Origin of the sequence: Bordetella genomosp. 1, assembly GCF_002261335.1 — a bacterium.
GTDB lineage: Bacteria > Pseudomonadota > Gammaproteobacteria > Burkholderiales > Burkholderiaceae_B > Bordetella.
On sequence record NZ_NEVL01000004.1, the window covers coordinates 1 to 57671 of the forward strand.

A 57671-nucleotide genomic window follows, 5' to 3' on the forward strand; every position below is an offset into this window, starting at 1 on the left:
CCGTGCCGACCTTCGACACCGAGTCCTCGATCAGTACCTTGATTTCCTTGGCGGCCTGGGCGCTGCGCTGCGCCAGCGAGCGCACTTCGCCCGCCACCACCGCGAAGCCCTTGCCCTGCTCGCCCGCTCGCGCGGCTTCCACCGCGGCGTTCAGCGCCAGGATGTTGGTCTGGAACGCGATCCCGTCGATCACCGACACGATCTCGGAGATCTTGCGCGAGCTCGCCGAAATCGCTTCCATCGTGCTCACGACCTCCGACACCGCCGAACCGCCGCGCTCGGCCACATCCGAGGCGCTGGCGGCCAGCTGGTTGGCCTGGCGCGCGTTGTCGGCGTTCTGCTTCACGGTCGAGGCCAGCTCTTCCATCGAGGCAGCCGTTTCTTCCAACGAGGCGGCCTGCTGCTCGGTACGCGACGACAGGTCGGTGTTGCCCGCGGAGATCTCGCGCGCACCCACGTTGATCTCGTCCACGCCGCGGCGCACCTGCGACACGGTGCGCGACAGGCTCTCCTGCATGCGCTTGAGCGCGGACATCAGCACGCCGACCTCGTTGCGGCCGTGCGCGTCGACGCGCTGCGTCAGGTCGCCGTTGGCGATGCGCTCGAACTGTTCGCCCGCGCGCTGCAGCGGCCGCACGACGGCGCGCGTCATGAACAGGTAGGCCAGCGCCACCACCAGCAGAATCAGCACGACGAACACGCCGTACAGAATCATCATGAGGTGGGCGGTCTGGCGATAGTCGGCCAGCGTCTTGTCGCTGACCTTGTCCAGGTTGGCCGAGAACTCGCCGAGCTTGGCGGCGAACGCCCCGCTCGCCGCGCCGGCCTTGTTGTTCTTCAGATCGAGATAGGCGCGGTCGTCGTTGCGGTCGAGCGCCGCCATCATCTCGTCGAGCGCGGCGGCAAAGCCCTTGTAGGCCGCCACCAGCTCCGTCTCGTTCTTGCGGCCGAGTTCGGTGCGCTTGGGGATCTGGGCAAACGCCTCGATCTTCCTGGTCGCGTCGGCGTGCAGTTCGCGCACGATGCGACCGTTGTCGGCGGCGCCCTTGGCGTCGCCGGCGCGGCGTTGACTGGCCGCGATGTCGGCGCGGATCGTCGCACGCAGCATCTGCGTGTAGGTGTCTTTGAGCAGCGTGTTCTGTTGCACGCTCAAGCTATCGATCATGTCCAGCGCGGAGCTCGCCTGGCGCGTGGCATCCAGGCTCAGACCGATCGACGCCAGCGCACAGAGCGCCAGCACGAGTAAAGCCAGGAGAAGCCCCGTCCGGATCTTCAGGTTGGCCAACATGGTTGCAGTTCTCGCAATTGCTTACGTACCAGCCGGACTGCCCGGCCCGCATCCCGCACAACGAATCCACGACCCTCCTGCCGCGAACCCGCCTACTGCTCCTGCTTGCACTTCCACTGCTACGACTACTGCGACCGGGCGCTCAGGAGCGCCCGGTCTGATGTCCGGCCGGCAGCCGCCGGCCAGCGCATCGGATCAGAACGACTCCCAATCGTCGTCCGCGGGCGCATTCTTGCGTGCGCTGCTGGCGGGCGGCATGGGCGGCGTCGCGGCGCTCGCGCTCGGACGTCGGACGCTGCGGCGGGCGGCACCGGCGCTCGCGCCCTCCGCCTTGCTCGCCGCGGCGCTCACGGGCCTGGAGCGGGCGGCGGGCAGGCGCGGGGCCTGCACGGCCGGGGCCGCGGCCGGGGCGTGCTCCTGGGCCGGCGCGGCAGGCGCCGCCACGCGCGGCGCGGCCGGCGCCTGGGCGGCCAGCTGGCGCGCCGAGACGTCGATCACTTCGCCCGCATTGATCTTGAACACCGACACCGCTTCGGCCAGGCGCTGGGCCTGCTCCTGCAGCGAGCCGGCGGCGGCGGCGGCTTCCTCGACCAGCGCGGCGTTCTGCTGCGTGACCTCGTCCATCTGCGCCACGGCGCGGTTGACCTGGTCGATCCCGCCGGACTGCTCGTCCGAGGCCGCCGAGATCTCGCCCATGATGTCGGTCACGCGCTTCACCGACGACACGATTTCCTGCATCGTCGCGCCCGCGCGCTCGACCTGCTGCGAGCCCGTGCCGACCTTCGACACCGAGTCCTCGATCAGTACCTTGATTTCCTTGGCGGCCTGGGCGCTGCGCTGCGCCAGCGAGCGCACTTCGCCCGCCACCACCGCGAAGCCCTTGCCCTGCTCGCCCGCACGCGCCGCTTCCACCGCGGCGTTGAGCGCCAGGATGTTGGTCTGGAACGCGATCCCGTCGATCACCGACACGATCTCGGAGATCTTGCGCGAGCTCGCCGAAATCGCTTCCATCGTGCTCACGACTTCCGACACCGCCGAACCACCGCGCTCGGCCACATCCGACGCGCTGGCGGCCAGCTGGTTGGCCTGGCGCGCATTGTCGGCGTTCTGCTTCACGGTCGAGGCCAGCTCTTCCATCGAGGCGGCGGTCTCTTCCAGCGAGGCGGCCTGCTGCTCGGTGCGCGACGACAGATCGGTGTTGCCCGCGGAGATCTCGCGCGCACCCACGTTGATCTCGTCCACGCCGCGACGCACCTGCGACACGGTGCGGGTCAGGCTTTCCTGCATGCGCTTGAGCGCGGCAAACAGCTGGCCGATCTCGTTGTTGCTCTTGACCTCGACACGGCTGGTCAGGTCGCCGCCCGCGATGCGGTCGAAGTGCGCGCCGGCTTCCTTGAGCGGACGCAGCACGTTGCGCGACACGAACAGGCCGCCGATCACGCACAGCAGCACGGCCAGCGCCACCAGCACGACGGTGACGACATTGGCGCGGCTGTGCGCGGCCATGCCTTCGGCCACGTAGTCGTCGGTGATCTTGTCGACGTAGCTCAGGTACTCGTTGAGCGCCGTGTTGAAGGTGTTGTTGGCGGCCTGCGCGGCCGGGTTCGACTGGATGTATTCGCCGATCGACTGATTGCGCATCAGGTTGGTCTGGCGCTCGGCCACGACCTGATAGGCCTTCCAGGCCACGTCCACCTTGGCGGCGCGTTCCTGCAGGTCCGGCGTCTTCGGCGTCTTGAGGAAGGCGTCGAAGCGGGCCTGGGCCTGCTTGCCGAGGTCCACGGCGGCCGTGACGGCCTGTTCGGATTCGCGCAGGCGCCCTTCCTGCAGGTCGATCATGGCCGCGTTCATCGTGAGACGCGTGCGCAGCAGCAGGTTCGACGCCGCATAGGCCGGGATGGCCTGGTCGGTGAACACATCGTTCACCTGGTTCAACTTCTGGTTGCTGGCATTCAGGCCGAGCCACGCAACGCCGTTCGAAACGAGCATGGCCAGGAAGAAGCTTCCCAGCACGATGGCCATGCAAGTGCGTACCTTCAAGTTCGACAACATGATTTTCCGTTTATTTATCGGACGCGCGCTCCCCGTAGGGAGCGCGCGATGAGAGCCAGACCCGCGGCGCCGTGATTAACGGCCGCGGCTGAACAGGCTCGATCCTTCAATGCGCGAGAAAGCCGACGATGCGGCATCCAGCGCCACCTTGCGCAACAGCAATTCAGTGGTGGCTTCGTAGATATTGACGTCCTCCAGGCCGGACAGCTGCTTCGTGTATTCGAGGCCACGCGCGGCGCCGGTGGCGTCGAGCGCGTCCAGTTCGTTCATGCGCGCGCCGACCGAGGCACGCACGGTCAGGACGTTGTCCAGCGCCAGCGTGAGCTGCTTGTTGGCGGTGGCGATCTGGTTCACCAGGCGGGCCGAGGCGACGGGGTCGCCCTGCGACGGCTGCTTGAGTTCGTTGATCAGGTCGTTCATGGCGGAGAACATGTCGGCATTGCCGTTGTTCGCCACGCCGATCGCGTAGCTGTCGCCGTCGGCGGGCGCGCCGCTCACCGAGAACGACATGTTGCCGAACTCGATCTTGTCGCCGGCCACGTACGGCACGTTGGCGGGCAGCGTGGGATCGGGCGGCGTGCTCGTGACCGAGTAGGTGATGTTGCCGGCGCCGTCATCGGCGAACTGGAGCGAGTAGGCCTTGGCGGGATCGACCGAACCGGTGATCGAGATCGGGCTGAACGCGCCGGTGCCGGTGTTGGCGGCGTCGGGCGTGGCCGTGTAGGCGCGCGCGGCCGGCGCCAGCGTGATGACGTCGCCATCGACCGGGGCGCCGCTGACCTGGAACGACACGCTGTCGAACGAGATCTTGTCGCCGCTCACGTACGGGATGTCGGTGGGCAGCGCCGCGTCGGGCGGCGTGCTCACGACCGAGTAGGTCATGTTGCCGGCGCCGTCGTCGGTGAATTCCAGCGAGTAGGTCTTGGTCGGGTCGATCGGGCCGTTGACCGAGGTCGAGCTGAACGTGGCCGTGCCGCCGTTGGCCGGGTCGGCCTTGGTGATGTAGGCGCGCGTGCCCGACGAGAAGCTGGCGAAGATGTCCGGACCGACGTCGCTCGAGGCGATCTGGCGGCTCTGGTCGACCTGCACCGTGCGGGTGCCCACGTCGCCCTGGAACGTGATGTTGCCGGCGGCGTCCTTCACGTACGGCTGGGTCTGGCCCTTGTAGCCCGAGAACAGGTACTGGCCGTTCCCGTCGGTGGAGTTGGCCAGGCCCATCAGCTGGTCGCGCGAGCTTTCGAGCGCGCTCACCAGCGCCTGGCGGTCGGCGTCGCTCATGGTGCCGTTGCCGGCTTCCACGACACGCTTGAGCACGTCCTGCAGGGTCGTCACGACCGAGGTCAGGGCGTTGTCTTCCATGCCCAGCGACTGCGCCGCGCTGTTGCGGTTCGAGCCGTAGGTGCTGTTCATGCTGGCGGTCTGCGACACGTTCACGGCCAGCGAGGCGGCGAGCGGATCGTCGGCCGGCGTCAGCACGCGCTTGCCGCTGGACATTTGTTCTTGCAGGCGCGACAGGGCCGCTTCCTGGTTCAGGATGCCGTTCAGGCCATTCTGGTAAATCAGCGAGGTGCTCAGACGCATCGTCGAACTCCGAAATTTAGGGTGCCGTCAGCCGGCGCAATCGAATGGGGTTATCAGCGAATGCCCAGCAGCGTATCGAACAGCACGCTGGCCACGTCCAGGATCTTGGCGCTGGCCTGGTACTGCTCCTGGTACACCGACAGGTTGACGTATTCTTCGTTGAGGTTCACACCCGAGACCGACAGGTAGGCGGCGTTCTGCTGCTTCACCAGGTTGGCCGACGCGGTGGTCGACGACTTCAGGCTCTGCGTGTCCACGCCCACGGTGTTCACCAGCTGCGAGAACTGTTCGTTCAGGCTCATGGTGCCGTTGCCCAGCACCTTCTTGGTCTGCAGCTTGGCGAGCTCGAGGCCGTTGTTGCCGTTGGCGCTGCCACCGGCCGCGTCGGCCAGGGCCAGCTTGGTCGGATCGCTGATGAGCGCCTTCAGGTCGCGCGCGGCGTCGCGCGTGGCCTGCAGCGTCCAGGATTCGCCGGCCACCGCCGTGCCGGTGCCGGTCAGCGTCAGGCCGTCGAACTCCAGCGTGTCGGGCGGGGTGCCGGTCGCGGCCAGGTCCGTCACGACGCCGTCGGACAGACGGGTCACGCGGTAGTTGTCGCCGCCCAGGGCTTCGATCTTGTAGGCGCTGGCGCGGATGGCGTCGGCGTCGGTGAAGGCCGCCTGCCATTCGGCATTTGAGGTGTTCTTGGCGTTGCGGATCGCAGCGGGCGCGGACAGGCCGAACAGGTCGGTGCCGGCGTCGCCGTTGAGGTCCACGCCCGCGGCGTGCTGTTCGTTCATCGCCAGGGCCAGGCCGATGGCGAGCTGGCCGAGCTGGTCCTGCACCGCGTCGAGCGACTGCTTGCGGAACTGCAGCAGGCCGCCGAGCTTGCCGCCCGAGACCTTGTCGTCGGCCAGTTCCACGGCCACCGTGGTGCCGGTGCCCGAGGGCAGCGTGTAGGCCACGGCGGTGCGGCGCGGATCCGCTTCCGAGGCCACGGCCTGCAGCGGATACACGGTCTTGCCCGACAGCAGCGTCTGGCCGCTGGTCAGGGTGATGTTGATGGCGTCGCCCTGCTCATAGGTGCGCACACCGACGAGCTGGTTCAGTTCGGCCACGGCCTGGTCGCGCTGGTCGAGCAGGTCGTTCGGCGCATGCCCGGTCTTGCCGCGCGCGATCACGATCTGCTGGTTCAGGTCGTTGATGTTGTTCAGGTAGCTGTTGACCTGCTCCACCGTGGTGGAGATCTGGGTGTTCAGGCCCTGGCGCTGGTTCTCGAGCTGCTGGTACGAGGTGTTGATCTGCGTGACCAGCGTGTTCATCTTGCCGATCAGGTCCTGGCGCACGGCCGGGTCGGCCGGGCTGGTCGCGGCGTTGTTGATGCCGGTGAAGAAGCCCGACAGCGCGGGCGTGATGCCCACGGTGCGGTCGGCGAACAGGTTGTTGATCGCCGACATCTGGTCGTACTGCGTGGTGAGCTGGGCGTTGCTGCCCTGCGCGCCCACCAGTTGCTGATACAGGAAGCTGTCGTACTGGCGCTTGACGGTGTCCACCTGGACGCCGCGGCCGAAATAGCCCTGGCCCGTCGCGGTCGCGCCGGCGGTCGAGGTGATGACGCGCTGGCGGCTGTAGCCGACCGTCGTCGAGTTGTTGATGTTGTGGCTCGTGGTCTCCAGGCCCGCCTGGGAGGCGTTCAGCCCCGTCATCGCCAAGTTGTACAGATTCATGCTGTAAAGCCCCGTAGTGACCGTTCCCGGTACAGATACCCGCTTAACGGCAGATATTCACAATAATTTAGAGACCGCCCGAAAAATCCGTGCTGGCCACGGACAGACGCATCTGGCCCATGATGTTGATCAGCTTGTCGGCGTAGCGCGGGTCGGTGGCGTAGCCGGCATCCTGGATGCGGCGCGCCGCCTCGACCTCGTTGCGGGCCTGGGTCACGCCCTCGTAGCGGGGGCTGTTGCCGATCAGGCGGGCATAGTCGGCGAAGGATTCTTCGTACGAGGCGTAGGCGCGGAAGGGTTGCGTCACCTTTTGCGGCGCGCCGTTCACGTATTCGGTGGTCAACACGTTGACCACCTTGCCCTTCCAGCTCGCGCCGGCCTTGATGCCGAACAGGTTGTAGCTGGTGCTGCCGTCCGGATGCTTGATCTCGCGCTTGCCCCAGCCCGATTCCAGGGCCGCCTGGCCCAGGATCAGGCGGGCCGGCACGCCGCTCTGCTCGGCCGCCGCATTGGCGGCGCGCGACATGCGCGACACGAAGTCGACGACGTGCTCCGGCGCGCCCTCGGCCACGGCCAGGGCGCGGTCGCTGGCGCGGTTGCTGCGCAGCACTTCCAGCAAGGCGTTGACGCTGCGTTCCGGCACCGTATTGGCGTTGCCCAGCGCGTAGTCGCCGCGCAGGTCGCGGCGCAGCACCGTGTTGCTGCCCGAGCCGGCGCCGCCGATGGCGTTCTCCGGATCGGCGGGCGTGCCCTGGTTCTGTTGCATCTGCGCCAGCAGCGACTGGGCCAGGCCGATGCCCGGGGTGGCCAGCGACAGCGCCAGCTGTTCGTCGGCCATGCCCTGCGCCATCTGCGTCTGCTGCGAGTCGAACATCCCTTCTTTGGGCGTGGCCTCGCGCATGCGCTTGATCATCATCTGCAGGAACAGCGCCTCGAACTGGCGGGCGACCGCTTTCTGCTGCGCGGGGTCGGCCGGCGCATCGCCGGTCTGGCGCTTCAGGTCGGCCAGCCGGCCCATGTCGAAGATCGACTCCTGGCTGGCCGGGCGCGGGGTGTAGGAAACGAACGACATGGCGTCAGATGATCTCGAGTTCGGCGCGCAGCGCGCCGGCGCTCTTCATCGCCTGCAGGATCGCCAGCAGGTCCTGCGGCGTGGCGCCCAGGGCGTTGAGGCCCTTGACCACGTCGGCCAGGTTGGCGCTGGTCGTCACGCGCTGCAGGGCACCGCCCTCCTGGCGCACTTCGATCTGGGTGTTGGGCGCGACCACGGTCTGGCCCTGCGTGAACGGCGTGTCGGGCTGGTAGACCTGGTTCTGCTGGTTGATCACCACCGACAGGTTGCCGTGGGCCACCGCCGCTTCCTCGATCATCACGGTGCGGTTCATCACGACCGAGCCGGTACGGGCGTTGATGATGACCTTGGCCATGGCCGGCGCGCGCTGCACCTGCATGTTCTCGACGCGGGCCAGGAAGCCCGGCATCTGGTTCGGATCGAGCGGACCGCGCAGGGCCACGACGCGGCCGTCCATCACGGTCGCGGTGCCCGCGCCCAGGGTGCGGTTGATCGCCTGCGCCACGTTCTGGGTGGTGCCGAAATCGGTATCGAGCATTTCCAGGTAGACCACGCCGTCTTCGGCGAAGGAGGTCGGCACCGGACGCTCGACGATGGCGCCGGCGCTGATGCGCCCGCCGTTGAGCTGGTTGATCTGCACGCTCGAGCCGCCGGCCGAGGCGCCCGCGCCGCCGACCAGGATGTTGCCCTGGGCGATGGCGTAGACCTGCCCGTCGGCGCCCTTGAGCGGCGTCATCAGCAGCGTGCCGCCGCGCAGGCTCTTGGCGTTACCCATCGAGGACACCACCACGTCCACGGTCTGGCCCGGGCGCGCGAACGCCGGCAGCGTGGTCGTGACCATGGCGGCGGCGACGTTCTTGAGCTGCATATTGCTGCCGGGCGGCACGGTGATGCCGAGCTGCGACAGCATGTTGGTCAGGCTCTGCTGGGTGAACGGCGTCTGGCGCACCTGGTCGCCGCTGCCATCCAGACCCACCACCAGGCCGTAGCCGATCAGCTGGTTGCCGCGCACGCCCTGGAAGGTGGCGAGGTCCTTGATGCGTTCGGCATGCGCGGCGCCCATGGCCAGGCTGCCCACCAGGCAGGCCCGCGCCATCAGGCGCAACACGGAAAGTAGCGTGGTCTGAAGTGTCATGGTTCAGAACGGCGAAGCCATCAGGAAGAAGCGTTGCAGCCAGCCCATGGTCTGGACTTCGTCCATGACGCCCTTGCTGCGATATTCGATGCGCGCGTCGGCCACGCGGGTCGACGAAACGCTGTTGGTGCCCGTGATCGAGCGCGGGTCGACGATGCCGGAGATGCGCACGTACTCGCTGCCGCGGTTGATCGCGATCTGCTTTTCGCCGGCGATCTGCAGGTTGCCGTTGGGCAGCACGCCCATCACCGTGGTGGTGATGGTGCCGGTGAAGGTGTTGTTGGCACTGCTGGTGCCCTTGCCGTCGGCGGTGTTGGCGCCGGTGATGCCGGTGTTCAGCTTGTCGTTGATCACGCCGTCCATGAAGCTCGGCGCGGCGGTGACCGCCAGCGAGCCGGCACCGGTGCGGCTGGTGTTCGTGGCGACGTTCTTGGCCGCGTTGGTGCGCTCTTCCAGGACGATGGTCACGATATCGCCGACGTTGCGCGGCCGGCGATCCTCGAACAACGGATAGTTGCCGTAGGCCGTCGGCTGGTAGATCGAGCCGTTGGGCCGCAGCGCGGGCGCGGCGGGCGCCGGCGGCGCGGCCGTGGTCGGCCCGAGCACGATGGGCTCGGGCGGGATCAGGGCGCAACCGGTCAGGGCGCACAGCGCCAGACCGGTCAGAACACGCAGAACACGAGTCAGCATCACAGTTGCGTCAGGCGAGCCAGCATTTCATCCGAGGTCTTGACGGCCTTGCTGTTCATTTCGTAGGCGCGTTGCGTGGTGATCATGTTCACCAGCTCCTCGGCCACGTTCACGTTGGACGTCTCGACGTAGTTCTGCAGGATCTGGCCCGCGCCGTCGAGGCCGGGTTGCAGCAGGTTGGCCGGACCCGACGAGTCGGTTTCCAGGTACAGGTTCTCGCCCACGCTCTGCAGACCGGTGGGGTTGATGAAGGTGGCGACCTGGAGCTGGCCGACCTGCACGTTCACGCCGGCCGCGCCGGGCTGGGTGATCGACACCGTGCCGTCCTTGCCGATGGTCAGCGACAGCGCGTTGTCGGGGATGTTGATCGGCGGCTGGATCACGTAGCCGCTCACGGTGGTGAGCTGGCCGTTCTGGTCGACCTGCAGCGCGCCGTCGCGCGTGTAGGCCTGGGTGCCGTCGGGCAGCTCGACCTGCAGGAAGCCGCGGCCCGTGATGGCGATGTCCATCTCGGCGCCGGTGTTGTTCATGTTGCCCTGCGTGTGGATGCGCTCGGTGGCGGCCACGCGGGCGCCGGTGCCCAGTTGCAGGCCCGAGGGCAGCTGGTTGGCATCGCCGACCTGGGCGCCGGGCTGGCGCAGGGTCTGGTACATCAGGTCCTGGAACACGGCGCGGCCGCGCTTGAACCCGTTGGTCTGGACGTTGGCCAGGTTGTTGGAAATGACGTCCATCGAGGTCTGTTGACCCTCGAGGCCCGTCTTCGAAATCCACAGCGAACGCATCATGGTGTGTACTCCTGGCGCGCCGCCTGGGCGCGCATCCTGCTAAGCGTTAATGAATCAGCTGACGGCCGACAGAATGCCGTTGGCGCGTTCTGCATTGCGGTTGGCTTCGGTGATGACCTGCATCTGCATCTCGAACCGGCGCGCGTTGTCGATCATGCCGACCATCGCGCTGGCGGCGCTGACGTTGCTGTTTTCGAGCACGCCGGAGAGCAGGCGCAGCGCCGGATCGGCCGGCAGGGGCGCGGGCGGCTGCCCGTTTGCCTGCGGCTGGCGGCGGAACAGGCCATCGTCGCCCCGCACCATCTGCTGCTCGGGCGGGTTCACCATCTTGAGCCGGCCGAGGTTGAGGATGTTGTTGGGCGGATCGCCCGCGCCGATGGCGGTGATCGTGCCGTCGGAGGCGATCGTCAGCGAGGCCTGGTCGGGCACGTCGATGATGCCGTTCTGGTCGGACAGCACCGGCACGCCGTTGGCCGTCTGCAGCACGCCATTCACACCCACGGCGAGGTTGCCGGCGCGGGTGTAGGCCTCCCCTTGCGGGGTCTGGATCGCAAGCCAGCCCGGACCGGCCAGCGCGACGTCGAGGTCGCGGCCGGTGGTCTGCACGTCGCCCAGCTGGAAGCGCGAGCCGGGCGTGGTGGCGAGCGTCGCCACCCGCGTGGGCAGCGACGTGCCGTCGTTCATGGGCACCGAGCGGAACATCGAGATCTGCTCGCGAAAACCCGGCGTGTTGACGTTCGCCAGGTTGTTGCTGATCACGGCCTGGTTCTCCGTGATCCGCGCGGCGCCGTTCATGGCGGTATAGACAATGCGATCCATGGCCTGTTTCCGTTACCGGCCGCTTAGCGCATGTTCATCAAGACTTGCATGATTTCATCCTGCGTCTTGATGGTCTGTGCGTTGGCCTGGTAGGTGCGCTGGGCAACGATCATGTTGACCAGTTCCTTGCTCATGTCCACGTTCGAGGCTTCGAGCGCCTGGCCGGCCAGGGTCGACAGACCGTTGGTGCCCGGCTGGCCCAGCACGGCCTGGCCGGAGTCGGCGGTTTCGGCCCAGGCGTTGTTGCCCACGGGCTGCAGGCCCTGCACGTTGTTGAAGTTGGCCAGCACGATGGTGCCGATGGTCTGCGACTCGCCGTTGGTGTACTTGGCTTCGAGGCTGCCATCCTTGCCGATCGTGATGCCCGAGAATTCGCCGCTGGAGTAGCCGGTCTGGGTCATCTTCGGGTTGAAGTCGCTGCCGTACTGCGTCGTGCCGGCGTAGTTCATCACGATGGCCATCGGCGCGGCCGGCGAGGTGGTGCCGCCCGGCGTGGCGTAGTTGATCGTCACGCTCGCGGGCGTGGTGGTCATCACGCCGGCGCTGTTGAACGTGAAGGTCGCGTTGGGGTCGGCGGCGGCGCCCACGGTCATGTCCTGGCCGTCGAGCTGGTAGTACACGTCATAGACGCTCTCGCCGGCGGCGGCGGGACGCTTGACGAAGAACTGCGTCATCTGGTGCGAGTTGCCCAGCGAGTCATACACCGTGTACGGCACCGAGGTGGTGTACGTGGTGTTGTCGGTGGCGTCGAACGGCGTGACGGTGCCGTCGATGGCCGTGGCGTTGGCGTCCAGGTTGGTCTGCACGGTCATGCCGTCGGTCGCGCGCGGGGCGATGTTGCCCTGCGGCAGCGTCAGGCCCACCGGCGCGGCGCCGATGCCGCCCGGGGGATAGCCGGTCAGCTGGTAGCCCTGCGCGTTGACGATGCGGAAGTCCTTGTCGATGCCGAATTCGCCGTTGCGCGAGTAGAACACCGAACCGCTCGGGTCGAGCAGGCGGAAGAAGCCCTTGGCGCCGTCGATGGCGATGTCGTATTCGCCGCCCGTGGAGGTGACGTTACCGACCGTGAAACGCTGGTTGATGGCCGAAACCTTCACACCCAGACCGACGCGCGAGCTGGCGTACACATCCGCGAACGACGCCGAGCCCGACTTGAAGCCGACGGTGCCCGAGTTGGCGATGTTGTTGCCAATGACGTCGAGGTTCTGCGAGGCGGCGTTCAGGCCGCTCAATCCTTGTCCGAAACCCATGATTTATCCTGTAGCTCTCAAAGTTGTAGAAAGCGCCGCACCCTACGCGGCATGAACCAGCCTGTCGTATCAGGTGCCCAAAATCTTGCGAATATCCAGCATGCTGACCTGGCCATTGAGGCCCAGGTCCAGGCGCAGGCCCTCGGTCGAGTACGCCACGCTCTTGACTTCACCGTAGGTCAGGGCCTCGGCCGTGACCTTCTTGCCGTCGCCGTCGGTGGCCACCACATTGACCGTGTACTTGCCATCGGTCAGCGGCGTGCCGCCGTCGTTGTTGCCGTCCCACTCGTAGGTGTAGACGCCCGCTTCCATCGCGCCCAGTTCCTGCGTGCGCACCACGTTGCCGGCGGCGTCGAGGATCTTGACCGTGACCTTCGAGGCGGCGCCCTGCAGGTCGATGCCGTAGGGCGTGGCTTCGCGTTGCGTGCCGTCGAGCGGGCTGGTGCCCAGCGCGATCTTGTTGCCCGGCACCATCACGCCCTTGCCGATCAGCGCGGCGGCGCTCATCGACTGCGACACGTCGATCTGGCCGCTGATGGCCAGCATCGTGTTGCGCAGGTTGTTGATGCCTTCCACGGTGGAGATCTGCGCGAGCTGCGAGGTGAGCTCGGCGTTTTCCATCGGGTTGAGCGGATCCTGGTTGCGCAGCTGCGTCACGAGCAGCGTCAGGAACTGATCCTGGATGCTCTGCGCCGCGCCGGAGCTGCCGGCGCCCAGCTGCGACAGGGCCGCGCTGGTGTTGGAGGTGGTGTCGACGGTGGTCATGGCGTGCTCCCGGCTCAACCCTGACCGATGGTCAGCGTCTTGGCCATCAATTGCTTGGCGGTATTCAGAACTTCGACGTTGGCCTGGTAGGAACGCGAAGCGGCGATCATGTTGACCGTTTCGGCCACCGGATCGACGTTGGGCATCTGGACGTAGCCGTCCTGGTTGGCCATCGGGTGGTTGGGGTCGTAGACCAGCTTGAACGGCGACGGATCCTGGACCACGCCGGCGACCTTCACGCCACCGATCTCTTCACCGAAGCGCTGGCCGGCGGGCGCGTTCACCTGGAACACCACCTGGCGCGCGCGGTACGGCTGGCCGTCCGGGCCCACCACACTGTCGGCGTTGGCCATGTTGCTGGCCGCCACGTTCATGCGCTGGGACTGCGCAGAGAGCGCGGAACCGGCGATATCGAAAATGCTCAACAAAGACATAAGAGCAAGCTCCCTGAGTCAGGCCACACGGCGAACCGTTGGCCGCTTATTCCGAAATGGCAGTCTGCAGCGAGCGGATCCGGCCGCTCAGCACTTGCAGCGTGCTCTGGTAGTGCAAGGTGTTGTCGGCGAACTGGACCCGTTCGATATCCATATCGACGGTGTTGCCGTCCAGGCTGGCCTGGTACGGCAGGCGGTAGGCCAGGTCGGTGGGGCCGGGGCGCGAAACCGCCTGGGCCGGAATGTGGCGGGCCGAGGTCAGCGCCAGGTTGGTGTCGGGCAGACGCATGCTGCGGCCTTCCAGCGCGCCTTCCATCGCCGCCTTGAAGTCGAAATCGCGCGACTTGTAGTTCGGCGTGTCGGCGTTGGCGATGTTCGACGACAGCACTTCCTGACGTTGCGCGCGCAGCGAAATCGCCTGTTGGAAGAATTTGAAGTCTTCGTTGAGCCGGTCTAGCATGGGGTTGCCCTTGTTGCCTGAGGTTGTCATCGGCGCAGAGAGCGCCCGACCAGGACAGGCCGAGGGCTTTTTACGCATGACGGCATCTTAGGGGCCGGGCCCGCAACACAATCAGGTAAATAACCCAATAATTCCAACGCAATTCCGATCTTGCGGCGGCAGGCGCACTTCTACAATCATGTTCCATGAACACCGCCCTGCCCTCCGATCCGCGCCCCGCGCCGGCCCGCCGCGCCGCCCTCGCTCTCGCAGCCTGGCTGCTGGCGTGCAGCCTGCCGGCGGCCGCCAATCCGGGTGCGGTGGCAAGCCAGGATCCCGATGCGGTGGCCCAGGTCGCGCAGGGCTTCCTGCTGGGCCAGCTGGCTGACCTCGGCGGCGCGCCCAGCATCACGCTGGATCCGGTCAAGACCGACCGGTTGAGCGCCTGCGACAACCTGGTGCCGTTCCTGCCCACGGCCATGCGCCTGCGGGCCCGCATGACGGTCGGGGTCCGCTGCAACACCCCGCAGGCCTGGACCACCTACGTGCAGGCCACGGTCAGCGTGCCGGGCGAATACTATGTGGCGGCGCGCCAGATCGGCGCCGGCGCCGCGATCCAGCCCGACGACCTGACCACCAGGGAAGCCGACCTGGTCTCGCTGCCGGCGGGCGCCATCACCGACATCAACGCCATCATGGGCATGCAGGCCACCCGCCGCATCGCCGCCGGCCAGGCGATCCGGGGCAATGCGCTGCGCAGCGCGGCCTCGGTCAGCCGCGGCCAGATCGTGCGGATCACCGCCCGCGGCAACGGCTTCGTGGTCTCGAGCGAGGGCCAGGCCCTCGACGACGCGGCCCCCGGCGCCATGGTCCAGGTGCGCACGGCCAACGGACAGGTCGTCAGCGGCGTGGTGCGCAGCGCGGGGCTGGTGGAAATCCGGCTGTGATTTGTGTTACACATGACACTAATACATTACCTGCCCGGGCTAAAGTTCCCCATTTCCATGTCGTTACAGAGGCATAACCAGGCAGAGCCGACCTCGCATCGCAGCCAACGCCTTGCCCCGTGGAGAACATATTGAAGATCAATCCGACGTCTACCCGCCCGGTAGCAACCAACGCCGTCAGCCGCAATGAGTCGGGGCTGGCGCAGGCTTATGGTTCCTCCAAGGAAGGTGGCGCAGGGAGCTCGCAGGTGGCGTTGAGCAGTGCATCGCGACAACTTCTCGCCCTCCAGGACGGCAGCGCCGACATCAATGTCGAGCGCGTCAACGCCATCCGCGCGGCCATCGCCTCCGGCCAGCTGAAGATCGACACCTCCCGCATCGCCGACAGCCTGATCGCCAGCGCCAAGGACTTGCTCAAGTAACCCGCAACATGGCACCGCCAGGTGCCCCGCTTCAATGAACTACGCCGATCAGCTCAAGACCTGTCTCGAACGCGAAGCCGCCCTGGTCGTCGAATTCATCGCCGCGCTCGACGCCGAAGCCGAAGCGCTGCTCGACCGCAAGGCCTACGAGGCCCTGCATCTGGCCACCCAGCGCAAGGAAGCCCTGACCGAAAAGCTGGTCCAGCTCAGCCAGCAGCGCGACGCGCTGCTGCTGACGCTCGGCGTGGCCACCGGCCATGCGGGCACCGACGCGGCCGCCGCCATGCATCCCGAGCTCGCGCCCATCTGGGAACTGCTGCAGGTGCACGCCCAGCAGGCGCGCGAGAAGAACAGCCGCAACGGCACGCTGATCGAGATCAACCTGCGCTCCACCACCGAATCGCTCGAAGCCCTGCGTGCGCTTGGCGGCGCCAACAGCACCACCTACGACGCCCAAGGCCGCGGCAAGCGCGCCGGCTACGGCCCCACGACCGGCAGCGCGCGCAGCATCGTCGCCACCTGAGCGCGGCGCCGCCCTCCCCGGCCCCATGAAAAAAGGCCGCATGCGATGCATGCGGCCTTTTTGCTTGCGCGCGCAACCGGGGTTCAGTCGGCCATCTCCAGCATGGCGAACATCTTCAGCAGCGCCACCGGCAGCAGGCGGCCCGGCAGCTTGCGCTCGTCCGGACCGACCAGGCCGGCCAGCGGCCCGCGCACCAGCTCCGCGGACTCGGTGTGGGCCAGTTGCCAGCAGGCGGCCGCCAGCTGGCCGGCCAGCAGCGCGTGCGCCACCAGGCCGTCGGCGGTGTGGACCGCCGGCAGCGCCGACCAGGCGTGCGGCAGGTAGCGGAACGCGGCCTTGGCCTGCTCCTGCTGCACCAGCCAGCAGGCGATGGTGGCCGCGTCGGCCTGCGCGGTGCCGAGGTTGGTCAGGCCATAGTATTGCGACAGCACCTGGCCGGTGCGCATGTTGACGATGCGCGCGCAGATCATGCGCAGGCGGCCGCCGTCCTTGCCGCGCGCCGACAGGCCGATCTCGGTGCCGCAGGCCCACAGCGCCTGTTCGGGCTGGCCCGGCACGGGGCCGGCCGGCAGGTAGCCGAGCTGGCGCGAGACCGCGTGCAGCGTCGTCGGGCAGTCCTCGTGCAGGATGCGCAGCGCGCCCGGACTGCGCGCCACCCACAGGTGGCCGTCGGCGCTCAGCGCATGCGACAGCGCCGTGGTGCCCATGTCGAACAGGTGCACGTGCGGCAGATTGCCCAGCGTGTGGGCGAGGAACTGGGCGCGGGCCAGCAGCGCGTCGGCGGCATTCACCGGCAGGCTGGTGGCGCCCGGCGCGTGCGTGGCGAGCGAGCCCTGCGGCAGCATGAGCTGCTGCACCGGTGCGGCCAGGGCCGCGCCCCGGTCGCTCATCAGGAAGGTTGCGTGCGCAACGCCGCCGGGCAGGCCGTCGCCCTTGAGCGCGGCCTTGCCGTGGATCGCGAGCACGTAGCGCTGGCAGGCCGCCGGGAACTCGCGCCGCACCATGGCCAGCATGGCCTCGCCCAGCGCCAGCTGGCTGGCATCGGCATCCGGCACGCCGCCCTCGTCGACCGCGCCGCTGCGCGCGCGCCAGGCGGCGCGGGCATGGGCGCAGGCCGGGTCGGCCGCGAGCCAGCCCAGCGCCTGCTCCAGCTCGCCGCCCTGCTCGCCCGCCGAGGCGGGACGCCGCATCGCGGCGGCCAGCAGGCGGCGGCGCGCCAGCGGATCGCGCTCGGATTGGCCGCCGCTCGCGCTCCACAGCGCGGCCAGGTCGGCCTCGCTGGGCGCGTACAGGGCGCGGGTCTTGTTCAGGGTGGCCAGGGCCGCGTCGATCAGCGTGTTGCGATCGGCCACGTCGAGGTGCTCGGGCACGCGCTGGCCCTGCGACACGTAATGGATCGGCAGGCGGTGGCGGATCGCGGTGTCGAGCGCCGGCGCCAGCCGCGAGGCCTCGTCGAGCTTGGTGATGATGCAGCCCACCACGTCCTCGCCCACGCCGTGGCGATAGGCATGCGCCACCTCGTCGAGCGTGTCGCCCTGGCTGGCGGCATTGAGCACCAGCAGGCGGCGCACCGGCTGGCCGGCATTGGTCAGCAGCGCGGCCTGCTCGGCCACGTTGCGATCGCGCTGGCTGATGCCGGTGGTGTCGATCAGGATGATCTTGCGGTTGCCGAGGCTGGCGAGCGTGCTGCGCAGCTCGGCGGCGTCGCGCACCGAATGCGCCGGCACGCCCATCAGGCGGCCGTAGATCTGCAGCTGCTCGAGCGCGCCGATCCGGAAATTGTCGGTGGTCAGCATCGCCACCTGGTCGCGGCCTTCGCGCTGCACGCAGCGCGCGGCCAGCTTGGCCAGCGTGGTGGTCTTGCCCACGCCGGTGGGGCCCACCAGTGCGTAGACGCCGCCGCCGGCGAAGAAATCATCCTCGGCGCGCAGCACCGGCAGGTGCGTCACGAGTTCGTTGCGGGCCCAGGCCATGGCCTGGCGCGCGTCCAGATTCTCGGGCAGGCGCTCCAGCAACGCGCGCACCAGCGGCATCGAGAAGCCGGCCTCGAGCAGGCTGCGGAACAGCCCGGCGTTGACCGGCTCGCGCGCCTGGGCGCGGTTGCCCCACAGCATGCCGTCCATGCGCGATTCCAGCGCGCCGCGCAGCGCGTCGATGGCCGCCTGCACGCTGGGCTCGGCGCCCAGCGCCGCGTTCATCGGCAGGCCCGGCAGGCCGGCCGTGCCCGGCATCGGCGCGTCGGGCCGGCGCGCCATCGAGGCGGCCGAACGGTATTCCTGGATCGGCGCCGGCAGCGCATCGGCGGCCGGGGTCACGTCGCGCAGGTCCTGCGCATGTGGATCCGCGTCCACCACGTCGAAGTCGGCCGGCTGCGCGGGCGTCTCGGCGGCAGGCGGCTGCGGCTCCGCACGGGCGGCGGTGGCCGCGGGCGGCGCGGGCGGTGCAAACGATTCGAGCGGATCCTCGGGCTGGGCCGAGGTCGCCTCGAACGTCGCGCCGTAGGTCGCGGCACGGGCGCCGGCCGTGGTGCGCGCCGACATCGGCAGATGCGCGCCGGCCGCGTAGTTCGGCACGGGCGCGGCGGGCGCAGGCGCGGGGGCCGGCACGGGCACGGGGGCCGGCGAGGCGGCCGCATAGGCGGCGGCGTAGCCATACGAAGAACCCGGCGAACGCACGGTCGGCGCCGCTGCGGCGACGGGCGCCGGCACGGGCGCGGGCACGGCGGCCGGCACGGGCCGCGCGGGCTCGACAGTGGCCGGGCGCACGGGTGGCGCGGCGGCCGATGCCGCGGCGGCCGGTGCCGCGGCGGCCGGCGCCTGCATCGCGTCCTCGACGTCGGACTCGACGGTGGCGATGATCTCGATGCCGCCGTCGACGCGGCGATTGGAGACGATCAGCGCGTCCTCGCCCAGCGCATCACGGACCAGGCGCATCACCTCGCGGGTGTTGGCGCCGACAAATTTTCTCAGCTTCATTCGCCGTTACCTCCGATCAGCGCCGTGACACGCACAACGCGCTCATCGGGAATCTCGGCATTGGAAAGCACGCCCAGCTGGGGCAGGTGGTGACGCAGGAAGCGCGAGAGCGGCGCGCGCAGCGGCGGCGACACCAGCAGCACCGGCGCGTTGCCCTGCGCTTCCTGGCGTTGCAGCGCCTGCTCGGTTTCGCGCAACAGGGTCTCGGCCAGGCCCGGCTCGAGGCCGCCGCTGGTCATCATGGCCTGCGACAGCACGCGCTCGAGGCGCACGTCCAGGCCGATCACGCGCAGCTCGCCCTCGCCCGGGAACCATTGCTGCGTGATGGCGCGGCCGAGCGAGCGGCGCGTCAGTGCGATCAGCTCCTGCACGTCGGGCTGGCCGCCGCTGTTGGCCGCCAGCGCCGCCAGTCGGGGCGCATGCTCGGACAGCGTGTCGATGATGGTGCGCATGTCGCGGATCGGCACTTCTTCCGAGAGCAGGCCCTGCAGCACCTTCTGCAGCGACGTGAGCGACAGCGTCTTGGGCACCAGGTCTTCCACCAGCTTGGGCGCGTCGCGGCCCAGGCGGTCGATGAGCTGCTGCACTTCCTGGCGGCCAAGCAGGTTGGCGCCGTGGCGGTGCATCAGGTGATTCAGGTGGGTCGCCACCACGGTGCTGGCGTCCACCACCGTGTAGCCGGCCACCTGGGCTTGGTCGCGCTGGCCGTTGTCGATCCAGAGCGCCGGCAGGCCGAAGGCCGGATCGGTGGTGGGCTGGCCCTTGACCTGGATGGTCACGCCGCCCGGGTCGATGGCGAGCCACTGGCCCGGCATCGCCACGCCATGGCCGATCTCCACGCCCGACAGCAGGATGCGGTAGTCGTTGGGCTTGAGCTCGAGGTTGTCGCGGATGTGCACGACCGGCGGCAGAAAGCCCACGTCCTGCGCGAACTTCTTGCGCAGGCTGCGGATGCGATGCAGCAGTTCGCCGTTCTGGGCATGGTCGACCAGCGGGATCAGGCGGTATCCCACCTCCAGCCCGAGCTGGTCCACCATCGACACGTCGTCCCAGCTCGCTTCGGCGGCGGCCGCCTGGGCCTGTGCCTGCGCCTCGGCCGCGGGTTCGGGCCGCGCGGCCTTGGCCTGCGCGCGCCGCTTGATCATCATGTAGCCGCCGCCGGCCAGCATGCCGGCCAGCGTCAGGAAGGCCAGGTGCGGCATGTTGGGGATCAGCCCCATGATGCCCACGATGGCGGCCGTCAGGAACAGCACGTTCGGGTTCGAGAACAGCTGGCCCAGGATCTGCTGGCCCACGTCCTGGTCGGTCGACACGCGCGACACCACCACACCGGCGGCGGTGGAGATCACCAGGGCCGGGATCTGCGCCACCAGGCCGTCGCCGATGGTCAGCAGCGTGTAGACGCGGCCGGCGTCGCCCATCGACATGTCGTGCTGGGCCACGCCCACGATCAGGCCGCCGATCACGTTGATCACCATGATCAGCAGGCCGGCGATGGCGTCGCCGCGCACGAACTTGCTCGCACCGTCCATCGAGCCGTAGAAGTCCGACTCCTGCGCCACCTCGGCGCGGCGCTTGCGCGCCTCCTCTTCGCCGATCAGGCCGGCGTTGAGGTCGGCGTCGATGGCCATCTGCTTGCCGGGCATCGCGTCCAGCGAGAAGCGCGCTCCCACTTCCGCGATACGGCCCGCACCCTTCGTGATCACGATGAAGTTGATGATGGTCAGGATCACGAAGATGATGATGCCGACCGTGAAGTTCCCGCCCACCAGGAAGTGGCCGAATGCCTCGATCACCTTGCCGGCGGCGTCCGGGCCCTGGTGGCCGTTGAGCAGCACCACCCGGGTCGACGCGACGTTGAGCGACAGACGCAGCAGCGTGGCGAACAGCAGCACCGACGGGAAGGCGGCGAAGTCCAGCGGCTTCTTGGTGAACATCGCCACCAGCAGAATCATGATGGACAGCGCGATGTTGAAGGTGAACAGCAGGTCCAGCAGGAACGTGGGCAGCGGCAGCACCATCATGCCCAGGACCATCACGATCAGGATGGGCCCGGCAAGCAGCCGCGCGTTGGCCATGCCATTGGACTTAAAGAGCGTCAGCAGTCCGCCCATCGATCAAGCTCCTTGTGCGGCCCGTGCCTGCGGGTCCAGTTCGGTGGGGACGGCCAGGGCGCGGGGCGCCTCCGGTTCCATGCCCCAGCCGGCGCGCCAGCTGCGCAACTGGAAAACCCACGCAAGCACTTCGGCGACCGCGGTGTAAAGTGCCGAGGGGATTTCGTGTCCCACCTCGACGTGTTGATGCAAGGCGCGCGCCAGCGGCGGCGCCTCCAGCATGGGAATGCGATGTTCGGCGCCGAGCTCGCGGATCTTGGCCGCGATCAGCCCGGTGCCCTTGGCCACCACGCGCGGCGCGGCCAGTTCCTTTTCGTTGTAGACCAGCGCCACGGCGTAGTGCGTCGGGTTGGTGACGATCACGTCCGCCTTGGGCACTTCGCTCATCATGCGGCGGCGCGCGGCGGCGCGCTGCTGCTGGCGGATGCGCGCCTTGGTGTGCGGGTCGCCTTCCGATTCCTTGTGCTCCTGGCGCACGTCTTCCTTCGACATGCGCAGCTTCTTCAGGTGCGAAAAGATCTGCCAGGGCACGTCGATCAGCACGATCAGGAACAGCGAGGCGATGATCAGCGCGCAGCAGATGGCCACCAGCTGCAGCGCGCGCACCAGCGCCGCCGACGGCGACACGTGCATCAGGCCCAGCATCTGGTCCTGGTAGTGCCAGATCACCGCGCCCGCCACGCCGCCCACCAGCAGGGCCTTGCCCAGCGCCTTGATCAGCTCGATCACGGTCTGCGCCGAAAACATGCGCTTGATGCCGGACAGCGGGCTGAGCTTGCCCAGGTTCAGTTCCATCGGCTTGGTCGAGAACACCAGGCCGCCCAGCACCACGCTGGCCAGCACGGCGGTGATCATCAGCGCCACGAACACGGGCAGCAGCGTCCAGATCGCCTGGCCGAAGCCCTCGACCGCCAGGTTGACCATCACGGTCGTATCCCGGGAAATCCGCTGGTCGAACGCCAGCCCGTTGCGCATCACCCCGGACAGCCCGCGATACAGGGTCCCGCCGAGCATCCACAGCGAAGCCGCGCCCACGGCGAGCAGCAGGAACGTGCCCAGCTCGCGGGAGCGCGCAATCTGGCCTTCCTCACGCGCCTTTTCCAGGCGCCTCGGTGAGGCGGCTTCTGACTTTTCGAGATCGCTTTCTTCAGCCATGCGGGAAGCGGTTGATTCGCGGCCCGCGTATCAAGGTTGCGAGCTGCCCGCCGAGATTCTAGGCGGAGCCACTGCGGCGCGATCATCCAAGAAAAGGGGGGAAATTGGCGTTATTCGCCCCCCCTGCCGCCCGCTGCGGCAGGCCCGCCTGCGCCCGCCCGCCTAGGCCGGCACCCAGGCGTGCCGGTCTGCCCCGGCGGCGGCCTCGACGGTGTCGCAGAAACGGGCGAAATCCAGCCCGATCCGCACCGCGCCCCAGTGCTCGCCATCCAGGAACAGCGGCACCGACACGTCGTTGACGATCTCGCCCGTGTCGCGCGAGTAGGTCTGGAACAGCAGGCTGCCGGTGTTGGCCGCGAGCCGCGCCCCGACGGGATCGTCGAAGATCCGCTTGTTGCGGCAGCGCGCCGTGTCCACGGCGCGGTCGCCGCTGGGCGGATGGGAATAGCGGCTGTTGTGCGCCGGCGCGTAGCCGCGTGCGTCCACCAGCAGGGCGTAGCTGCCGCCCGGCACCGCCTCCAGCATGCGGTCCAGCAGCTCGGTCAGGGCGGTGTCGATGACCCGGTCGTAGGAGGTGTGGAAGCGCGGCGGATCGCTGGCGGCGATGCGGCGGTAGTCCCGGTCGAACACGTCCAGCCCGCGGGCCCGCGCCGCGGCCAGCAAGGCGCCCGCCTCGTCGCGAAACGCCAGCACGGCCGCGTTGAGCCGGTCGAACGGCGTGCCGCCCGTGCGCACCTCCGCCAGCACCTCCTGCATGCCCTCGGTCTGGTGGCGGATGCGGTCGACCTCGCCGGAGATCGCCGCCACCCGCGCCTGCACGTCGGCGGCCAGCGCGGCCACCCGGCTCACCTCGCCGCTCATGGCCTGGTTGGTCTGGTCGACCTCGGCGACCGCCCCGACGACCTCGCCGACCTGGCGGTTCATGCCGTCGAAGTCCCGCACGAACCCGTCGAAATCGTTGCGCGTGCCCGACAGCAGCTCGCCGCACACGCGCACGTCGGCGTCCAGGGTGCCGGTGCGCGCCTGGGTGGTGTCGACCAGCGCCAGCATCTCGCCGGTGTGGCGGCCGATGTCGCCGGTGGCCGCGTTGACGCGCTCGGCCAGCCGCCCCACTTCGGTGGCGACCACGGCGAAGCCGCGCCCGGCGTCGCCGGCGCGCGCCGCCTCCACGCCGGCATTGAGCGCGAGCAGCTGCGTCTGCAGCGCGATGTCCTTGATCAGCCGGCTGATGTCGCCGACCGAGCGCGCGCGTTCGGTGAGCTGCGCCACGGTGGCGCCGAACTCGGCCATGTGCGAACTCATGCGCTCGAGCCGCTCGTGCACGTCGGCCAGCGCGGCCTGGGCCTGGCGCGCCGTGTCGAGGTTGTGTGCGCACACATCGGCGATCTCGCGCGTGTGCGCCGAGGTGGTGGCGGACAGGCCCGCGATCTGGCTCGAGCTCGCGGCCAGCGCCTGGGCCACGCCGGCCTGCTCGCGCGTGAGACCGGCGCACTGGCCAGCCTGGAACTGGGTGCGCGCGGTATTCAGCGCGATATCGATGCTGGCCTGGCGCACGGTGATGATGCGGGCGCGGATCTGCGCCAGGAAGCGCGACAGCGGCAAGGCCGTCGGGCTCAGCGACCAGGCGCGTTCGGCCAGCGTGGCGCGGCCCCGGTTGAGACGGCGCAGCAAGCGCCAGAGGCCACCGACGTAAACGGTGCGACTACCCATGACTCCCTCCTCTGCCCGCTGCCCGGTGACCTCTGCCGGGTCGCTCGGACGTCCGGCGCCGCGAGGCGCGTGGACGGGCAATCGTAATGCTGCGCTTGTTTCTTGTTTTTTGTTACAGCAAGTCTAGCGGCGGCCGGGCGCCCTGACTCTTAGGGAAAGTACGTCCCGGGGCGCCTGGGCAGGCGCCATGAAAAACGCGCGCCCGACCGCGGGACAACGGTCAGGCGCGCCTTTCGGTAACGCGGGCTCAGAAGCCGAGGCTGGCGAGCAGGTCGTCGACCTGGTCCTGGCTGGTCACGATGTCGGCCTTGCCGGTCGGATTGACCTGCGGGCCGTTCAACAGGCTGTTGGCCTCGTCGCGACGCTCCTGCGGCACGCTGTCGAGCAGCACCTGCAGCAGTTCGCGTTCGATCGCGCCCACCACGTCCATCATGCGCATGATGACCTGGCCGGTGAGGTCCTGGAAATCCTGGGCCATCACGATTTCCATCAGCTTGTTCTGCGTGAACTGGGTGTGCTCGGGCACTTCCGCCAGGAAGGCGCGGGTGTCCTGCACCAGGCTCTTGGCCTCGGGCACTTCCAGCGGCTTGTCGAACCATTCCTGCCAGCGCGCGTCGAGCTCGCGGGCCGAGCGCGCCATGCCGTCCTGGACGGGGCCCGCGGCTTCGGTCGCGTTGAGCACGCGGTTGGCGGCCTGCTCCGTCATCTGCGCGACGTAGCGCAGCCGGTCGCGCGCATCGGGAATGGCCTGGGCGGCGTCCTTGATGGCCTGGTCCAGGCCGAGTTCGCGCATGCTGTCACGCAGCATCCGCGTGAGCGAGGCGATGCGATGAATCAGGTCGCCCGATTCGGCCGGTGTGCCGGTTTCCGTCGCGTTCATGATGCTTGCCCTCAGCCGCCGATCTTCTCGAAGATCTTGTTGAGCTTCTCTTCCAGCGTGGCCGCGGTGAAAGGCTTCACGACGTAGCCATTGGCGCCCGCCTGCGCGGCCGCCACGATGTTTTCCTTCTTGGCCTCGGCCGTCACCATCAGCACCGGCAGCGACGCCAGGCTGGCGTCGGCACGGATCTGCTTGAGCATTTCCAGGCCGTCGAGGTTGGGCATGTTCCAATCGGACACGACGAACTGGAAGCCGCCGTTGCGCAGCTTGTCCAGACCCATCTGGCCGTCTTCCGCCTCATCGACGTTCTCGAAACCCAGCTCCTTGAGCAGGTTGCGGATGATGCGGCGCATCGTGGGGAAATCGTCCACCACGAGAATCTTGAGTCCCTTGTCTACCATCTAAAACTCCAAAAAAAATCGTTCAAGGCGTGGGCGGGGCGCACCACATCAAACACGGTGGCCGCGATCGCCCACACGCAACAGAATCCGTTCACTCATGTCGCCCAGCGACACCACTTCGTCGGCCCCGCCGATGGCGATGGCCTCGCGCGGCATGCCGAACACCACGCAGCTGGCCTCGTCCTGCGCCAGTGTGTGGGCCCCGGCCCGGCGCATCGCGAGCAGGCCGGCGGCGCCGTCCTTGCCCATGCCGGTCAGGATCACCCCGATGGCATTGCGGCCGGCCGCCTGGGCGGCGGAATGGAAAAGCACATCGACGGAGGGGCGGTGCCGGTTGACCGGATCGCCCTGCTCCAGCTCGATCACATAGTTTGCACCACTGCGGCCCAGCTTCATATGCTGCTCGCCGCCCGGCGCCAGATACACGTGGCCCGGCAGCACGCGTTCGCCGTGCACGGCCTCGCCGACCGTCACCGCGCACAGGGCGTCGAGGCGCTGCGCGAACGAACGCGTGAAGCCGGCCGGCATGTGCTGGGTGATCAGGATCGCAGGGCTGTCGGGCGGCAGCGGCTGTAGCACCTCGCGGATCGCCTCGGTGCCGCCCGTGGACGAGCCGATGATAACCAGCTTTTCCGAGCTCGCGAACGGGCTGCGCAGGCGCACCGGCGCGGGCGCGCCGGCGGCGTGCGGGGTCGGTGCGCGCAGGCGCGCGCGCGAGGCGGCGCGGATCTTCTCGGCGATCAGCTCGGAATAGTCGAGCAGGCCGTCGCGGATGCCCAGCTTGGGCTTGGTCACGAAATCGATCGCGCCCAGTTCCAGCGCGCGCAGCGTGATTTCGCCGCCGCGCTCGGTCAGCGACGACACCATCACGACCGGCATCGGCCGCAGGCGCATCAGCTTCTCGAGGAAGTCCAGGCCGTCCATGCGCGGCATTTCGACGTCCAGCGTCAGGACGTCGGGGTTGTGCTGCTTGATCAACTCGCGCGCGACCAACGGATCGGGCGCGGTCGCCACGACCTCCATGTCCGGATGGCTGTTGATGATTTCCGTCATCAGGCCCCGGACCAGGGCCGAGTCGTCAACGCAAAGTACTCTGATTTTCTTCATGGTCCTGACCCGCTGCAGGGGCGGCTTTCCTGGCGATATTCAGTGGTTACTGGCCCACGCACTCATAGACCGTCTGGCCCCGCAGCCGGAAGTCCTGGCTGATGTACGTGAAGTTTTCCGAATGCCCGGCGAACAGAAGGCCGCCCGGCTTGAGCAAAGGCACGAACCGCCGCAGGATCTTGGCCTGCGTCGGCTTGTCGAAATAGATCATCACGTTGCGGCAGAAGATCACGTCGAACTTTTCATTGATGGGCCACGACGGCGCCAGCAGGTTGAGCGTCTCGAACTCGACCATCTGCGCCAGCTCGGGACGCACCTTGACCTGCCCTTCGTTGCCGGCCCGGCCGCGCAGGAAGAAGCGCCGCAGCCGCGCCTCGTCCATCTTGGCCACGCGGTCCCAGGCATAGACGCCGGCGCGCGCGCGGTTCAGGCAATTGGTGTCGATGTCGGTGGAATACACCCGGCTGCTGGCCGCTTTCGGGCCCAGCGCCTCGGTCAGCGTCATCGCGATCGAATACGGCTCCTCGCCGGTCGAGGCCGCGCAGCACCAGACCGACACCGGCCCGCCGCGCGTCTTGGCGAAGTCGGCCAGGATCGGGAAGTGATGCGACTCGCGGAAGAAGGCGGTTAGGTTGGTCGTGAGGGCGTTGACGAAGTCTTCCCACTCGCCGGCCGCGGGTTCGCGCTCGAGCTCGTCGAGATAGCTGCTGAAGTCGTTCTTGCCCAGCGCCCGCAGGCGCCGCGCCAGGCGGCTGTAGACCATCTCGCGCTTGTGCGCGCCCAGCGAAATGCCGGCGCGCGCATAGATCATGCTGCGCACGCGCGAAAAGTCGGCATCCCGGAACTCGAACTGACGCTCCGCCGAAAAAGACGGGGTGGTGCTCAACATGCCTGCCTCAATGCTCCAACGCAAACTTTCCGGCGCCCTGCGCGTGGCCGCCGAGGCGCTCCGCCTGCAGGTCGATCACTTCGCCGCCGTTGATCCGGAACACGGCCACCGCTTCGGACAGGCGTTCGGCCTGCTCCTGCAGCGAGCCCGCCGCGGCGGCGGCCTCTTCCACCAGTGCCGCGTTCTGCTGCGTCACCTCGTCCATCTGCGTCACGGCGCGGTTGACCTGGTCGATGCCGCTCGACTGCTCTTCCGAGGCCGCCGAGATCTCGCCCATGATGTCGGTCACACGCTTCACCGAGGCCACGATTTCCTGCATGGTGTTGCCGGCGCGCTCGACCTGCTGCGAACCCGTGCCCACCTTGTTGACCGAGTCCTCGATCAACACCTTGATTTCCTTGGCGGCCTGGGCGCTGCGCTGCGCCAGCGAGCGCACTTCGCCCGCCACCACCGCGAAGCCCTTGCCCTGCTCGCCCGCACGCGCCGCTTCCACCGCGGCGTTGAGCGCCAGGATGTTGGTCTGGAACGCGATCCCGTCGATCACCGACACGATCTCGGAGATCTTGCGCGAGCTCGCCGAGATGCCTTCCATGGTGTGCACCACTTCCGACACCGCGGCGCCGCCGCGTTCGGCCACGTCCGAGGCGCTGGCGGCCAGCTGGTTGGCCTGGCGCGCGTTGTCGGCATTCTGCTTCACGGTCGAGGCCAGCTGCTCCATCGAAGCGGCGGTCTGCTCCAGCGAGGCGGCCTGCTGCTCGGTGCGCGACGACAGATCGGTATTGCCGGCCGCGATCTCGTGCGAGCCGACGTTGATTTCTTCCACGCCGCGGCGAACCTGCGAGACGGTGCGGGTCAGGCTTTCCTGCATGCGCTTGAGCGCGGCGAACAGCTGGCCGATCTCGTTGCCGTTGCGCACGTCCACCCGCGCCGTCAGGTCGCCGCCGGCGATGCGGTCGAAGTAGGTGCCGGCTTCCTTGAGCGGCGCCAGCACGCGGCGGCGCAGGAAGACGTAGGTCATGAAGACCAGCAGCGCGGCGACCACGCCGCCCAGCGCCACGGCGCCGAGCACGAAGTTGTAGCGCTGTTCGGCCACGGTGTAGGCTTCCTGCACCAGGCTCGCGCGCCAGAAGTCGAACGCCTCGACGGCGCGCGCGAAGCGTGCCTCCAGCGCGTCCTGCACCATCTGCACGTGGCTCTGGTAGCCCGGCATGTCGGCCTTCTCCAACGCGGCGATCAGCGGCGTCAGGCCCTGGCTCACCAGCGTGTTGAAGGCGGCGTCGACCTCCTTCATGGACTCGGCGGCGCTGTCGGGATGCGGCAGGCTCTTGTAGTAATCGAATTCGGTCTGCGCCCGGTTCAGCGACGCCTTGGCCCGCTGCACCAGGCCGGCGGCCTCGGCGGCCAGGCCCTGCTGCACCAGCATGGGCTGGCCGATCGAGCGCACGATGTCGGCGTATTGCGCGGTGGCGGCGCGGCCCAGGCCGTTGAGCGTGTCCTTGTTGGCGGCGACCACGCGGCCCATCGAGTCGGCCAGGTCCTGGGTCTGCTTGATCTCGACCAGCGTGCCGTTCGAGATGCGCAGCGACAGGACACCGAGCGCGGCGCCCAGCACCAGCATGAAAGAGAAGAACGCCAGCACGCCCAGCAGGCTGCTGCGTATGGTCAGGTTCGCCAAGAACGTGCGCATAACGGTTAGAACTCCTCGACGGGGTCGAATGCCACAGCTGCAATACGGCGGGCGGCGAAGATCATCCGCCGCCCGGCTAGTCACGCACCTTGCGGAGGGATCAGGAAGCGACCTTCTCGACCAGTTCCATCTCGTCGCTGGTCATGAGCTTCTCGATGTCGACCAGGATCAGCATGCGCTCGTCCACGGTGCCCAGGCCCGTCAGGTATTCGGTCGACAGGGTCGCGCCGAATTCCGGCGCCGGGCGGATCTGGCCGGCGTTGAGCATCAGCACGTCGGACACGCCGTCGACCACGATGCCGACCACGCGATGATCCAGGTTCAGGATGATCACGACGGTCTGTTCGTTGTATTCGACGCTGCCGAGGTTGAACTTGATGCGCAGGTCGATGATCGGGACGATGATGCCGCGCAGGTTGGTCACGCCCTTGATGAACGTGGGCACGTTGGCGATGCGGGTCACCGCGTCGGCGTCGTAGCCGCGGATTTCCTGCACCTTCAGGATGTCGATCCCGTATTCTTCCGAGCCCAGCGTGAAGACCAGGAACTCGTTGCCCACGTCTTCGACGCGGGCGCTTTGCGCGTGCGGCTTGGCTGCCATGTTAATGCTCTCCGTCAATTCAGAATGGCTTCGGGCTGCGACCAACGCTCACGGTTGGCGCGCGCGAGCGCGAATACGTCGACGATCAGTGCAACACTGCCGTCGCCCAGGATGGTCGCCGCGGAAATGCCGGGGACCTTGCGATAGTTGGATTCGAGGTTCTTGACCACGACCTGGTGCTGGCCGACCAGATGGTCGACGAGCAGCGCGAAGCGGCGCTCCTCGGCCTGCATGATCACGGCGATGGCCTGCGTCGGCTCGGTCTGCGCGCCGCCGACCGAGAACACCCGGTGCATTTCCACCAGCGGCAGGTACTCGCCGCGCACGTGCATCACGCGCTCGTTGCCGGCCACCGAGTAGATCTGGTCTTCGGTGGGCTGCAGCGACTCGGTCACGTGGTTCAGCGGCAGGATGAAGGTCTCTTCGCCCACGCGCACCGACATGCCGTCGAGGATCGCCAGCGTCAGCGGCAGCACGATGCGGGTCGTGGTGCCGTGGCCCGGCGTGCTGGAGAGCTGCACGTGGCCACCCATGTTCTGGATGTTCCGGCGCACCACGTCCATGCCGACGCCGCGGCCGGAGATGTCGGTCACCTGCTCGGCGGTGGAGAAGCCCGGCGCGAAGATCAGCTGCCAGATTTCCTCGTCGGGCGAGTTTTCGTTGACCGACAGGCCCTGGGCCTGCGCCTTCTTGAGGATGCGGTCGCGGTTCAGGCCGCCACCGTCGTCGCTCACCTCGATCACGATGTTGCCGCCGTTGTGCTGCGCGGACAGCACCAGCTGGCCGACCGGATCCTTGCCGGCCGCGACGCGCTTGTCGGGCGTCTCGATGCCGTGGTCCAGGCTGTTGCGCACCAGGTGGGTGAGCGGGTCGATGATGCGTTCGATCAGGCTCTTGTCGAGCTCGGTGGCGCGGCCGTAGGTCTGCAGCTCGATCTGCTTGCCCATCTTGCTGGCGATGTCGCGCACCACGCGCGGGAAGCGCGAGAACACGTAGTCCATCGGCATCATGCGGATCGACATCACCGCTTCCTGCAGGTCGCGCGCATTGCGCTCGAGCTGCTCCATGCCGTTGAGCAGACGGTCGTGCAGCACCGGATCCAGCGTCGACGCGGTCTGCGCCAGCATGGCCTGGGTGATGACGAGCTCGCCCACCAGGTTGATGATCTGGTCGACCTTCTCCACGCCCACGCGGATCGAGGTCGATTCGGTGTTGGCGTGGGCGGCCGGCGCGGCGGCGCGAGCCGGCGCGGCGGGTGCCGCCGGGGCGGCCGCGGGCGCAGGGGCGGCAGCGGGTGCGGCGGCAACGGGTGCCGGCGCGGCGACGGGTGCAGCAGCGGGTGCAGCGGCGGGCGCAGCGGGCGCGGGGGCAGGCGCGGCGAAACCGGCGGCGGCGGCCTCGAACTGCTCCACCACGTCGGCGGCGGCGGCCTTGGCCGGCGCGGCTTCGCGGCGGATGTCGAGCTGGTCGCTGTCGACGATGAAGCAGCACACCGCCTCGATGTCGTCCTGCGAGCAAGTCGTGTCGACCCACACGGTCAGCGCGTCGGCGCTGCGCTCATGATGGTGCACGGTGCCCAAATTGCCCATTTCCTCGAGCAGCGACTGGGCGTCCTTGTCGGACACCTTGCGGAACTGCACGCGGAACGGCAGGTTGCCGGCGGGTGCGGCCGCAGGTGCGACCGCAGCGGGCGCGGCCGGTGCCGGGGCGGCGGCCACGGGTGCCGGCGCGGGAGCGGGAGCAGGCGCCGGGGCGGCGGCCGCAGCCGGCGCTTCGCCCTTGCCTTCGAGGGCGATCTGGCGCAGCACGGCGCAGATGCGTTCGAACACGGCCTGATCGGGCTCTTCGGACGAACGATAAGCGTCCAGTTGGCTCTTCAGCACGTCTTTGGTTTCCAGGAAAGTATCAACCATATCGGCGCGCAGGTTCATTTCGCCGCGACGGATCGCGTCCAGCAGGTTTTCCAGCAAATGCGTGGTTTCGGCGAGCTTCTGAAAGCAGCCGAACGTCGCCGCGCCACCCTTGATGGAGTGCGCGGCACGAAAAATGGCGTTGAGCTGCTCGATGTCGGGTTGCCCCACATCCAGTTCGAGCAGCAGCTGCTCCATCTGCGCGAGCAACTCGTCGGCTTCGTCGAAAAAAGTCTCGTAGAACTGACTGAGATCCAGACCTGAACTCATGATGAGCCGTTTGCCTTCATATAGAACACGCCGAGGCGCGTTGACACTAAACCGGCGGCTGCTCTTCGAGCAGCTCGGCGGCCAAATCCACCAGGGTTTCGGGATCGACGGGCTTGTTGAGCCACCCGCAGACCCCGAGATCGCGGGCAGCCGTCTTGCTGTCCACGTCTTCCTCGGTAGTCAGTACCAGCACCGGCACGTCGAGATAACGCTCCTGCTCGCGCAGGCCCCGGATCAGATCCAGGCCGCCCATCACCGGCATGTTCCAGTCGCTCACGACCAGATCGATCTGCTGGTCGCGCGCGAGGTCCAGTGCCTCCTTGCCGTTGCCAGCCGTCACGACCTGCCAGCCCGCGCCGGTCAGCGCGGCCCGCACGATCATGCGCATCGTTGCGGAATCGTCCGCCACCAATATCGTCGTCATGCTCCAGTTCGCTCCTAACGTGCAGCCTCGTTGGACGCCGGCGCCGCGGGCGGTTCGGTGGCCGGTGCCGCCGCTTCATTGCGGTGGGTCACGGCCTGAACCACGCCATTGGCGTCGCGGGCGCTCACTTCTGCCGCCGTCGCGTTCTCGTCCTCGATACGTTTCTGCGTCTTTTCGTTCAGCACTACCAGGCTGATACGACGGTTAACGGCAGCATACGGATCATCTTTAACCAGACTCATGCTCGAAGACAGGCCCTGCACCCGCAGCACCTTGCTTTCGTTCATGCCGCCGGCCACCAATTCCTGCCGCGACGCGTTGGCGCGGTCGGCCGACAGCTCCCAGTTGCTGTAGGCCCGCTCGCCGCGCGCGTACTGCGACGCGTCGGTGTGGCCGGCCAGGCTGATCTTGTTGGGCAGCTCGTTGAGCACGGGGCCGAGCTCGCGCAGGATGTCGCGCATGTACGGCCGCACTTCGGCGCTGCCGGTGGCGAACATCGGGCGGTTCTGGCTGTCGATGATCTGGATCCGCAGGCCTTCCGTGGTCATGTCGATCAGCAGCTGCGGGCGGAAGTTCTTCAGCACCGGGCTGGTTTCGATCAGGGTGTCCAGGCGCTGCTTGAGGCGCTCGAGGCGATGGCGGTCGCGCCGCTCGCCGTCGGGGATGTTCTGGGCCTGCACGCGGTTGCCGTCGGCGCGGCGCACGTTGCCGTCGTCGCGCAGCGGATCGCGCCCGCCGCCAGGGATGGCGCTGGTATCGGCGGAATTGCTCGGGCCGCCCGCGATCGCCACGCTCAGCGGCATGCGGAAGTACTCGGCGATGCCCTTGAGCTCCTCGCGCGGCACGATGCTGATCAGCCACATGACCAGGAAGAACGCCATCATCGCCGTGATGAAGTCGGCGTAGGCGATCTTCCAGCTCCCGCCATGGTGGCCCCCGCCGCCGCCACGGCGTTTGCGGCGGACCACCACACGGTGGTTATTGACCGTGCTCATCTAAGAGACTCCCGATCAGGCGCGGCCGGCGGCCGCGCTGCCCTTGGCCTGGCGTACGTGCTCTTCGAGCTCGCCGAACGACGGACGCACGGCCGAGAAGAGCACCTTGCGGCCGAACTCCACCGCCAGCTGGGGCGGGTAGCCGTTCATGCTGGCCAGCAGGGTCACCTTGATGCACTCCAGCACCTTGACCGCCTCGGCGGCCTGGCGCTCGACGCGCGAAGCGAACGGACCCACGAAACCGTAGGCCAGCAGAATGCCGAGGAACGTGCCCACCATGGCCTTGGAGATCAGGTCGCCCAGGATCGCGGGCGGCTGGTCCACGGCGGCGAGCGCCTTGATCACGCCCAGCACCGCGGCCACGATACCGAAAGCCGGCAGGCCGTCGGCCATCGATTGCAGCGCATGCGTCGGGACCTCGCGCTCATGGCGGAAGGTCTCGATTTCCTCGTCCATCAGCGTCTCGATCTCGAACGAGCTCATGTTGCCGCTGATCATGATGCGCAGGTAGTCCGTGATGAACTCCATGAGATTCGCGTCCTTCATGATGCGCGGATACTCATTGAAGATCGGGCTGGACTGCGGATCCTCGATGTGGGATTCGACCGCCATCAGGCCTTCGCGGCGCGCCTTGTTCAGCAACACATACAGGAGCGCCATCAGCTCCATATAGAGGTCTTTGCTGTAGGGGCCCGTCTTGAAGGCGCGCGGCACGGCCGCCTTCACCAGCTTGAGCGACTTGCGGCTGTTGCCGGCCAGGAAGGCGCCCAGGGCGCCGCCGCCGATCAGGGTCAGCTCGAAAGGCTGGTAGAGCGCGCCCAGGTGGCCGCCCAGGCCGACAAAGCTGCCGACCACCGCGATGATAACCACCGCATAACCGATAACAATCAACACATCAGGCCTCTGCCATCGTAGTCAAAACTAGTGACAATGATCTCCCGAGCTCCCCGCCGCAAAAACGCGGGTTACGGGGAGTTTTTCGGGGCTTTTGGGATGTTTGAGTACCCTTAAGAAATCAGGAAGCCTGTTCTGCCTTGGCCGGCGCGGCGGCGTTGGCACGTGCGCGGGCGGCCGCGCGCGTCTTTCCGGCCCGGGGTGGCGGACGGCAGATGGCGCACACGAAGTCGGTCTGCGGGTCATGCGCGTGGGCGATGAAATGCCCGCCGCACTGCCGGCACGCCGACAGTTGCAACATGCCGCTGTCGAAGAAGCGCACCAGCATCCAGGCCCGGGTGAAGCTGAGCACCGGCTCGGCGCCGGCGGGCTGGGTGGCGTCGGCCTGCGCGTGCTCCAGATAGAGACGGTAGGCGTCGATCACGGCGCGCACGTTCTTGCTCGACGTGCGCGTGTTCAAGAAGGAGTAGACGTTGTAGAACAACGAGGAATGGATGTTCGGCAACCAGGTCATGAACCAGTCCACCGAAAAAGGCAGCATTCCCTTGGGAGGCGAGCATCCCCGGATCTCACGATACAGGCGTGCGAGCCGATCGTGGCTGAGGCTGGTTTCGGCTTCTAGCACCTGAAGCCGCGCCCCGAGGGTGATCATCGCACTGGCCAACAGAATCTCGTCGGCTTCCTGTGACACGCTTTTAACTGGCATACCGCCTTCCTGCTTTCTTTAGCGGTTGGGTCAGGCCAACTCTTCCACTGGCTGCTTCGCCAGCAGAATCGTTGCGTGCGCTTGCTGCAGGGCGCCGCCCAGCACATCCTGGGTCAGGGCCGACAGCAGGCTGTAGTCGTCGAAGCGGAAGCGGCAAAGCAGGGAACTCGAGCTCGCCAGTTTGACCAGTTGCGCCGGCGAGAGGCGCATCAGGATGTCGGCAACTTCGTTGCTGAAACCCAGGCGAAACATGGATGCCGCGTAATCGTCTCTCAGCATCCGCTGCGCGAGCAGCAGATACGAAAGATTGACTTCACGTATATCGGCGAGCAAGGAACTGTCTGCGGTTTTCACTTTGGTACTCCTGTTACTGAGGCCAGCCGGGGTGATGAAGTCCAGATCGCGCGCCCCGAAACCCCCGCGCAAATCTGTTTTCGTCTTAATGCGAAATGTATCAGTTGATCGCAATTTGCATGCAATTTAACATGCACACTGTCATTTTCTATGACTTTTATGACGAAACATTGATTTTTTTCAGAATTTCTTTAGAAGTGCAGCAGGACCGTTACATTTCTTGCACCAAGATCGCGCCAAAGACGTAAATAAAAGCGCAAAAAGTTGCGTTCTTCCTCGAATGAAACACCGTCATTTGTCGACAATCCTCATTGAGAGGAGCGATAGACGTCAGTCATCAGGCCACTGGCCGGCACCCCCGCCGATGTCGTAACAATGCAACACCCATCTCGCGGCCATTCGCGAGACCCCTGCAGACTGAATCTGAATGCCCAACGCAGAAGACAGCTTGGTCCAATACGCACCGCTGGTACGCAAACTGGCGCTGCAGTTGCTGGCCCGCTTGCCGGCCAGCGTGCAATTGGACGACCTCATCCAGGCCGGCATGATCGGCCTGCTCGATGCCGTGCGCCGCTATCAGGAAAGCCCGGACGCGCAATTCGAGACCTACGCCACGTCGCGCATCCGTGGCGCGATGCTCGACGAGCTCCGCAGCCAGGACTGGCTGCCGCGCAGCGTGCGCAGCAAGAGCCGCAAGATCGAGAACGCCATCCAGCGCAAGGAGCAGCAGCTCATGCGCTCTCCCACCGAAACGGAGATCGCGCAGGAGCTGGGCGTGCCGCTGGACGAGTACCAGAGCATGCTGACCGACGCCCAGGGCCTGCAGATCGTCCACTACGAAGGCATGGGCGGCGACCAGGAGACGGGCGACGCGGACTGGAGCGAAGGCGCCACCAGCGAGAGCAGCGGCAATCCGCTCAACGCGCTGCTGGCCACCGACCTGCGCGCCGCCCTGATCCAGGCCATCGACAAGCTGCCCGACCGCGAGAAGCTGCTGCTGTCGCTCTACTATGAGCAGGGCCTGAACCTGAAGGAAATCGGCGCCGTGCTCAACGTCACCGAGGCGCGCGTGTGCCAGTTGCGCACGCAGGCCACGGCGCGCCTGCGCGCGCACCTGGCCGACCATGCCTGGGGCGAACTGCCCGAGCACGGGCTGTTGTCGCAGGTCATCTGACGACGGACGGCCCGCGGCCGTCCGCCCCTCCCCTCCCCGCCATGTTCACGCCGCGTCCACGGCGAGCGTCCGGCCGCGCCCGCCGCCGGTGCGATCCGCGCGTGCCCGGCCCGATCGCCCGCATCCTGCCTCGCGCGGCTTGCGCAGGCCGCGCTCGGCCTGTACACGTCCGTGCCGTGTGTCCACACGCTGCCGGCGGCGCCCCTGCGCTGCCGTTTTCGCCGGATGCGCAAACGCGCACCCCGTTGCAACAAATGTGGCATCTATTGCGATCATGGATCCTATGAAACGTCGTTTGAAGCGCAACAATCGGTTGCAGCAGGCGCGTATCTCTATATATACGGGCGGTCTATATGCTCTATGGATATATGGCGGCGGATTATCGGGGTGCAGGGCCGGATTTTTCGCTGCCTGCGCGGCCGCATTTGTAAACGGAAGCGCGCCCGCTCGAGCGCTCATTTGCAACAGCCTGCGTCCGCCTGCCAGTGCCGCGACGGCGTGGGCGAACGGGAATCCCGACGATCCGCGACGCGCGCCAGGATCCGCACCCCGCCAGCCCCCCAGCCTCGCTGCCCGCGCCACGGCCATTTCAAAAAAAAGATGTAACAGGGGCCGAAAGGCCTAAAGAATCGTTTGGCTCCGACGTTATCCAGGCAGCGGGACACTGATCGGAGCCAAAAAGACTCTGACGGATACCGTAAATGTTGGGCGGCCCGGCTGCCCAGTTTGAAGAAGCCTTTCTCTCTTGGGAGCTATTCATGGCTGCTGTTATCAATACCAACTACCTGTCGCTGGTTGCTCAGAACAACCTGAACAAGTCCCAGTCGGCTCTGGGTTCCGCCATCGAGCGTCTGTCGTCGGGCCTGCGCATCAACAGCGCCAAGGACGACGCCGCTGGCCAAGCCATCGCCAACCGCTTCACCGCCAACGTCAAGGGTCTGACCCAAGCCGCTCGTAACGCCAACGACGGTATCTCGATCGCTCAGACGACCGAAGGCGCCCTGAACGAAATCAACAACAACCTGCAGCGCGTTCGCGAACTGACCGTTCAAGCCACCAACGGCACGAACTCGCAGTCGGATCTGGAATCGATCCAGGCTGAAATCACCCAGCGTCTGGGCGAAATCACCCGCGTGTCGGAACAGACCCAGTTCAACGGCGTGAAGGTTCTGGCCGATGACCAAAGCCTGACCATCCAAGTCGGCGCCAACGACAACGAAACCATCACGATCAACCTGCAACAGATCAACGCCAGCACGCTGGGTCTGGGCAACCTGGACGTGAGCAACAAGGCTTTCGACACGACCAAGCTGGCCGCTTCGCCGACCACGCAAGTCACCCCCCCGGGAACGACCGCTTCGGTCAAGCTGACCGCTGTCGACACCGCCACCGCTTCGGGCTTCGACGTCTACGTTGACGACGCCGATCCGGAAAAGCTGTATGTTTCGAACGACGGCGGCTCGACGCTGTACGCCGTTTCGGGCTACGACAACGCCACCGGCCAACTCGAATTCGACTCGTCGACCTCGGTTTCGGCCACCGCCACCGCTGCTGCCGCCGGTCAACAGATCGCCGTGGGCAATGGCGTGACCATCAACGTCGACGACGCCAAGTTCGATGACCAGAACGCTGCCGCCACCCCGGTCGTGTACCTGGATTCCAACGGCGACTTCTTCGTGTCGACCGACGGTGGTTCGAACGGCTGGAGCGCCACGTTCGCTTCCGACGGCTCCGTGTCGTACGACAGCTCGGCTGCCGCTACCTCGCTGCCCGCCGATGCTACGGCTCAGCTGACCGACTACGAAATCCCGTCGAACACCCCGGCTGTGACCGCCAACCTGACCGGCCTGAGCGCTGCTCAAGTGGGCTCGGCTCCCCAGCTGTACGCCAACAGCGAAGGCGGCTACGTCGTCAAGGGTTCGGCCAACGGCGCCGACGTGTACTACAAGGCCAACGTGTCCTCGAACGGCACGGTCACGCTGGGCGACAAGCTCAACGCCGACCCGCTGGCTTCGATCGACAAGGCCCTGGCCAGCGTCGACTCGCTGCGTAGCGACCTGGGCGCGATCCAGAACCGCTTCGAATCGACCATCACGAACCTGAACAACACGGTGAACAACCTGTCCGCCGCCCGTTCGCGTATCGAAGATGCCGACTACGCCACCGAAGTGTCGAACATGACCAAGGCTCAGATCCTGCAACAAGCTGGCACCTCGGTGCTGGCGCAGGCCAACCAAGTGCCGCAAACGGTCCTGTCGCTGCTGCGTTAATCGTAGCGACGCCTCGAAAGGGACGCTCGCGTCCCTCTCGCTGGATCAAAGCCACCCCGGGCTCGCCCGGGGTGGCTTTTTCCATTTCCGCCCCTTTTTTCGAGCTGCGGAATATAGGCACGAATTCCAAGATTGTTTGCCGGAATGGCCATGGGAGGGTCTCCGTAGAATCCCCTGCATCTTCAATGGAGCCGCTCACCCGCGCACTTCACGACCATGCTCAACACGGCCCCTTCGCGCCTGGATGCCGCTTCGCGCAGCAAACGGCTGGACTACACCCTCTCCCCCGGTCACCTTCGCGCCACGGCGCACCTGTACGGCATCGACACCGTGCCGCTGGACCGCGCCCGCGTGCTGGAAATCGGCTGCATCGACGGAGAGAATCTGCTGCCGCTGGCGCAGGCCTATCCGAACGCACGCGTGGTCGGGGTCGACACGAATCCCGAGACCATCGAGCGCGGCCGGCGCTACGCCGAGCTGCTCAAGCTCGACAACGTGGCGCTGCAGGCACTCTCCCTGGAAGCGCTGCTCGAGTGGCAGAGCGATGCGGCGCCGTTCGACTACATCGTGGTGCGCGGCCTGTTCAGCACCCTGAGCAATGACGCGCAGCTCGCGCTGCTGCTGTGGTGCCGCAGCGTGCTCTCGCCCGAGGGGCTGGTGTTCGTCGACTACGCCACCAATCCCGGCGCCAAGGCTGCCGAGATCGTGCGCGACGCCATCATGCTCCACGCCCACGATGCCACCACCGAAGACGAGGTCAAGTCGAGCGCGCGCGCCGCGCTCACCCTCTTCCAGAGCGGCATGTCGGGCAGCAATCCGCTGGGCCCCGCCCTGGGCGACATGTCGCAGCTGTTCGCGGGCGAACTCGCCGACGACGCCAGCGGCGCCTCGCCCTTCCTGCTCGGCAGCAACGCCTGCTATCTGATCGAGTTCACCGACCGCGCCCAGCAGGCCGGCCTGAGCTACGTGGGCGATGGCCTGCCGCTCACCGAACTGCCGCAGAACTACGGCCAGAACGTGGCGCTCACCCAGAGCCTGGTGGCACTGGGCCGCGCCAAGGTGGTGCGACAGCAATACCTGGACTTCGCCACCGGCCGCGCCGCGCGACGCAGCCTGCTGGTGCACGAGGACCGCGCCGGCGCCATCCAGGCCAGGCCCGACCTGGATCGCCTGCACGACCTGCGCTGGGCGACCGGCCTCATGCGCGCGAGCGTGACGGCCGTCGTCGACGGCGTGATCTTCATGAGCCATGGCGGCCAGATCCACAACACCAAGGATCCGCTGCAGGTCCTGATGCTCGACACGCTGGCCCATGCCTGGCCCGCCTCGGTGTCGTACGAGGCCCTGCGCGCCGCCGTCGAGCACGGCCTGTCCGACCGTCCGTCGCTCTACACCCAGCAGGCGCTCGACGCGGCCTTGCAACAGCTGCTGTACCAGGGCCTGCTGTATTACTGCCTGGAGGCCGGTCCCTACGATGTGGCCGAAGATGCCGCGCCGGCCCTGGTGGCCTCGGTCGCGCACAACTTCTCGGCCAGCACCAGCGACCGCATGCCCCAGTTCACGCTATGGCACGAGCCCACCCTGTGGACGCCGCCGCTGGCCGAACGTGGCGTGCTGGACAGGATCGCCGCCGGCCAGTCCCTGGGCGAGATCGTCGACGCGCTGTGGGACAAGAGCACCGAGCGCGGCGATCACTTCGGCATGGCCTACGCCGCGCCAGCCGCCACCGTGCTGTCGAACCTGAAGCGCCATGGCGGCCTGCGCGTCGGCGACGCCGCCTGGCTCGCGTTCCTGCGCACCGGCCTGGCCGATGCCGCGCACCCGGGCCCGTTCTGGCATCTCTACATGGATGCCCACGCGCGAGTCGGTTTCAACCGCGACGCCGTCTACCTGAGCGAGCCGGTCGCCAACATCAAGGTCACGCCGGCCCTGCAGGCCACCCTGCACAAACTGGCGGAGCTGGCCAACGGTGAATCGTATGCGGCGGCCATCCCCGAAGCGCGCAAGCTCGCCCGCCGCTATCCCAAGCATTTCCAGGTCTGGGAGATCCTGGTCTACAGCCTGTGCCGCGCCGGCGACGTGCTCGATGCGTTGCGCGCCGCCGTGTCCATGCTGGACCTGGCGCCGATGCGCTCGCTGGCCTACAACCGCCTGGGCGAATGCCTGACGACCGCCGGCCGCGCGCTGGAAGCGCTGGCCTGCGGCCGCCGTGCCGTCGAGCTCGATCCGAACAGCGCCGTTGCGCATCTGACGCTGGGCGACGCCCTGCCCGCCACCGGCCGCTACGCCGAGGCCGAGATGTCGTGCCGCCGCGCCATCGAGCTCAACCCGAAGCTGAACTCGGCACGCACCAATCTGGTCAACGTGCTGTGCCAGCGGGGCGATGCGGTGGGCGCGGAGATCGCGGCCGCCGAGGGTCTCGCCGCCTTCCCGACCCAGTCGACGCTGTACAACAATCGCCTGTTCGCGATGAACTACGCGCCGGACAAGACCGCCGAAGAGGTGTTCGAGGCCTATCGCGAATTCGAGCGCGCCCTGTGCCAGCCGCTCTACGCCGAATGGAAGCCGTTCCGCAACGACCGCAACCCGAACCGCCGCCTGAAGATCGGTTATGTGTCGCCCGACTTCCGCCACCACTCGGGCAACGAGTTCATCGAACCGCTGCTCTCGCACCACGACCGCAGCCAGTTCGAACTCACGGCCTATGCCGAGCTGAAGTACGAAGACGGCATCACCGGCCGCTTCAAGACCTACTTCGACAACTGGGTCTCGATCCGCGGCATGAGCGCCTCGACGCTCACCGAGCGCGTGCGCGCCGACGGCATCGACATCCTGATCGACCTGGCCGGCCACACGGGCCAGAACCGCCTGAGCGTGTTCGCCCGCAAGCCGGCGCCGGTGTCCGCCACCTGGCTGGGCTTCGGCTACACCACCGGGATCTCCGCGATCGACTACATCCTGACCGACGAGGTGATGGCCCCGGTCGGCAGCGAGCACCTGTTTGCCGAGAAGCCCTGGCGCCTGGAACACGGCAGCCTGGTCTACCGCGCCAAGGAAGGCATGGGCGAGGTCAGCGAGCTGCCCGCCCTGAAGAACGGCCACGTCACGCTCGGCACCCTGAGCCGCTCGATCCGCATCAACCATCGCACCGTGCGCGTGTGGTCGGAAATCCTGCGCCGCCTGCCCGCGGCGGTGCTGGTGATCGACAGCGGCAGCTTCGGCGAGCCGCACCAGCAGGAAGAGATGGCGGCCAAGTTCGCCGAACACGGCATCGGCCGCGACCGCCTGCGCATCGGCAAGAACAGCCCGCCGTGGAACGTGCTGCGCAACATGGACATCGGCCTGGACTGCTTCCCGCACAACTCGGGCGTGACGCTGGTCGAGACGCTGTACATGGGCGTGCCCTACGTGACCCTGGCCGACCGCCCCAGCGTGGGCCGCATCGGCAGTTCGGTCCTGCACAGCGCCGGCCACCCGGAATGGGTCGCCAGCAACGAAGAGGAATACATCCAGAAGGTGGTCGACCTCGCCCGCGACCTGCCCGCCCTGGCCCGCATCCGTGCGGGACTTCGCGATGAGATGTGCGCCAGCCCCCTGATGGACGGCGCCGGCTTCGCCCGCCGCGTCGAGGCCGGCTTCCGTGAAATGTTCAAGACCTGGAGCGAGTCGTCCAAATGAAGGCAGTGATCCTGGCGGGCGGCCTCGGCACCCGCATTTCCGAAGAAACCCACATGCGTCCCAAGCCGATGATCGAGATCGGCGGGCGGCCCATCCTGTGGCACATCATGAAGATCTACTCCCACTACGGGGTGAACGACTTCATCATCTGCTGCGGCTACAAGGGCTACATGATCAAGGAGTACTTCGCCAATTACTTCCTGCACATGTCGGATGTGACCTTCGACATGGCCAACAACAAGATGGAAGTGCACCAGCAGAAGGCCGAACCCTGGCGCGTCACGCTGGTCGACACGGGCGAAAACACCATGACCGGCGGCCGCCTCAAGCGCGTGGCGCCGTACCTGAAGGATGAAGAGGCGTTCTGCTTCACGTATGGCGACGGCGTGGCCGACGTCGACGTGGGCGCGCTGATCGACTTCCACCGCGCCCACGGCAAGGCCGCCACGGTCACCGCCGTGCAGCCCCCCGGCCGCTACGGCGCGCTGCGCATGGACGGCACGCGCGTGGCCGGCTTCACCGAGAAGCCGCGCGGCGACGGCGGCCTGATCAACGGCGGCTTCTTCGTGCTCTCGCCCAAGGTGCTGCCGCTCATCGACGAAGACGCCACCGCCTGGGAAGCCGAGCCGCTCGAGCGCCTGAGCCGCGACGGCGAGCTGCAGGCCTTCCAGCACCTGGGCTTCTGGCAGCCGATGGACACGCTGCGCGAGAAGAACCTGCTCGAATCGCTCTGGAGCAGCGACACGGCGCCGTGGAAGGTCTGGTAATGCTGCCCTCGCCCGCATTCTGGCGCGGCAAGCGTGTGCTCCTGACCGGGCACACGGGTTTCAAGGGCGCCTGGCTGGCGTTCTGGCTCGCGCGCCTGGGTGCGCGCGTGACCGGTATCGCGCTGGCGCCCAACACCACGCCCTCCCTGCACGATGCGCTGCGCCTGGCCGACCACGTCGAGGGCCACCTCTGCGACATCCGCGATGCGGCTGCGCTGGCGGCGCACGTGCGCGCGGCCGCGCCCGAGATCGTGCTGCACCTGGCGGCCCAGCCGCTGGTGCGCGCCAGCTACCGCGAGCCGGTGGCGACCTTCTCCGCCAACGTGATGGGCACCGTGCACCTGCTCGAGGCCCTGCGCGGCCTGGACGGCGTGCGCAGCGTGGTGGCGGTGACGACCGACAAGGTCTACCGCAACCAGGAATGGCACTACCCCTATCGCGAGACCGATCCGCTGGGCGGCCACGATCCGTACAGCGCCAGCAAGGCGGCCTGCGAGATCGCGATCGCCTGCTATCGCGACGCGTTCCTGTCGGCCCAGGGCGTGGCGCTCGCCAGCGCGCGCGCCGGCAACGTGATCGGCGGCGGCGACTGGTCGGAAGACCGGCTGATACCGGATGCGGTGCGGGCCTGGCAGCGCGGCGACACGCTGGAGATCCGCCGGCCCGACGCGGTGCGGCCCTGGCAGCACGTGCTCGAGCCCCTGTCCGGCTATCTGAACCTGGCGCAGGCGCTCTGGGACGACCCGACCCGGGCCACGGCCTACAACTTCGGTCCCGACGCCGCCGGCGCCGTGCCGGTGCGCGACGTGGTCGAGATCGCCCGCTCGGCCTATGGCCGCGGCGCGGTCAGCTACGGCACCGAGATCAGCGGCCCGCACGAGGCCGGCCTGCTGATGCTCGACACCTCGCGCACCCGCGCCGAGCTGCGCAGCGTGCCGCGCTGGACGCTGGCCACCGCGGTCGGCCGCAGCATGGACTGGTACCGCCAGCAGGCCGAGGGTGCCGACGCCCGTGCGCTGTGCGAGGCCGACCTCGCCGCCTACGAGGCCGCGCCATGAACATCGTGTTCACCGACACGCCGCTGGCCGGGCTGCGCATGGCGCGCCGGCCCAGGGCGGGCGACAACCGCGGATTCTTCTCGCGCCTGTTCAGCCAGGCCGACCTGCAATCCGCCGGCTGGCCGGCCCCGGTGAACCAGGTCAATCACAGCTACACCGCCACGCGCGGCTCGGTGCGCGGCATGCATTACCAGCACCACCCGCACGCCGACACCAAGCTGGTGCAGTGCGTGCGCGGCGAGGTCTGGGACGTGGCCGTGGACCTGCGCCGCGCCTCGCCCACCTTTCTGCAGTGGCACGCGGTGCGGCTGTCGGCCGACAACGGCCTGGGCCTGCTGATCCCGGCCGGATTCGCGCACGGCTTCCAGACGCTGACGCCCGACGCCGAGCTGATCTACTGCCACAGCGCCCCGTATGACCCGGCCAGCGAAGGCGCGCTGCACCACCGCGATCCGCGCCTCGCCATCGATTGGCCGCTGGCCGTGACGGAAGTCTCCGCACGCGACCAGGGCCACGCTTTCCTCGACCCCGGTTTCCAAGGATTGGACCCATGAAGTGCCGTCATTGCAGCACCGAGCTGCACCTGCCCTTTCTCGACCTGGGCCATGCACCGCCTTCGAATGCATACCTCAAGCCCGAAGACCTGAATCGTCCCGAGGTCACGTTCCCGCTGCGCCTGCTGGTGTGCGACCAGTGCTGGCTGGTGCAGACCGAGGACTACGCCGGACGCGAGGCGCTGTTCACCGAGGAATACGCCTACTTCAGCTCCTTCTCGCAGTCGTGGCTGGCGCACTCGCGCCGCTACGTGGAGAAGATGATCGACCGTTTCGCGCTGGACGCCGACAGCATGGTGGTGGAGATCGCCGCCAATGACGGCTATCTGCTGCAATACGTGCAGGCCGCCGGCGTGCCCTGCTACGGCGTGGAGCCCACCGCCAGCACCGCCGCCGCCGCGCGCAAGCTCGGCCTGCACATCGTCGAACGCTTCTTCGGCGAGGCCTTCGCCGCCGAACTGGTGGCCGAGGGCCGCGCCGCCGACGTCATCGCGGCCAACAACGTGCTCGCGCACGTGCCCGACATCAACGACTTCGTGGCCGGTTTCCGCACCCTGCTCAAGCCGGGCGGCGTGGCGACCTTCGAGTTCCCGCACCTGCTGCGCATGGTGGCGGAGAACCAGTTCGACACCGCCTACCACGAGCACTATTCGTATCTCTCGCTCACGGCCGTGCAGCGCATCTTCGCCGCCAACGGCCTGGCCGTGTTCGACGTCGAACAGCTGCCCACGCACGGCGGCAGCCTGCGCGTGTATGCGCAGCGCAGCGACACCGGCACGCAGGCCGAGGCGCCCGCGGTGGCCCGCCTGCTGCGCGAAGAGGCCGATGCCGGCGTGACGACCGCGGCGTTCTACCGCGGCTTCCAGCAGCGCGCCGAGGCCGTCAAGAATGGCCTGCTGTCGTTCCTGCTCCAGGCCCGCGCCGAAGGCAAGCGGGTCGGCGCCTACGGTGCCGCCGCCAAGGGCAACACGCTGCTCAACTTCGCGGGCGTGCGCCCGGACCTGCTGCCCTACGTGGTCGACCTGAATCCGGCCAAGCAGAACCAGTTCCTGCCCGGCAGCCACATCCCGGTGGTCGACGAGGCCACGCTGCGCGCCGACCAGCCCGACTACGTCGTGATCCTGCCCTGGAACCTGAAGGTCGAGATCAGCACGCAACTGGCCTACGCCGCCGCCTGGAAGGGCCGCTTCGTGACCGCCGTGCCGCAGCTCACCATCACCCCGGCCTGACCGCCATCATGTCCGAACCGGTCACCGTCCTGGGCGCACACGGCTTCATCGGCCGGCACCTGGTCGCCCATCTGGCGCGCCAGGGTGTCGACTGCCGGGCGTACGGCCGCGAGCCGCGCGCAAGCTACGCGCGGCCGCTCGGACACGTGATCTACGCGATCGGCCTGACCTCGGATTTCCGCCAGCGCCCGCTCGACACCGTCGAGGCCCATGTGTGCGTGCTGCGCGCGCTGCTGGCCGAAGGCGGTTTCACGAGCCTGACGTATCTGTCGAGCACCCGCGTCTACGCGGGCGCCGCCGCCACGCGCGAAGACAGCCGCCTGAGCGTGGACCCGAACGACCCGAGCGATCTCTACAACCTGTCCAAGCTCACCGGCGAGGCGCTGTGCCTGCATGGCGCCGGCGGCCGCGCCAAGGTGGTCCGGCTCTCCAATGTGGTGGGCCTGCGCGATGGCGTCGACAGCTTCATCGACCAGTTGCTCGCCGAAGGCGAGCAGCACGGCCGCGTGGCGCTGCAGACCGCGCTCGACTCGAGCAAGGACTACCTCCACGTCGACGACGCCGTGGCGCAGATCGCCGCCATCGCCCAGGCCGATGCGCGCGGCATCTACAACGTGGCGGGCGGCCAGAACGTCAGCAATGGCGAGATCGCCGCCCAGCTCACCGGCCAGTTCGGCTGGCCCGTCACGGTCCGTGACGGCGCCCCGGCCTGGCGCTTTCCCGCGATCGATATCCGCAACACGCAAGCGCTGACGGGCCTGCGCGCCCGCCCCTTCGCTGATTACTTCCCGACCTTTCTCAATCTGTACCGACAGACCAGGGGATTCTGAATGTCCTACCTCGAAACCACCCCCGACGCGCATCCTGACTACCGCAAGGAAAAGCAGGCCCGCATCGAAGGCTTTGCTTCCGACGACGCGTTCCGCGAGCTGTCCATCGCCTGGCGCACCATGGCGCTGGAACGCAAATACATGAACAACTTCTCCTGGCTCGGCCGTCCGCTGATCCAGCTGCCGCAGGACGCGATGGCGATGCAGGAGCTGATCTGGGCCGTCAAGCCGGACCTGATCATCGAGACCGGCGTGGCCCATGGCGGCTCGCTGATCCTGTCCGCCTCGATGCTCGAGCTGATCGGCCACGGCGACGTGGTCGGCGTCGATATCGAGATCCGCCAGCACAACCGCGACGCGATCGAGGCCCACCCGCTGGCCAAGCGCATCTCGCTGATCGAGGGCTCGAGCACCGACGCAGGCGTAATCGAGCAGGTCCGTGCGCACGCCAAGGGCAAGAAGAACGTGCTGGTGTGCCTCGATTCGAACCACACCCACGAACACGTGCTGGCCGAGCTCGAGGCCTACGCGCCGCTGGTCTCGCCGGGCAGCTACTGCGTGGTGTTCGACACCTTCGTCGAAGACATGCCGGCCGACTACGTCTGGCAGGATCGCGGCTGGGGCAAGGGCAACAACCCCAAGACCGCCGTGTGGGCCTACCTCGAGAAGCACCCCGAGTTCGAGATCGATCGCTCGATCGAGGACCGCCTGCTCGTGACGTCCGCGCCCGACGGCTTCCTGCGCCGCAAGGCCTGATCCGGCGATGATCCGGATCGACCCCGCCGCGCGCGTCTCCGCGCTTGCCGACATCGAGGACTCGACGCGCGGCACGCGCATCGTGATCGAGGCTGGCGCGGTGGTGGACGCCTTCGTCAAGATCAAGCCCGCGGGCGGCAGCGGCGACGTCGTCATCGGCCCCGACAGCGTGATCAACTCGGGCTGCGTGCTCTATACCGGCAACGGTATCCGCATCGGCCGGGGCGTGGCGGTGGCGGCCAACTGCACCTTCGCGCCGACCAACCACGAGTTCCGCCGCCGCGACGTGCCGATCCGGGCGCAGGGCTTTCGCCCGAGCAAGGGCGGCATCGTGATCGAGGACGACGTCTGGATCGGCGCGAACTGCGTGCTGCTCGACGGCGCCATCCTGCGCCAGGGCTGCGTGATCGGCGCGGGCTCGGTGGTGCGGGGCGAGATCCCCGCCTATTCGATCCAGGCCGGGAATCCGCTCGCGCTGCTGGGCTGGCGCGAGGAAAGCGGCGTATAGTGGCAAGCAACCCCGGCGGCAACGCCTTCGGCTCCGGTCACGCCCGCGTCATGGCGCGGGCCTACATTCCAGATATCACGCCGCCTGATCGCGGCCCACACGACAAAGGGATACGCCATGGATGACATGTCCGTCAGCAGCACCGTCAACGCCGCCCTCGCGCTGCGCGACGTCAACACGGTCCAGGAAGTGCAGGTCGCCCTGCTGAAGAAGGTGCTGGCCTCCCAGGCCGACACCATGGCCACGCTGATGCAATCGGTGCAGCCGCTGGCCGTCGACAGCAACCTCGGCTCGCGCGTCAACACCAGCGCCTGAGCCCGGCCCTGCCGCACGCCTCAAAGCCGCCCGCGGGCGGTTTTTTCATGCCTGGCCGCCGCGCCGCGAGCCGGTCGCGGGTGCCACGCCGGCCCACGACTGCGCGCAGAAACGACGAGGCCGCTCATCGAGCGGCCTCGTCGTTTGCAGCGCCTGCCAGGCAGGTGCGGCCCCTGTGACCAGGGCTTACTTCTTGCGCATCGGCGGCAGGTCCGTGCACACGCCTTCGGCGACTTCGGCGGCCATGCCGACGGATTCGCCCAGGGTCGGGTGCGGGTGGATCGTCTTGGCGATGTCCACCATGTCGGCGCCCATCTCCACGGCCAGCGCGATCTCGCTGATCAGGTCGCCCGCGTGCGTACCGACGATGCCGCCACCCAGGATGCGGTGGGTCTCGGCGTCGAACAGCAGCTTGGTGAAGCCCTCGTCGCGGCCATTGGCGATGGCACGGCCGGAGGCGGCCCACGGGAACACGCCCTTCTCGATCTTGATGCCCTGCTTCTTGGCTTCGTCTTCGGTCAGGCCGACCCACGCCACTTCCGGATCGGTGTAGGCCACCGACGGGATCACGCGCGCGTCGAAGAAAGACTTCTGGCCGGCGGCCGCCTCGGCGGCCACGTGGCCCTCGTGCACGGCCTTGTGCGCCAGCATGGGCTGGCCCACCACGTCGCCGATCGCGTAGATGTGCGGCACGTTGGTGCGCATCTGGCGGTCGACTTCGATGAAGCCGCGGTCGGTGACCGCGACGCCCGCCTTGTCGGCACCGATCTTCTTGCCGTTGGGGCTGCGGCCCACGGCCTGGAGCACCAGGTCGTAGCGCTGCGGTTCCTTGGGTGCGCCCTCGCCTTCGAAGCTGACGTAGATGCCGTCTTTCTTCGCCTCGGCGCCCACGGTCTTGGTCTTCAACATGATGTTGTCGAAGCGCGGGGCATTCATCTTCTGCCACACCTTGACCAGGTCGCGGTCGGCGCCCTGCATCAGGCCGTCGAGCATCTCCACCACGTCCAGGCGTGCGCCCAGCGTGGAGTAGACCGTGCCCATCTCGAGGCCGATGATGCCGCCGCCGATGATGAGCATTTTCTTGGGGATCTCGCGCAGCTTGAGCGCGCCGGTCGAGTCGACGATGCGCTCGTCGTCCGGCAGGAACGGCAGCTTCACCGACTGGCTGCCGGCGGCGATGATGGCCTGCTTGAAGCGGATGGTCTGGCTCTTGCCGTCGGCCGCCTTCACCGTGAGGTGATAGGGGTCGGCGAATTCGCCCACGCCGGTCACCACGGTGACCTTGCGCGCCTTGGCCATGCCGGCCAGGCCGCCGGTGAGCTTGGCCACCACGCTGTCCTTGTAGCCCCGCAGCTTGTCGAGGTCGATCTTGGGCTCGCCGAAGCTGATGCCGTGGGCAGCCAGCGCGCGAGCCTCGTCGATCACCGCGGCGTTGTGCAGCAGCGCCTTGGACGGGATGCAGCCGACGTTCAGGCACACACCGCCCAGCGTCGCGTAGCGTTCGACCAGCACGGTCGACAGGCCGAGGTCGGCGGCGCGGAAGGCGGCGGAGTAGCCGCCGGGGCCCGCGCCCAGCACCAGCATGTCGCACTCGATGTCGGCCGAGCCGCTGTACGACGCCGCCTTGGGGGCCGCGGCCTTGGGCGCGTCGGCCTTGGGGGCCTCGGCCTTCGGGGCCTCCGACTTGGCCGTATCGGCCTTGGCCGGCGCCGCCTTCGGCGCTTCCTGGGCTGCGCCCGCCTCGGCCGCCTCGATCTCGAGGACCACCGAGCCTTCGGCGACCTTGTCGCCGACCTTGACCTTGACCGACTTCACCACGCCGCCGGCCGAGGCCGGGATCTCCATCGAGGCCTTGTCGGACTCGACGGTGATCAGGCTCTGTTCGGCCTTGATGGTGTCGCCTTCGGCCACCAGCACTTCGATGACTTCGACTTCCTTGAAGTCACCGATGTCGGGAACCTTGATTTCCGTGAGTTTGCTCATCATGTCTCCCGCTTACAGCGCGATGCGGCGGAAGTCCGCCAGCAGCTGGCCGAGGTACGCATTGAAGCGCGCGGCGGAAGCGCCGTCGATCACGCGGTGGTCGTACGACAGCGACAGCGGCAGCGTCAGGCGCGGCACGAACTGCTTGCCGTCCCAGACCGGCTTCTGCGCCGAGCGCGACAGGCCGAGAATGGCGACTTCGGGCGCATTGATGATGGGCGTGAAGTGCGTGCCGCCGATGCCGCCGAGCGACGAGATCGAGAAGCAGCCGCCCTGCATGTCGGCCGGCGAGATCTTGCCGTCGCGGGCCTTCTTCGCCAGCTCGGAGGTTTCCTGCGCCAGTTCGATGATGCCCTTCTTGTCGGCGTCACGAACCACCGGTACCACCAGGCCATTCGGCGTATCGGCCGCGAAGCCGATGTGGAAGTACTGCTTGAGCACCAGCGTGTCGCCGTCGAGCGAGGCGTTGAACTCGGGGAATTTCTTCAGGGCGGCAACCACCGCCTTGATGACGAAGGCGAGCATCGTGACCTTGACGCCGGACTTCTCGTTTTCCTTGTTCAGTTGCACGCGCAACGCTTCCAGGTCGGTGATGTCCGCTTCGTCGTTGTTGGTGACGTGCGGGATCATGACCCAGTTGCGGTGCAGGTTGGCACCCGAGATCTTCTTGATGCGCGACAGCGGCTTGGCTTCGATCGGACCGAACTTGGTGAAGTCGATCTTGGGCCACGGCAGCAGGCCCAGCGCGGCGCCATCGGCCGAACCGGCGGCAGGCGCGGCGGCGCCTGCGCCCCCGGCGAGCGCCTGCTTGACGAACGAACGCACGTCATCGGCGGTGATGCGGCTCTTCGGACCGGAACCGGTGACCTTGCTCAGGTTCACGCCGAGCTCGCGGGCGAACTTGCGCACCGAGGGCGAGGCGTGGGGCAGCTGGCCCGGCTTCAGGTTGGCGTCTTCGAGGGCGGCGGTGGGCGACGGGCGGGCGGCGGGCGCCTCGCTCTGCGTCTGGGCGCGCGGCGCGGCGGCCGCGGCTTCGCGGGCCTCGGCCTTGGGCGCGTCGGCCTTGGGCGCGTCCTGCTTGGCCGAGGCGGCACCGCCCTCCACCACCAGGATCACGGAACCCTTGGCGACCTTGTCGCCGACCTTGACCTTGATCTCCTTGACCACGCCACCGGCCGAGGCCGGGATTTCCATCGAGGCCTTGTCGGACTCGACGGTGATCAGGCTTTGTTCGGCCTTGACGGTGTCGCCCACGGCGACCATGACTTCGATGACTTCCACTTCCTTGAAGTCGCCGATGTCCGGCACCGAGATCTCGACCGGGCCCGAGCCGCCCTGCGGGGCCGACTCGGCCGGGGCGGCCGCTTTGGGCGCCTCGGCGGCGGCCGGCTTGGCGGCCTCGGCCTTGGGGGCTTCGGCCTTGGGCGCCGCTTCCTTGGCGCCGGCGTCGGCGGCTTCGATCTCGAGGATCACGGTGCCTTCGGCGACCTTGTCACCGACCTTGATCTTGACCGACTTGACCACGCCGCCGGCCGAGGCGGGGATCTCCATCGAGGCCTTGTCGGACTCGACGGTGATCAGGCTCTGCTCGGCCTTGATGGTGTCGCCCGGGGCTACCAGCACCTCGATGACTTCGACTTCCTTGAAGTCGCCGATGTCGGGAACCTTGATTTCCACGATATTGCTCATGTCTGTCTACCCTCAGGCGTATTGCGGGTTGGCTTTGTTCGGGTCGATGCCGTACTTCTTGATGGCTTCGGTCACCTTGGCCGCCGGCACCTTGCCTTCGTCGGCCAGCGCCTTGAGCGCGGCCACGACCACGAAGTGGCGATCCACTTCGAAGTGTTCACGCAGCTTGGCGCGGAAGTCCGAGCGGCCGAAACCGTCGGTGCCCAGCACGCGGTACTCGCGGCCCTTGGGCACGAACGGACGGATCTGGTCGGCGAACAGCTTCATGTAGTCGGTCGAGGCGATGATCGGGCCATCGGTCTTGGCCAGCTGCTCGGTCACGTAGGCGACCTGCGGTTTCTTCGCTTCGGGGTTCAGCAGGTTGTGGCGGTCGGCGTCCAGGCCGTTGCGACGCAGCTCGGTGAAGCTGGTGACGCTCCAGACGTCCGAAGCCACGCCCCAGTCGGCGGCGAGCAGGTCTTGCGCGGCGATGACCTCGCGCAGGATGGTGCCCGAGCCGAGCAGCTGCACGCGCTCCTTGCCCTTGCCCGCCGACTTCAGCTTGTACATGCCCTTGATGATGCCGTCCACGTCGCCGGTGTTCAGACCGGGCTGGGCGTAGTTTTCGTTCATCAGGGTCAGGTAGTAATACACGTTCTCCTGGTCTTCGACCATGCGCTTCATGCCGTGCTGGATGATCACGGCCACTTCGTGCGCGAAGGTCGGGTCGTAGGACACGCAGTTCGGGATGGTCGAGGCCAGGATGTGGCTGTGACCGTCTTCGTGCTGCAGGCCTTCGCCGTTGAGCGTGGTCCGGCCGGCGGTGCCGCCGAGCAGGAAGCCGCGCGCCTGCATGTCGCCAGCGGCCCAGGCCAGGTCGCCGATGCGCTGGAAGCCGAACATCGAGTAATAGATGAAGAACGGCACCATGATGCGGTTGTTGGTCGAGTACGAGGTCGCCGCGGCGATCCACGAGCTCATTGCACCCGCTTCGTTGATGCCTTCCTGCAGCAGTTGGCCGTCGGCGGCTTCCTTGTAGTACATGACCTGGTCTTTATCGACCGGGGTGTACTTCTGGCCTTCCGGCGCATAGATGCCGATCTGGCGGAACAGGCCTTCCATGCCGAACGTACGCGATTCGTCGGCCAGGATCGGCACGACGCGCGGGCCGATTTCCTTGTCGCGCAGGATCGAGTTCAGCACGCGCACGAACGCCTGCGTGGTCGAGATCTCGCGGCCTTCGGGCGTGGGCTCCAGCGTGGCCTTGAACGCGTCGAGCGTCGGCGCCTTGAGCTGTTCGTCGGCCTTGGCGCGGCGCTTGGGCAGGTAGCCGCCCAGGGCCTTGCGGCGCTCGTGCAGGTACTTCATTTCGGGCGAATCCTCGGCCGGCTTGAAGTACGGCAGCTTCTCGATCTGGTCGTCCGGGATCGGGATGCCGAAACGATCGCGGAATTCGCGGATCGATTCGAGCTCCAGCTTCTTCTGCTGGTGGGTCGGGTTCTTGGCCTGGCCCACGTGGCCCATGCCGTAGCCCTTGATGGTCTTGGCCAGGATCACGGTCGGCTGACCGCTGTGGTTCGACGCGGCGTCGAACGCGGCGTAGACCTTGTGGGGATCGTGGCCGCCACGGTTCAGGCGCCAGATGTCTTCGTCGCTCATGCGCGAGACGGCCTCGAGCAGCTTGGGATGCTTGCCGAAGAAGTGTTCACGGACGAACTTGCCGTCGTTGGCCTTGTACGCCTGGTATTCGCCGTCGACCGTCTCTTCCATGATCTTGCGCAGGATGCCTTCCTTGTCGTGCGCAAGCAGCGGATCCCAGTAGCCGCCCCAGATCAGCTTGATGACGTTCCAGCCCGAACCGCGGAAGTCGCCTTCGAGTTCCTGGATGATCTTGCCGTTGCCGCGCACCGGGCCGTCGAGGCGCTGCAGGTTGCAGTTGATGACGAAGATCAGGTTGTCGAGCTTCTCGCGTGCCGCCAGCGCGATCGCGCCGAGCGACTCGGGTTCGTCCATTTCGCCGTCGCCGCAGAACACCCAGACCTTGCGCTTGCTGGTGTCGGCGATGCCGCGGGCGTGCAGGTACTTCAGGAAGCGCGCCTGATAGATGGCCATCAGGGGGCCCAGGCCCATCGAGACGGTCGGGAATTGCCAGAAGTCCGGCATCAGCTTCGGGTGCGGGTACGACGACAGACCCTTGCCATCGACTTCCTGGCGGAAGTGGTTGAGCTGGTCTTCGGTCAGGCGGCCTTCGAGATAGGCGCGGCCGTACATGCCCGGCGAGGTGTGGCCCTGGAAGTACACCAGGTCGCCGCCGTGGTCTTCGTTCTCGGCGTGCCAGAAGTGGTTCTGGCCGCACCCGATCATGGTGGCCAGCGAGGCGAACGAGGCGATGTGGCCGCCGAGGTCGCCGCCATCGGGCGGATTGTGCTTGTTGGCCTTGACCACCATCGCCATGGCGTTCCAGCGCACGTACGAGCGGATGCGCGATTCCAGCTCGAGATTGCCCGGGTGGGCGGGCTCGAGACCGGCGGGGATGGTGTTGACGTAGGCGGTGTTGGCCGAATACGGGATGTGCGCGCCGGAGCGGCGCGCCTCGTCGATCAGGCGCTCGAGCAGGTAGTGGGCGCGTTCCGGACCTTCACGGTCCAGAACCGCCGCCAGGGCTTCCAGCCACTCCTGAGTCTCTTGGGAGTCTTCGTCGTTGGCGGACAGAAGGCCGCCGGCCTGGTCGAGAGAGGACATCGTGTGTCTCCTGATTGGGTTTTCGGTAACCACACCCCGGCTTTACAGGTAGCGGGGTTTGATATGCGGGCGCGGCCCGCCATGCCGATCCCGCCGGGATCAGGCTCTGACGGACTGCTGAAGCCCGCATTCTAAGAAACAAGAATCGCCGCCTGCAAGCAATATTTCATGTTGCGATACGGCATTTCATAATATGAAAATACGGTCATTCGGCACGATCTGCCCGGCACCTTGCGCGTTATATCCCGGCATCTGACGCGTATTCACCGCGAGCCAGGGCGCAAATGCAGCATTCACCATGCCATGAAACGGGCGACGGCGTCATGTCGCCGCTTTGTCGCGTCGCGCCATTCGAGGGGCCTGCCCAGCCCTCGAACAAGGCGATGCCCTGGGAACGCCGGGCTGCGCTCTGTATATTGCAGCGCAACATCGATTGTGGCGGCCGCCCCCTTTGCACCGTCGGCTTCGGCGCCGTCGAACCGGACCATGGCCGGGCCGGCGCCGCCCCTTGTCGGGGTCCGGCCCGGGTCCGGGTCCGCGCGGCGGCGGGCCGCGCATCGCGAGGCCGGCCCGCTGGCGGCGCACTCCCAGGCGATCCCGCCCCCAAAACCGCGTCAGCGGCACGGCTTTACCCGTAAAATAGGCAGTCTAACGGCACGAAGTCCATGTCCAGCCCGCACAAGTCCAACATTCCGAACTCATTCCACGACCACGCCCGCCTGCGCCGGCGTGGGTTGTACTGGGTGACCCCGGCGCTCGTGCTCATCCTCTATATATGTGTGATGGGCATGTTCTTCTGGTTGCAGCGCATCCACGACGACAGCGTGATGTTCGTCACGATCGACCAGGAGCTGCGCCAGCAGCGCCTGATCTGGGTCGTGCTGGCCCTGTCCTGCGTCATCATCATCAGCCTGCTGATGCTGTGGCGCTATACCCGCTTCCGTTCCGAGGCCGAGTCCGCGCTCATCGCCGAGACCGGGTTTCGCCGCGCCATGGAAAACTCCATGTCCACCGGCATGCGCGTGCTCGACATGGAAGGCCGCATCGCCTACGTCAATCCGGCCTTCTGTCGCATGATCGGCTGGAACGAGGCCGACCTGATCGGCCGCAGCCCGCCCTTCCCCTATTGGGTGCCGGGCCGCCACGAGCAGCACCAGCACACGCTCGACGTGCTGACCTCCGGCAAGACGCCGTCCAGCGGCCTCGAGGTCGAGGCCCAGCGCCGCGACGGCTCGCGCTTCACGGCGCGCATGTACGTGTCGCCGCTGCTCGACCCCAACGGCAACCAGATCGGCTGGATGACCTCCATGACCGACATCACCGAGCCCAAGCGCATCCGCGAGGCCCTGACCGCCGCGCACGAACGCTTCATGACCGTGCTCGAGGGCCTGGACGACGCGATCTCGGTCACGGCCGACACGCACGACGGCCTGGAGCTGCTGTTCGCCAACCGCACCTACCGCCGCGTGTTCGGCGCCCAGACGGGCGGCCACGACGAACTGCTGGCCGGGCGCCGCGGCCGCTTCACCGACGAGTCGGTCGAGGTGTTCGCGCCTTCCGTGCAGCGCTGGTTCGAAGTGCACCACCGCATGCTGGCCTGGACCGACGGCCGCCGCGTGCGCATGCAGGTGGCGCGCGACATCACCGAACGCCGCAGCCACGAAGAGGCCTCGCGCGTGCAGCAGGAAAAGATCCAGCTCACCAGCCGCCTCACCACGATGGGCGAGATGGCCTCGTCGCTCGCGCACGAGCTCAACCAGCCGCTCACCGCCATCGCCAACTACAGCATGGGCGCGGTGGCGCTGGTCAAGGCCGGCCACACCAGCCCCAACATGCTGCTGCCCGCGCTCGAGAAGGCCGCTTCGCAGGCCGAGCGCGCCGGCAAGATCATCAGCCGCATCCGCGAATTCGTGAAGCGCAGCGAGCCGCGCCGCCAGCGCGTGGCCATCGGCCGCATCGTGGAAAATGCGATCGGCTTCGCCGAGATCGACGCGCGCAAGCGCCGCATCCGCATCGACAGCTTCGTGCCGTCCAACGCGCCCGACGTGCTGGCCGACCCGATCCTCATCGAGCAGGTGCTGCTCAACCTGCTCAAGAATGGCCTGGAGGCCATGGAAAAGAGCGAGTCCGACGAGCTCAAGGTCGCGGTGATTCCGCACGACCAGCAGATCGAAGTGGCCGTGGTCGACCGCGGCCATGGCCTGGCCGAACCCGAGCGTCTGTTCGAGCCGTTCTTCAGCACCAAGTCCCAGGGCCTGGGCATGGGGCTGAACATTTGCCGTACCATTATCGAGTCCCACCACGGTCGTCTGTGGGCCGACCCGAACCCCGCCGGCGGTACTATCTTCCGCTTTACCCTGCCCTGCGCCGCGCCCCTGGCCAATGCGCAGAATGATCAGTCCGAGGAGTTGCACGCATGAACACCCCCCATCTGTCGAGCACGGTATTCATTGTCGACGACGACGAAGCCGTGCGTGATTCGTTGCGCTGGCTGCTCGAGGCCAACGGTTACCGCGTGCGGGCGTTCTCCAGCGGCGAAACCTTCCTCGACGAATATGACGCCTCCCAGGTCGGCGTGCTGATCGCCGACGTCCGGATGCCCGGCATGAGCGGCCTGGAGCTGCAGGAGCAGCTGATCGCGCGCAACGCGCCGCTGCCCATCGTCTTCATCACCGGCCACGGCGACGTGCCGATGGCCGTGTCGACCATGAAGAAAGGCGCGATCGACTTCCTCGAGAAGCCGTTCAACGAATCCGACCTGCGCGAGATCGTGGCGCGCATGCTCGAACAGGCCGTGCAGCGCGTGAGCAAGCACCAGGCCCAGAAAGACCACGAAGCCATGCTGGCGCGCCTCACCGCGCGCGAGCAGCAGGTGCTGGAGCGCATCGTCGCCGGCCGCTTGAACAAGCAGATCGCCGACGACCTGGGCATCAGCATCAAGACCGTCGAGGCGCACCGCGCCAACATCATGGAAAAACTCGAAGTGACCACCGTAGCAGATCTGATGAAAGTGGCCCTGGCGAAGCCGGAGGCAACCGCATGAGCCAGGCAGTGACCCGCGCGGCCCGCCTTCTGGAGGCCTCGTACCAATGACCGCACGCATCATCGATGGCGCCGCCCTGTCGCAGCGCATCCGTACCGAAGTCGCCGACCGCGTCG

At 67.4% G+C, this 57671-nt stretch carries 48 protein-coding genes and 2 pseudogenes (1 of these 50 running past the window's edge); 18 read left to right on the plus strand and 32 right to left on the minus strand.

Annotation, left to right across the window (positions count from 1 at the left end; genetic code table 11):
• The 13 genes from CEG14_RS16945 to flgB form a co-directional block, all read right to left on the minus strand.
• Nucleotides 1-1288 (minus strand): methyl-accepting chemotaxis protein (locus CEG14_RS16945; protein WP_094828255.1); only part of this gene is annotated, 1288 nt, incomplete at its 3' end.
• A 195-nt stretch (nt 1289-1483) separates the two neighbouring features.
• Entirely contained in the window at nt 1484-3340 is a 1857-nt protein-coding gene (locus tag CEG14_RS16950; RefSeq protein ID WP_094827600.1) for a methyl-accepting chemotaxis protein, read from the minus strand.
• Between the two features lie 75 nt (nt 3341-3415).
• Nucleotides 3416-4921, minus strand: a complete 1506-nt coding sequence (flgL, locus tag CEG14_RS16955) for a flagellar hook-associated protein FlgL (protein ID WP_094827601.1) — start codon at nt 4919-4921, stop codon at nt 3416-3418.
• 53 nt (nt 4922-4974) lie between these two features.
• Entirely contained in the window at nt 4975-6627 is a 1653-nt protein-coding gene (gene flgK / locus CEG14_RS16960) for a flagellar hook-associated protein FlgK (RefSeq protein WP_094827602.1), read from the minus strand.
• Nucleotides 6628-6694: 67 nt separating this feature from the next.
• Nucleotides 6695-7699, minus strand: coding sequence for a flagellar assembly peptidoglycan hydrolase FlgJ (gene flgJ, locus CEG14_RS16965; RefSeq protein WP_094827603.1), 1005 nt, complete (start codon nt 7697-7699; stop codon nt 6695-6697).
• Nucleotides 7700-7703: 4 nt separating this feature from the next.
• Complete coding sequence (locus tag CEG14_RS16970; RefSeq protein WP_094827604.1) at nt 7704-8834, minus strand: flagellar basal body P-ring protein FlgI; 1131 nt, start codon at nt 8832-8834, stop codon at nt 7704-7706.
• A gap of 3 nt (nt 8835-8837) precedes the next feature.
• Entirely contained in the window at nt 8838-9524 is a 687-nt protein-coding gene (locus CEG14_RS16975) for a flagellar basal body L-ring protein FlgH (protein ID WP_094827605.1), read from the minus strand.
• A complete protein-coding gene (flgG, locus tag CEG14_RS16980) occupies nt 9524-10309 on the minus strand; it encodes a flagellar basal-body rod protein FlgG (RefSeq protein WP_094827606.1) in 786 nt (261 codons plus the stop codon). The genes CEG14_RS16975 and flgG overlap by 1 nt, the downstream gene beginning before the upstream one ends.
• Before the next feature lie 54 nt (nt 10310-10363).
• On the minus strand, nt 10364-11128 hold the full coding sequence (locus CEG14_RS16985; protein WP_094827607.1) for a flagellar basal body rod protein FlgF: 765 nt from the start codon (nt 11126-11128) through the stop codon (nt 10364-10366).
• Nucleotides 11129-11151: 23 nt separating this feature from the next.
• Nucleotides 11152-12378 carry a flagellar hook protein FlgE gene (gene flgE, locus CEG14_RS16990; RefSeq protein WP_094827608.1) on the minus strand — a complete coding sequence of 409 codons (1227 nt, stop codon included), beginning with the start codon at nt 12376-12378 and terminating at the stop codon, nt 11152-11154.
• Between the two features lie 69 nt (nt 12379-12447).
• Nucleotides 12448-13143 carry a FlgD immunoglobulin-like domain containing protein gene (locus CEG14_RS16995; RefSeq protein WP_094827609.1) on the minus strand — a complete coding sequence of 232 codons (696 nt, stop codon included), beginning with the start codon at nt 13141-13143 and terminating at the stop codon, nt 12448-12450.
• A gap of 14 nt (nt 13144-13157) precedes the next feature.
• Nucleotides 13158-13577 carry a flagellar basal body rod protein FlgC gene (gene flgC / locus CEG14_RS17000; RefSeq protein ID WP_094827610.1) on the minus strand — a complete coding sequence of 140 codons (420 nt, stop codon included), beginning with the start codon at nt 13575-13577 and terminating at the stop codon, nt 13158-13160.
• Between the two features lie 46 nt (nt 13578-13623).
• On the minus strand, nt 13624-14037 hold the full coding sequence (gene flgB, locus CEG14_RS17005; protein WP_094827611.1) for a flagellar basal body rod protein FlgB: 414 nt from the start codon (nt 14035-14037) through the stop codon (nt 13624-13626).
• A gap of 185 nt (nt 14038-14222) precedes the next feature.
• On the opposite strand from flgB, the gene flgA reads away from it, so the two are divergent.
• The 3 genes from flgA to CEG14_RS17020 all read left to right on the plus strand — a co-directional run bounded on the left by flgA (nt 14223) and on the right by CEG14_RS17020 (nt 15908).
• A complete protein-coding gene (gene flgA / locus CEG14_RS17010; protein ID WP_094827612.1) occupies nt 14223-14963 on the plus strand; it encodes a flagellar basal body P-ring formation chaperone FlgA in 741 nt (246 codons plus the stop codon).
• A 131-nt stretch (nt 14964-15094) separates the two neighbouring features.
• A complete protein-coding gene (gene flgM, locus CEG14_RS17015; protein ID WP_094827613.1) occupies nt 15095-15385 on the plus strand; it encodes a flagellar biosynthesis anti-sigma factor FlgM in 291 nt (96 codons plus the stop codon).
• Between the two features lie 34 nt (nt 15386-15419).
• On the plus strand, nt 15420-15908 hold the full coding sequence (locus CEG14_RS17020; RefSeq protein WP_094827614.1) for a flagella synthesis protein FlgN: 489 nt from the start codon (nt 15420-15422) through the stop codon (nt 15906-15908).
• Between the two features lie 83 nt (nt 15909-15991).
• Here the strand turns inward: CEG14_RS17020 and flhF are convergent, their stop codons facing one another.
• The 16 genes from flhF to flhD all read right to left on the minus strand — a co-directional run bounded on the left by flhF (nt 15992) and on the right by flhD (nt 34980).
• On the minus strand, nt 15992-18883 hold the full coding sequence (flhF, locus tag CEG14_RS17025; protein ID WP_094827615.1) for a flagellar biosynthesis protein FlhF: 2892 nt from the start codon (nt 18881-18883) through the stop codon (nt 15992-15994).
• Nucleotides 18880-20997: a flagellar biosynthesis protein FlhA gene (gene flhA / locus CEG14_RS17030; protein ID WP_094827616.1), complete on the minus strand. Its 2118-nt coding sequence runs from the start codon at nt 20995-20997 to the stop codon at nt 18880-18882. Before flhA ends, flhF begins: the two co-directional genes overlap by 4 nt.
• Before the next feature lie 3 nt (nt 20998-21000).
• Nucleotides 21001-22152 (minus strand): flagellar biosynthesis protein FlhB, encoded by a 1152-nt coding sequence (gene flhB / locus CEG14_RS17035; protein ID WP_094827617.1) that lies wholly within the window; start codon nt 22150-22152, stop codon nt 21001-21003.
• 162 nt (nt 22153-22314) lie between these two features.
• Complete coding sequence (locus tag CEG14_RS17040) at nt 22315-23862, minus strand: methyl-accepting chemotaxis protein (RefSeq protein ID WP_094827618.1); 1548 nt, start codon at nt 23860-23862, stop codon at nt 22315-22317.
• Between the two features lie 247 nt (nt 23863-24109).
• Nucleotides 24110-24742 (minus strand): protein phosphatase CheZ, encoded by a 633-nt coding sequence (cheZ, locus tag CEG14_RS17045; RefSeq protein WP_094827619.1) that lies wholly within the window; start codon nt 24740-24742, stop codon nt 24110-24112.
• Nucleotides 24743-24753: 11 nt separating this feature from the next.
• Nucleotides 24754-25143 (minus strand): chemotaxis response regulator CheY, encoded by a 390-nt coding sequence (cheY, locus tag CEG14_RS17050; RefSeq protein ID WP_094827620.1) that lies wholly within the window; start codon nt 25141-25143, stop codon nt 24754-24756.
• A gap of 48 nt (nt 25144-25191) precedes the next feature.
• Nucleotides 25192-26250, minus strand: a complete 1059-nt coding sequence (locus CEG14_RS17055) for a protein-glutamate methylesterase/protein-glutamine glutaminase (RefSeq protein WP_094827621.1) — start codon at nt 26248-26250, stop codon at nt 25192-25194.
• A 46-nt stretch (nt 26251-26296) separates the two neighbouring features.
• Nucleotides 26297-27139 (minus strand): CheR family methyltransferase, encoded by an 843-nt coding sequence (locus CEG14_RS17060; RefSeq protein ID WP_094827622.1) that lies wholly within the window; start codon nt 27137-27139, stop codon nt 26297-26299.
• Between the two features lie 7 nt (nt 27140-27146).
• Nucleotides 27147-28826 carry a methyl-accepting chemotaxis protein gene (locus CEG14_RS17065; RefSeq protein WP_094827623.1) on the minus strand — a complete coding sequence of 560 codons (1680 nt, stop codon included), beginning with the start codon at nt 28824-28826 and terminating at the stop codon, nt 27147-27149.
• 100 nt (nt 28827-28926) lie between these two features.
• Complete coding sequence (gene cheW, locus CEG14_RS17070; RefSeq protein WP_094827624.1) at nt 28927-29427, minus strand: chemotaxis protein CheW; 501 nt, start codon at nt 29425-29427, stop codon at nt 28927-28929.
• A 14-nt stretch (nt 29428-29441) separates the two neighbouring features.
• Nucleotides 29442-31607 (minus strand): chemotaxis protein CheA, encoded by a 2166-nt coding sequence (gene cheA / locus CEG14_RS17075; protein ID WP_094827625.1) that lies wholly within the window; start codon nt 31605-31607, stop codon nt 29442-29444.
• Between the two features lie 46 nt (nt 31608-31653).
• Complete coding sequence (locus CEG14_RS17080) at nt 31654-32031, minus strand: response regulator (protein ID WP_094827626.1); 378 nt, start codon at nt 32029-32031, stop codon at nt 31654-31656.
• Nucleotides 32032-32045: 14 nt separating this feature from the next.
• Nucleotides 32046-33026 carry a flagellar motor protein MotB gene (gene motB, locus CEG14_RS17085; protein WP_094827627.1) on the minus strand — a complete coding sequence of 327 codons (981 nt, stop codon included), beginning with the start codon at nt 33024-33026 and terminating at the stop codon, nt 32046-32048.
• A 15-nt stretch (nt 33027-33041) separates the two neighbouring features.
• A complete protein-coding gene (gene motA, locus CEG14_RS17090; RefSeq protein ID WP_094827628.1) occupies nt 33042-33920 on the minus strand; it encodes a flagellar motor stator protein MotA in 879 nt (292 codons plus the stop codon).
• A gap of 121 nt (nt 33921-34041) precedes the next feature.
• Nucleotides 34042-34626 carry a flagellar transcriptional regulator FlhC gene (gene flhC, locus CEG14_RS17095; RefSeq protein ID WP_094827629.1) on the minus strand — a complete coding sequence of 195 codons (585 nt, stop codon included), beginning with the start codon at nt 34624-34626 and terminating at the stop codon, nt 34042-34044.
• A gap of 30 nt (nt 34627-34656) precedes the next feature.
• The gene (gene flhD / locus CEG14_RS17100; protein ID WP_094799412.1) at nt 34657-34980 is read right to left on the minus strand and encodes a flagellar transcriptional regulator FlhD; all 324 of its coding nucleotides are present in this window, start codon (nt 34978-34980) and stop codon (nt 34657-34659) included.
• A 427-nt stretch (nt 34981-35407) separates the two neighbouring features.
• Between flhD and CEG14_RS17105 the strand changes: the two genes are divergently transcribed.
• The 12 genes and pseudogenes from CEG14_RS17105 (at nt 35408) to CEG14_RS17155 (ending at nt 48119) form a co-directional block, all read left to right on the plus strand.
• A complete protein-coding gene (locus tag CEG14_RS17105; RefSeq protein ID WP_094827630.1) occupies nt 35408-36154 on the plus strand; it encodes an RNA polymerase sigma factor FliA in 747 nt (248 codons plus the stop codon).
• A gap of 758 nt (nt 36155-36912) precedes the next feature.
• Nucleotides 36913-37429: pseudogene (locus CEG14_RS26845) on the plus strand (flagellin N-terminal helical domain-containing protein); the annotation flags it as partial.
• Between the two features lie 719 nt (nt 37430-38148).
• Nucleotides 38149-38424, plus strand: a pseudogene (locus CEG14_RS26850) (flagellin); the annotation flags it as partial.
• Nucleotides 38425-38640: 216 nt separating this feature from the next.
• Nucleotides 38641-42102, plus strand: coding sequence for a bifunctional class I SAM-dependent methyltransferase/glycosyltransferase (locus tag CEG14_RS17115; RefSeq protein WP_094827632.1), 3462 nt, complete (start codon nt 38641-38643; stop codon nt 42100-42102).
• Complete coding sequence (gene rfbF, locus CEG14_RS17120; RefSeq protein WP_094827633.1) at nt 42099-42869, plus strand: glucose-1-phosphate cytidylyltransferase; 771 nt, start codon at nt 42099-42101, stop codon at nt 42867-42869. The genes CEG14_RS17115 and rfbF overlap by 4 nt, the downstream gene beginning before the upstream one ends.
• Nucleotides 42854-43927, plus strand: coding sequence for a CDP-glucose 4,6-dehydratase (gene rfbG / locus CEG14_RS17125; protein ID WP_256985806.1), 1074 nt, complete (start codon nt 42854-42856; stop codon nt 43925-43927). The genes rfbF and rfbG overlap by 16 nt, the downstream gene beginning before the upstream one ends.
• Nucleotides 43924-44481, plus strand: coding sequence for a dTDP-4-dehydrorhamnose 3,5-epimerase family protein (locus CEG14_RS17130; protein ID WP_094827635.1), 558 nt, complete (start codon nt 43924-43926; stop codon nt 44479-44481). Before rfbG ends, CEG14_RS17130 begins: the two co-directional genes overlap by 4 nt.
• The gene (locus tag CEG14_RS17135) at nt 44478-45710 is read left to right on the plus strand and encodes a class I SAM-dependent methyltransferase (RefSeq protein ID WP_094827636.1); all 1233 of its coding nucleotides are present in this window, start codon (nt 44478-44480) and stop codon (nt 45708-45710) included. Before CEG14_RS17130 ends, CEG14_RS17135 begins: the two co-directional genes overlap by 4 nt.
• Nucleotides 45711-45718: 8 nt before the next feature.
• Nucleotides 45719-46540: an NAD-dependent epimerase/dehydratase family protein gene (locus tag CEG14_RS17140; RefSeq protein ID WP_094827637.1), complete on the plus strand. Its 822-nt coding sequence runs from the start codon at nt 45719-45721 to the stop codon at nt 46538-46540.
• Nucleotides 46541-47296: a cephalosporin hydroxylase family protein gene (locus tag CEG14_RS17145; protein ID WP_094827638.1), complete on the plus strand. Its 756-nt coding sequence runs from the start codon at nt 46541-46543 to the stop codon at nt 47294-47296.
• Between the two features lie 7 nt (nt 47297-47303).
• The gene (locus CEG14_RS17150; protein WP_094827639.1) at nt 47304-47804 is read left to right on the plus strand and encodes an acyltransferase; all 501 of its coding nucleotides are present in this window, start codon (nt 47304-47306) and stop codon (nt 47802-47804) included.
• Between the two features lie 117 nt (nt 47805-47921).
• Nucleotides 47922-48119 (plus strand): putative motility protein, encoded by a 198-nt coding sequence (locus CEG14_RS17155; protein ID WP_094827640.1) that lies wholly within the window; start codon nt 47922-47924, stop codon nt 48117-48119.
• A gap of 186 nt (nt 48120-48305) precedes the next feature.
• On the opposite strand, the gene lpdA is transcribed toward CEG14_RS17155, so the two are convergent.
• The 3 genes from lpdA to aceE are packed head-to-tail and all read right to left on the minus strand — an operon-like array spanning nt 48306 to nt 54512.
• The gene (gene lpdA, locus CEG14_RS17160) at nt 48306-50102 is read right to left on the minus strand and encodes a dihydrolipoyl dehydrogenase (RefSeq protein WP_094827641.1); all 1797 of its coding nucleotides are present in this window, start codon (nt 50100-50102) and stop codon (nt 48306-48308) included.
• A 12-nt stretch (nt 50103-50114) separates the two neighbouring features.
• Nucleotides 50115-51791, minus strand: a complete 1677-nt coding sequence (gene aceF / locus CEG14_RS17165; RefSeq protein WP_094827642.1) for a dihydrolipoyllysine-residue acetyltransferase — start codon at nt 51789-51791, stop codon at nt 50115-50117.
• A 12-nt stretch (nt 51792-51803) separates the two neighbouring features.
• The gene (gene aceE, locus CEG14_RS17170; RefSeq protein ID WP_094827643.1) at nt 51804-54512 is read right to left on the minus strand and encodes a pyruvate dehydrogenase (acetyl-transferring), homodimeric type; all 2709 of its coding nucleotides are present in this window, start codon (nt 54510-54512) and stop codon (nt 51804-51806) included.
• Between the two features lie 665 nt (nt 54513-55177).
• Between aceE and CEG14_RS17175 the strand changes: the two genes are divergently transcribed.
• The 3 genes in view from CEG14_RS17175 to folD are tightly spaced (at most 46 nt apart) and all read left to right on the plus strand, a layout consistent with a single transcriptional unit that may run on beyond the window.
• Nucleotides 55178-56932, plus strand: coding sequence for a PAS domain-containing sensor histidine kinase (locus CEG14_RS17175; RefSeq protein ID WP_094827644.1), 1755 nt, complete (start codon nt 55178-55180; stop codon nt 56930-56932).
• Nucleotides 56929-57555 carry a response regulator transcription factor gene (locus CEG14_RS17180; RefSeq protein WP_094827645.1) on the plus strand — a complete coding sequence of 209 codons (627 nt, stop codon included), beginning with the start codon at nt 56929-56931 and terminating at the stop codon, nt 57553-57555. The genes CEG14_RS17175 and CEG14_RS17180 overlap by 4 nt, the downstream gene beginning before the upstream one ends.
• Before the next feature lie 46 nt (nt 57556-57601).
• Nucleotides 57602-57671 carry the start of a bifunctional methylenetetrahydrofolate dehydrogenase/methenyltetrahydrofolate cyclohydrolase FolD gene (gene folD / locus CEG14_RS17185; protein WP_094827646.1) on the plus strand. 782 nt of this gene lie beyond the right edge of the window, so only the first 70 of its 852 coding nucleotides appear in the window; it begins with the start codon at nt 57602-57604; the stop codon falls past the right edge of the window.

Bases quoted from the DNA above. Each gene is read 5' to 3' on its own strand.
- CEG14_RS16950 (WP_094827600.1), bottom strand. From the start codon at position 3,340: ATGTTGTCGAACTTGAAGGTACGCACTTGCATGGCCATCGTGCTGGGA.
- flgL (WP_094827601.1), bottom strand. From the start codon at position 4,921: ATGCGTCTGAGCACCTCGCTGATTTACCAGAATGGCCTGAACGGCATC.
- flgK (WP_094827602.1), bottom strand. From the start codon at position 6,627: ATGAATCTGTACAACTTGGCGATGACGGGGCTGAACGCCTCCCAGGCG.
- flgJ (WP_094827603.1), bottom strand. From the start codon at position 7,699: ATGTCGTTCGTTTCCTACACCCCGCGCCCGGCCAGCCAGGAGTCGATC.
- CEG14_RS16970 (WP_094827604.1), bottom strand. From the start codon at position 8,834: ATGACACTTCAGACCACGCTACTTTCCGTGTTGCGCCTGATGGCGCGG.
- CEG14_RS16975 (WP_094827605.1), bottom strand. From the start codon at position 9,524: ATGCTGACTCGTGTTCTGCGTGTTCTGACCGGTCTGGCGCTGTGCGCC.
- flgG (WP_094827606.1), bottom strand. From the start codon at position 10,309: ATGATGCGTTCGCTGTGGATTTCGAAGACGGGCCTCGAGGGTCAACAG.
- CEG14_RS16985 (WP_094827607.1), bottom strand. From the start codon at position 11,128: ATGGATCGCATTGTCTATACCGCCATGAACGGCGCCGCGCGGATCACG.
- flgE (WP_094827608.1), bottom strand. From the start codon at position 12,378: ATGGGTTTCGGACAAGGATTGAGCGGCCTGAACGCCGCCTCGCAGAAC.
- CEG14_RS16995 (WP_094827609.1), bottom strand. From the start codon at position 13,143: ATGACCACCGTCGACACCACCTCCAACACCAGCGCGGCCCTGTCGCAG.
- flgC (WP_094827610.1), bottom strand. From the start codon at position 13,577: ATGTCTTTGTTGAGCATTTTCGATATCGCCGGTTCCGCGCTCTCTGCG.
- flgB (WP_094827611.1), bottom strand. From the start codon at position 14,037: ATGCTAGACCGGCTCAACGAAGACTTCAAATTCTTCCAACAGGCGATT.
- flgA (WP_094827612.1), top strand. From the start codon at position 14,223: ATGAACACCGCCCTGCCCTCCGATCCGCGCCCCGCGCCGGCCCGCCGC.
- CEG14_RS17020 (WP_094827614.1), top strand. From the start codon at position 15,420: ATGAACTACGCCGATCAGCTCAAGACCTGTCTCGAACGCGAAGCCGCC.
- flhF (WP_094827615.1), bottom strand. From the start codon at position 18,883: ATGAAGCTGAGAAAATTTGTCGGCGCCAACACCCGCGAGGTGATGCGC.
- flhA (WP_094827616.1), bottom strand. From the start codon at position 20,997: ATGGGCGGACTGCTGACGCTCTTTAAGTCCAATGGCATGGCCAACGCG.
- flhB (WP_094827617.1), bottom strand. From the start codon at position 22,152: ATGGCTGAAGAAAGCGATCTCGAAAAGTCAGAAGCCGCCTCACCGAGG.
- CEG14_RS17040 (WP_094827618.1), bottom strand. From the start codon at position 23,862: ATGGGTAGTCGCACCGTTTACGTCGGTGGCCTCTGGCGCTTGCTGCGC.
- cheZ (WP_094827619.1), bottom strand. From the start codon at position 24,742: ATGAACGCGACGGAAACCGGCACACCGGCCGAATCGGGCGACCTGATT.
- cheY (WP_094827620.1), bottom strand. From the start codon at position 25,143: ATGGTAGACAAGGGACTCAAGATTCTCGTGGTGGACGATTTCCCCACG.
- CEG14_RS17055 (WP_094827621.1), bottom strand. From the start codon at position 26,250: ATGAAGAAAATCAGAGTACTTTGCGTTGACGACTCGGCCCTGGTCCGG.
- CEG14_RS17060 (WP_094827622.1), bottom strand. From the start codon at position 27,139: ATGTTGAGCACCACCCCGTCTTTTTCGGCGGAGCGTCAGTTCGAGTTC.
- CEG14_RS17065 (WP_094827623.1), bottom strand. From the start codon at position 28,826: ATGCGCACGTTCTTGGCGAACCTGACCATACGCAGCAGCCTGCTGGGC.
- cheW (WP_094827624.1), bottom strand. From the start codon at position 29,427: ATGGCAGCCAAGCCGCACGCGCAAAGCGCCCGCGTCGAAGACGTGGGC.
- cheA (WP_094827625.1), bottom strand. From the start codon at position 31,607: ATGAGTTCAGGTCTGGATCTCAGTCAGTTCTACGAGACTTTTTTCGAC.
- CEG14_RS17080 (WP_094827626.1), bottom strand. From the start codon at position 32,031: ATGACGACGATATTGGTGGCGGACGATTCCGCAACGATGCGCATGATC.
- motB (WP_094827627.1), bottom strand. From the start codon at position 33,026: ATGAGCACGGTCAATAACCACCGTGTGGTGGTCCGCCGCAAACGCCGT.
- flhC (WP_094827629.1), bottom strand. From the start codon at position 34,626: ATGCCAGTTAAAAGCGTGTCACAGGAAGCCGACGAGATTCTGTTGGCC.
- CEG14_RS17105 (WP_094827630.1), top strand. From the start codon at position 35,408: ATGCCCAACGCAGAAGACAGCTTGGTCCAATACGCACCGCTGGTACGC.
- CEG14_RS17115 (WP_094827632.1), top strand. From the start codon at position 38,641: ATGCTCAACACGGCCCCTTCGCGCCTGGATGCCGCTTCGCGCAGCAAA.
- rfbF (WP_094827633.1), top strand. From the start codon at position 42,099: ATGAAGGCAGTGATCCTGGCGGGCGGCCTCGGCACCCGCATTTCCGAA.
- CEG14_RS17130 (WP_094827635.1), top strand. From the start codon at position 43,924: ATGAACATCGTGTTCACCGACACGCCGCTGGCCGGGCTGCGCATGGCG.
- CEG14_RS17135 (WP_094827636.1), top strand. From the start codon at position 44,478: ATGAAGTGCCGTCATTGCAGCACCGAGCTGCACCTGCCCTTTCTCGAC.
- CEG14_RS17140 (WP_094827637.1), top strand. From the start codon at position 45,719: ATGTCCGAACCGGTCACCGTCCTGGGCGCACACGGCTTCATCGGCCGG.
- CEG14_RS17145 (WP_094827638.1), top strand. From the start codon at position 46,541: ATGTCCTACCTCGAAACCACCCCCGACGCGCATCCTGACTACCGCAAG.
- CEG14_RS17150 (WP_094827639.1), top strand. From the start codon at position 47,304: ATGATCCGGATCGACCCCGCCGCGCGCGTCTCCGCGCTTGCCGACATC.
- CEG14_RS17155 (WP_094827640.1), top strand. From the start codon at position 47,922: ATGGATGACATGTCCGTCAGCAGCACCGTCAACGCCGCCCTCGCGCTG.
- lpdA (WP_094827641.1), bottom strand. From the start codon at position 50,102: ATGAGCAAACTCACGGAAATCAAGGTTCCCGACATCGGTGACTTCAAG.
- aceF (WP_094827642.1), bottom strand. From the start codon at position 51,791: ATGAGCAATATCGTGGAAATCAAGGTTCCCGACATCGGCGACTTCAAG.
- aceE (WP_094827643.1), bottom strand. From the start codon at position 54,512: ATGTCCTCTCTCGACCAGGCCGGCGGCCTTCTGTCCGCCAACGACGAA.
- CEG14_RS17175 (WP_094827644.1), top strand. From the start codon at position 55,178: ATGTCCAGCCCGCACAAGTCCAACATTCCGAACTCATTCCACGACCAC.
- CEG14_RS17180 (WP_094827645.1), top strand. From the start codon at position 56,929: ATGAACACCCCCCATCTGTCGAGCACGGTATTCATTGTCGACGACGAC.